Raw genomic sequence first — 56,508 nt, 5'->3', positions numbered from 1 at the left:
ACCAGACCGGTTTCCAGCAGCCGGTCGACTTCGACAGCGAGCTTGGAGCGGGAGAGGTCGACCTGATCCCCGAGCTGCGCCCGGGAGTTCGGACCGCCGTCACGCAGCAGGCGGAGCAGTCGCGCCTGGTGCGCGTTCGCGGGTCGAGCCGTCATGCGCCTCACGCCGCCCCTCCCGCCTCGATCGGCTTCTCTGTCGGGCTTTCGAGGGGAACGTAGCAGCGCTTTGCCGGGGTGGGAAGAAGTTGCGCACGGATTCGCTACGACTTTCTCCACCGCCAGGACAAAGACCGGCCTTCGGCCCAGCCGCCCGTCAGGGGCAGCGGATCACCTGGCCCGCGTACGAGAGGTTGCCGCCGAAGCCGAAGAGCAGCACCGGCGCACCCGACTCGACCTCGCCACGCTCGATCAGCTTGGACAGCGCCATCGGGATGGAGCCGGCCGAGGTGTTGCCGGAGTCGACCACGTCACGGGCGATCACGGCGTTGACCGCGCCGATCTTCTGGGCGACCGGCTCGATGATCCGCAGGTTGGCCTGGTGCAGGACGACCGCGGCGAGCTCCTCGGGCGCCACCCCGGCCCGCTCGCACACCTTCCGGGCGATCGGCGGCAGCTGGGTGGTCGCCCACCGGTACACGGACTGCCCCTCCTGCGCGAAGCGCGGCGGCGTGCCCTCGATGCGTACGGCGTGGCCCATCTCGGGCACCGAGCCCCAGAGCACCGGGCCGATGCCCGGCTCCTCGCTCGCCTCGACGACCGCCGCGCCGGCGCCGTCGCCGACGAGCACGCAGGTGGTGCGATCCGACCAGTCGGCGATCTCGGCCATCTTGTCCGCGCCGATCACCAGCGCCCGGGTGGCCGATCCGGCCCGTACGGCGTGGTCGGCGGTGGCCAGGGCGTGGGTGAAGCCCGAGCACACGACGTTGAGGTCCATCGCCGCGGGTGAGCCCATCCCGAGCCGGGCGGCGACCCGGGCGGCCATGTTCGGGGAGCGGTCGATCGCGGTGGAGGTGGCGACCAGTACGAGGTCGATGTCACCGGGAGTGATGCCGGCGGCGGCCAGCGCCTTGGCGCCGGCGTGCGCGGCCAGCTCGTCGACCGGTTCGTCCGGGCCCGCCACGTGCCGGGTCCGGATGCCCACGCGGCTGCGGATCCACTCGTCGCTGGTGTCGACCAGAGCCGCCAGGTCGTCGTTCGTGAGCACCTTGGCGGGCTGGTAGTGCCCGAGCGCGACCACGCGTGAGCCGGTCATATACGGATCCCCCTCGTACGGAAGTCAGGAACCACCCAGTCTTGGTTGCTACCCCCCGGTACGACGGCAGGTGATCCGACAGGATTCGGACCCCGGACTTTGGCACTTCCCCAAGGTCGGCAACCCTCCGTGATCAGCTGCAAACACGTTATCCACATGCGTGTCCTCCCCAGGTACCGCGTGCAGGAGAATGGCCGGTGAATCGAAACGACTGGGGCTGATCACCATGGGACGGGTCACCGAGCGCCGCCGCGTCATCCGCATCCGGGACGGGGCCGTCTCCACCCGCCCCGACACGCTCGTCGCCGAGGAGCCGCTGGAGATCCGGCTGAACGGCAAGCCGCTCGCCATCACGATGCGCACACCGGGCGACGACTTCGCCCTCGCCGCCGGATTCCTGGTGAGCGAGGGCGTGCTCGGCGCGGCGGAGGAGCTGCAGTCCATCGTGTACTGCGCGGGGGCCACGGCGGAGGGCCTGAACACGTACAACGTGGTGGACGTGAAGCTCGCCCCGGGCGTGCCGGTCCCGGACATCACGCTGGAGCGGAACGTCTACACGACCTCGTCGTGCGGTCTGTGCGGCAAGGCGAGCCTGGACGCCGTACGCACCTCTGCCCGCTTCCCGATCGACGACACACCTCCGGTCCGCCTGGAGCCGTCGCTGCTCGCCGCTCTACCGGACCGGCTGCGGGCGGCACAGCGGGTGTTCGAGCGGACCGGGGGGCTGCATGCGGCGGCGCTGTTCTCCCCGGACGGCGAGCTGCTGGACGTACGGGAGGACGTCGGCCGGCACAACGCCGTCGACAAGCTGGTCGGCCGGGCGCTGCAGGACTCCCGGCTGCCGCTGTCGCAGTCGGTGCTGCTGGTCTCCGGACGGGCTTCCTTCGAGCTCGCCCAGAAGGCGGTGATGGCAGGCATACCGGTGCTGGCCGCCGTCTCCGCCCCCTCGTCCCTCGCCGTCGATCTCGCCGTCGAGACCGGTCTCACGCTGGTCGGGTTCCTGCGCGGCGCGTCCATGAACGTGTACGCGGGTGAGCACCGCGTCGCGCTGACGGCCGCGGCCGCGCAGGGCTGATCCGGGGGTTCTGTTCGCCTCCGGGGCCTCGTGTGCCCCTTCGGCTCACTCGCTCGCGACGCGCAGCACGAGCTTGCCGTGGTTCTCTCCGCTGAACAGCTTCAGCAGGGTGTCGTGGAAGGCGTCGACGCCGCCGTCCACGACGTCCTCCAGTGACCGCAGCCTGCCTTCCGCCAGCCACCCGGCCAGTTCGGTCACGGCCTGGCCATACCGGTCGGCGTAGTCGAAGACCACCATGCCGGTCATGCTCGCGCGGTTCACCAGGAGGGACAGGTAGTTGGCCGGGCCCTTGACCGGCTCCGTGCTGTTGTACTGCGAGATCGCGCCGCAGATGACGATGCGGGCCCCGCGTGCCAGCCGGGTCAGCACGGCGTCGAGGATGTCGCCGCCGACGTTGTCGAAGTAGACGTCCACACCGTCGGGCGCCAGCTCGCGCAGCGACTTCTTCACGTCGTCGGACCGGTAGTCGATGGCGGCGTCGAAGCCGAACTCCTCCACCAGCATGCGGCACTTGCGCTCGCCGCCGGCGATACCGATGACCCGGCAGCCCTTCAGCTTGGCGATCTGGCCCACCACACTGCCCACGGCACCGGCCGCGCCGGACACCACGACCGTCTGGCCGGCCTCGGGGCGGCCGATGTCGAGCAGGCCGAAGTACGCCGTCATGCCGGTCATCCCGAGGGTGCCGAGGTAGACGGGCAGCGGGGCGAGGGCGGGATCGATGGTGGTGACCCCGCGCCCGTCGGACACGCAGTACTCCTGGACGCCGAACGAGCCCGACACGTAGTCGCCCTCGGCGAAGCCTGGGTGCCGGGACGCCAGGACCCGGCCGACCGCGCCCGCGCGCATCACTTCGCCGAGCTTGACCGGCGGTATGTACGACTTGCCCTCGTTCATCCAGCCGCGCATCGCCGGGTCGAGCGAGATCTGCAGCACCTGCACCAGGAGCTCGCCGTCGCCCGGCTCACCGACCGGCTCCTCGGTCCGCTCCCAGTCGGCGGGCCGGGGCAGCCCGACCGGACGTGCGGCCAGACGGACTTGGTGGTTGATGCGGCTCATGGGGCTGCTCCTCGACGGCGGTGACCGACTGGTCGGTATGGCGTGGGGTACGAATCTAGCCGTCCCCACCCCCCGCCGACAACGCCCGGCGTGCGTTACGGACCACTCACGGACCGCTCACTGCCGGGCGCCACGGTCCCGCCGGGCGCCGCGGCGACGCGCTTCGGCCGGGGCGGGGATCACCTGGAGGGTCAGCGTGAGCGGTGGTTCGGACTCGCCCGGGCCGCCGGCCGCGGCCCAGGCCAGGATGTCGTCCGTACTGTCGTCGTCGAGTGCCCAGCCGACCCAGACGGCCCTGCCGCCCTGCTGGCGGCCGGCCGACGAGGGCTGCACCACGACGACGTTGGCCTGTCCGCACGGGCCGAGGCAGTCGCTCGTACGGACGGCGAACCGCCCGCCCGAGGCGGCCGCGGCGGCCCGCATCCGGGCCAACTGGCCCGCGTGGTCGGTACCGGGGTGTTTGCGGGGGTCGCCGCAGCAGCAGCCGCGGCACACCACGAGGGTGCAGGGGCGTTGCCGGAAGGGCCGTATGGAGGTGTTCGTCACGCCCCGATCTTGTCAGGGGGTGCGGGTACGGTCGGAAGCGTGACTGGGGATGCGACTGGGGACGTGACCGGGGAGCCGACCGCCGAGCAGCGCAGGGTGCTGAGCCGGGCCGACCCGGACACCGGTCTGCTGCAGGGCTCGGCGCCGGTGCTGGCGGCACTGGTCGCGCGCGGGCTGGCGTTGCGTCACCCGCGGCCGCCGCACCGGCACTTCCTGACCCCGGCGGGACAGCGGCTCCGGCAGCAGCTGGGCGCCCTGGCCGTCCATTCGCCGGCGCCGCGGGCGTCCGGGGCGTTCGCCGCAAGGACCGACACCGCATCGGTGGAGGCCGAGGACCCGGTGCGGGCGCGGGAGGTGCGGAGCGCCTGGGCGGGCCTGCTGGAGATCCGCCGCCTGACGAACCCCGAGCACGCCGTCGACCGGCCGTGCGCCTGGGAGCGCGGCCACCTGGTACAGGCCGCCGCCCTCGCCCTGGAGGCCGGCATCGGCACGGGCTACCGGGTGGCCGGCACCGCCCAGCCCGAGGCGGTCCGGGTGGACGGCCCCCGGCTGGCGGAGTCCGCGGCCACGCTGGAGGCGGCAGGCTGGCAGACCTCCGACCACCTGGACCGCCGGTCCGGGACGCGGTATCTGCTGGCGTCGCCGCGGCGGGGTTAGGGCCTGTCCGGCGGATCAGGGCCGGATAGGACGCGGCGTCTGGTGCACTGCGCTTCGCTCCGTCTCCGCTCTTTTCCAGGCCCTTGGATGCGGAGCTGCATCGCAAGGCGCCGGAGTGTCCTAATAGCGGAGCTATTCGGGCATTTCGGCAACGCGGCGAGGTGCCGTGCCAGGCGTCGTGGCCCCGGCCATGATCCGCCGGACAGGCCCTGACCGTTCAGGCCTGCTGCTCGCTGATGTTGACCAGCCAGGTGACGCCGAAGCGGTCCGTACACATCCCGAAGACGTCGCCCCACATCTGCTTCTCCAGCGGGACCGAGACCGTGCCGTCACCGGAGAGCTTGTCCCAGTAGCCGCGCAGTTCGCCGGCGTCCTCCCCGCTCACGCTCACGGAGATGTTGTTTCCGGGCTTGTACTCCATCCCGGGCGGGGTGTCGGCACCCATGAGCGTGAAGCCGCTGTCGGTCTCGAGCATGCTGTGCATGATCTTGTTGGCGGCGTCTCCGGCCTCCTTCTCGCCGAAGTCACCGTAGGTGTTCACCGTGAGGGTGCCGCCGAAGATCCGCTTGTAGAACTCCATGGCTTGCCGGGCGTCGCCGTCGAAGCTGATGTAGGGATTGAGTCGAGAAGGCACGAATCTCGCCTTTCGTGATGAGCCGTCAGTTCTGGCAGGTTAGGCGATCTGCTGCCGACGGTCGGGGCGACTCCCCGACGGTCCGGCCTCGGTCAGCCGCCGACGTGGATGCCGGGGCGGCGGTCGGGGTCGGGTTCGTGACTGCGGATGATCTCGCGAGTGACAGGAGCGGTGTCGCCGCGGCCGAGCAGGAAGTAACGGACCATGTGCACCAGAGGGCTGCCCTCAGCCCACGCGAAGTAGCAGTGCGGCTGAACGCCGGTGGCGTCGCGGAGGGCGAGCAGGACCGCGGCGATGGCGTTCGGCGCGGCCGGGGCCTCGGCGCGCAGGATCCGGTGGCCGTCGACCTCGACGCCCCGTACGGCGAGGGTTTCGCTGAAGTCGGACGGGTCGACCACGTCGATCTCCAGGAACAGCACGTCGGCCGGGCCGGGCACGGGGTTGGTTCCGCGCTGCTCGCGCTCCTTGGCGCTGTATTCGGCGACGTCGCCGGCCTGGCGCCGGTTGGCGATGATGTTGATGGAGTTGTCGTGGGCGAGGGTGTCGGTGATGAACCGACGGGCGGCCTCGTCGAAGACGATGCGGTCGGCGCGCAGTTCGGTGGTGCGCGACACCCGGGAGATCAGCGACACGACAATGATGCCGGCGATGAAGAAGCCCGAGATGGTGATGCCGTCGGGCTTGTCGACGATGTTGTACGCCAGGGCGTAGAGAAGGACCACGGTGAGCAGTCCGAACCCGACCGCGACCGGCCGACGGCCACGGCGTGAAACAGAGATGGTGACGGCGAAGGCACCGGAGACCATCATGGCCAGAATGCCGGTGGCGTAGGCGCCGGCCTGGGCGTCGACGTCGGCGTCGAACGCGATGGTGATGAGGACGCACAGGGCGGTGTAGACGAGCACGACGGGCCGTACCGCCCTGCCCCATTCCGGGGCCATGCCGTAGTCGGGCAGGTAGCGCGGGACGATGTTGACCAGTCCTGCCATGGCGGATGCACCCGCGAACCACAGAATCAGGATGGTGCTGATGTCGTAGGCCGTGCCGAACGCTTCCCCGACGTGTTCGTGGGCAAGCCAGGCCAGGGCCCGGCCGTTGGCCGCGCCACCGGGTTCGAACTCCTCATGGGGGATGAGGACGGTGGTCACGAAGCTGGAGGACAGCAGGTAGACGCTCATGATGAGCGCGGCGGTGGTCAGCAGTGCGCGGGTGTTGCGGATCCGAGAGCGCAGCCGCTGCTCGTCATCGGTGCCGTCGGCGGCGACGAGCGGCATCATGCTCACCCCGGTCTCGAAGCCCGACAGACCCAGGACCAGCAGGGGGAACGCCAGGAGCGCCGGCGTCATCAGGTCGCCGAAGCCGCCTCCGCCCTCGAGGAGCGCGTCCGTCCAGGCCGAGAACGCCCCCGGTGTCGTGAACACATGGACCAGACCGATGGCGATGATCACCGCGTTGAGCGCCAGGAAGACCGCGACCAGCGGGATGGCCACGCTGACCGCTTCACTGAACCCGAGCAGGAACACCCCTCCGAGCACCAGCAGCAGCGCTACCGTGAGGGCGACCTCGTGACCGTGCAGCGCGGCGGGGAAGAAGGGGTTCTCCACCACGTGCACGGAGGCGTCCGCCGTGGACAGGGTGATCGTGATGATCCACGACGTGGCCACGAAACCGAGCAGGATCAGCACGAACAGCTTGCCCCACCAGAACGGCAGCAGGTCCTCCAGCATCGCCACCGACCCGGCGCCGTGCGGGCTCTCCTTCGCCACCCGCCGGTACATCGGCAGCATCCCCAGCAGGGTCAGCGCCACGATCAGCAGCGTCGCCAGGGGCGAGACCGCCCCGGCCGCGAGCGCGGCGATCGCCGGTACGTAGGCCAGGCTGGAGAAGTAGTCCACGCCGGTCAGGCACATCACCTTCCACCAGGCGTGCGGCTCGGCGTGTCCCTCATCGGCCGCCGGCCCGACCGGCTGCACCTGGTGACGCAGCAGCCACCGCGCCAGGCTGCTGGTCGGCTGTGCCGGGGGAGCCGGACTGTCCACCACCTCCGGCAGCACCGGTTCGTTCGCGTCCTTCATCCCCATCAGCCTTCCTGCCTGCCCAGCGCACCGGTCACGCCGCAACGATCACCGAGTATGCGACCTCTCGGTACCGCCGCCCGCCACCGGGGCGACGCTCGGTCGGCTGCGCGCGTGCTCGCCGCTGGTCAGGCGCGCACGGGTGCCTCGGTGGGGCGGGCCGCGGTCCGTTCCGGGTGGGCCCGGCGCTTGGCTATGACCGCGCAGACCATCAGCTGCATCTGATGGAAGAGCATCAGCGGCAGCACCGCGAGCCCGGCCTGCGCTCCGAACAGCACGCTCGCCATGGGAAGCCCGGCCGCAAGGCTTTTCTTCGAGCCGGCGAACTGGATCGCGATCCGGTCGGCCCGGTCGAAACCGAGCCGCTTCGCGCCGTACCAGCTGATCGCCAGCATCGCGGCGAGCAGGACCGCCTCCGCCCCGAGCAGCGCGCCGAGGCGGGCCGGGCTCACCCGGTCCCAGATGCCCTGCACCATGCCGGCGCCGAACGCGGTGTAGACGACGAGCAGGATCGAGCCGCGGTCGACGTAACCGAGGACCTTCCTGTGGCGGGCCAGGAAGCCGCCGATCCAGCGGCGCAGCAGCTGGCCCGCGGCGAACGGCGCGAGCAGCTGGAGGACGATCCGCAGCAGCGAGTCCGCCGAGAAACCTCCCCCGCCGCCGATGAGCAGCGCCGCGAGCAGCGGGGTCAGCACGATGCCGGCCAGGCTGGAGAACGAGCCGGCGCAGATCGCGGCGGGGACGTTGCCGCGGGCGATCGAGGTGAAGGCGATCGAGGACTGGATCGTCGAGGGAACCAGGCAGAGGAAGAGGAAGCCGGCATACAGCTCGGGCGTCAGGACGTACGGGACGAGCCCCCGCGCCGCGAGGCCGAGCAGCGGGAAGACCGCGAACGTGCAGGCCAGCACGGTCAGGTGGAGCCGCCAGTGCCGCAGGCCGTCGAGCGCCTCGCGGGTGGAGAGCCGGGCGCCGTAGAGGAAGAAGAGCAGGGCGACCGCGCCGGTGGAGACGCCGCCGACGGCCTCGGCGGCCGAGCCGCGGGCCGGCAGGACGGCCGCCAGGGCCACCGTGCCGATCAGGGCCAGGATGTACGGGTCGACCGGCAGCCAGGACGGCAGTTTCAGGCGGGGCATGTGCTCACTTGCTCTCAGGTCCTCATGGCTCTCGTGCCTGCCGTGGCTCTCGTGCCTGCCGTGGCTCTCCTGCCTTCGCGGCTCTCCTGCCTTCGCGGCTCTCGCGGCTCACGGCTCGTGCCTCTCGTGCTGGGCTCGCGCGGGCTCCATCCTCCCCCAGCCTCCGGTGATCGGGAATCCCGTACACCGCTCTGACTGCCATCACGGATCGCGATGAGCGCGGGCTAGGCTGGCCGTATGTACGACCCCGCTCAGCTGCGTACGTTCCTCACCGTCGCCCAGACGCTGAGCTTCACCCAGGCCGCCCGCCGGCTCGGGCTGCGGCAGTCGACCGTGAGTCAGCACGTCCGCCGGCTGGAGGACGCGACCGGCCGGCAGCTCTTCAGCCGGGACACGCACAGCGTGGAGCTGACCGAGGACGGCGAGGCGATGCTCGGTTTCGCCCGCACGATCCTGGAGGCGAACGAGCGGGCGGCGGCGTTCTTCACCGGGACCCGGCTGCGCGGCCGGCTGCGGTTCGGCGCCTCGGAGGACTTCGTCCTCACCCGGCTCCCGGAGATCCTCACCGCCTTCCGGCACGACCATCCCGAGGTCGACCTCGAACTCACCGTCGAGCTCTCGGGCACGCTGCACGAGCGGCTCGCGGCGGGCCGTCTCGACCTGGTCCTCGCCAAGCGGCGCCGCCCGGAGGACGACCGGGGCCGGCTGGTCTGGCGCGACCGCATGGTGTGGATCGGCGCGGAGGGGCTGCGTCTCGATCCCGACCGACCGCTGCCGCTGATCGTCTTCCCGCCGCCGGGCATCACCCGCGCCCGCGCGCTGGAGGTCCTGGAGCGGCACGGCCGCCCCTGGCGCATCGCGTGTACGAGCGGCAGCCTCAGCGGCCTCGTCGCCGCCGCCCGGGCGGGCCTCGGCGTGATGGCGCACACCCGGGGCCTGATCCCGCCGGGGCTGGTCCGGGTGCCCGACCGGGCGGGCCTGCCGGAGCTGGGCGAGGTGGAGTTCGTCCTGCTGCACGGCGGCCGCGACACAGCGGCCCGGGGGCCGGCGGACGCGCTGGCGGCCGCGATCCTGGCGGGCGGCGACCGGCTGCATCCGGGGCACCGGCCGGCCGTCCCGTAGAGCGGGCGTGTCCACCTCGTACAGATTCGGTGGAGATTCCACCGCGCTCTACTTACTCTCCGGTCAGGAGCCGGCCCAACCCGGCCCGGTGAAGCCGTGTTTCGGCGGCTGACCTGTGCGGATGCCGGGCGCGTACGGCGCCGGAAGGCCCTCCCGCCGGGGCGCGCGGTGGGGTACCGTCACCGGCGCTGTGCGGAGCGCCACATCGGAGCGCCACAGTGCGCCACTGGCGGAGCGCCACAAGGAGCAGGTCATTGCGCGAGTTCACCTCCCCACCCGTGGCAATGGCGCCACCGGTCGGCGGACTGGCCGACGTCGTCTTCGAGCATGCCGAGGACGACCCGCACCGGGTCGCGCTGGGCCGCAAGGACGCCGACGGGAACTGGCAGGACGTGACCTCGGCGCAGTTCCGTGACGAGGTGCTGGCGCTCGCCAAGGGACTGGTCGCCCACGGCGTCCGGTTCGGCGACCGCGTGGCGATCATGTCGCGCACCCGCTACGAGTGGACGCTCTTCGACTTCGCGCTCTGGTCCATCGGCGCGCAGCCCGTGCCCGTCTATCCGACGTCGTCCGTCGAGCAGGTCTTCTGGATGCTGTACGACGCGGAGGTCACCGCCTGCGTGGTCGAGCACGAGGACCACGCCATGACCATCGGCTCGGTCGTCGGCCGGCTGCCCCGGCTCGGCCGCCTGTGGCAGCTGGACGCCGGAGCCGTCACCGAGCTGACCGAGGCCGGCGTGGACATCGACGACGACGTGGTGCACCGGCACCGGCGGGCGGTCACCCCGGACTCGATCGCCACCGTGCTCTACACCTCCGGTACGACCGGCCGCCCCAAGGGCTGTGTGATCACGCACGGCAACTTCATGTTCGAGACGGACACCCTGATCGCGCGCTGGGAGCCGGTGTTCCACTCCAAGCCCGGAGACACGGCGGCCACCCTGCTCTTCCTGCCGCTCGCCCACGTCTTCGGACGGATGGTCGAGATCGCGGCCATCCGCGGCCGGGTCAAGATGGGCCACCAGCCGGTGCTGGCGGCGGAGGCGCTGCTGCCCGACCTGGCCACGTTCCGGCCGACGTTCATCCTGGCCGTCCCGTACATCTTCGAGAAGGTCTTCAACGCGGCGCGACGGAAGGCGGAGGCGGCGGGCAAGGCCGGGCCTTTCGACAAGGCCGCCGAGGTGGCGGTGCGGTACGCGGAGGCCCAGGAGCACAAGGCGTTCGGCACCGGGCCCGGCCCGTCGGCCGGGCTGCGGATGCAGCACCAGCTCTTCGAGAAGCTGGTCTACGGCAAGGTCCGCGAAGCCATGGGCGGGCGGGTCCGGCACGCCATGTCGGGCGGCTCGGGGATGAACCGCCGGCTCGGGCTGTTCTTCGAGGGCGCGGGCGTCACGGTGTTCGAGGGGTACGGCCTGACGGAGTCCAGCGCGGCGGCGACCGCCAACCCGCCCGAGCGCACCCGGTACGGGACGGTGGGACAGCCCATCCCCGGTACCACCGTGCACATCGCGGACGACGGGGAGGTGTGGCTGCGCGGCGGCCATCTGTTCTCCGGGTATCTGAACGACCCCAAGGCCACCGACGCGGTACTGAACGACGGCTGGCTGGCCACCGGGGACCTCGGCGCCCTCGACGAGGACGGCTATCTCACCATCACCGGGCGCAAGAAGGAGATCCTGGTGACGTCCAGCGGCAAGAGCATCTCGCCGGTGGGCCTGGAGGAGCGGGTCCGGTCGCATCCGCTGGTCGCCCAGTGCATCGTGGTGGGCAACGACCGGCCGTACGTCGCCGCGCTGCTGACCCTGGACCCGGAGGGTGTCGCGCACTGGCTGGCGATGCGCGGCAAGGCACCCATGACCCCCGTCGAGCTGGTGCGGGACCGGGATCTGGAGACCGAGGTCCGGCGGGCGGTGGTGGCCGCGAACACGCTGGTGTCCCAGGCCGAGTCGATCCGTACGTTCCGGATACTGGCGCACCAGTTCACCGAGGAGCACGGGCTGCTGACGCCGTCTCTCAAGCTCAAGCGCAAGGCCATCGCGAAGGCGTACGCCGCCGAAGTGGAGGCGCTCTACCACGCGTGACGGAACTCCGGCCGCTCCCGGGGACGTTACCTGACGGTTCATCAATTAACGCTGCGTCAGTTATTGACGGTTCATCAGGTCCCTCGCAGAATGCGGGCATTCCGACGGAGGGACCCACCGTGTTGCGACCGATCCGCACCATCGCCGCAGCCGCAGCAGCGCTGCTGCTCGCCACCGCCTGCAACTCCGCGTCCACCAGCAACTCCGGCAACCCCGGCAACAGCCCAGGGAAGAACGGTGGTTCGGTACGGGGAGTGACAGCCAACTCCATCAAGGTCGGCGGCATCGTCTCCATGACAACCGCCGGCGGCTACAGCAAGAAGGACACCGACCTCGGCGCCAGAGCCCGCTATCTCCGCGCCAACGAGGAGGGCGGCATCCACGGCCGGAAGATCGACTACCTCGGCGCGGAGGACGACGGCCAGGACCCCGCCCGCAACATGGCCGCGGCCCGCAAGCTCGTCCAGCAGGACAAGGTCTTCGCCGTCGCCCCCATGAGCTCGGTCACCTTCTCCGGAGCCGACTTCCTGGAGCAGTCGAAGGTACCGACCTTCGGCTGGGGCACCCTCCCCGCCTTCTGCGGCCCCAAGCACATCTACGGCTACAACGGCTGCCTGGTCCCGATGCCCGGCGGCACGCTCAACCAGACCTGGCCGGAGGGGATCGCCACCGTGCTCGGCGGCAGCGCCAAGGGCAAGTCGGTCGCGCTGATCGCCACCGACAACGACGCGGGGAAGTTCGGCATCCGCACCTTCACCCAGGGCTTCACCACCGCCGGTTTCACGGTGTCGTACGCCAAGGCCTCGGTGCCCGCGACCGCGGTGCCGAACGACTGGTCCACGTACACCAAGGAGATCATGCGCAGCGACGGGGGCCAGGCGCCCGACGCCGTCATCTCCGTGATGCAGACCCCGAACAACATCGGACTGTTCACCTCGCTCAAGCGCGCCGGATACCGGGGACTCCTCTCCGACCCCACCGACTACGACCCCGGACTGCTCACCAAGGACGCCACCAGGCAGGCGCTCGACGGGGTCCATGTACTGCTGCAGTTCGAGCCGTTCGAGTCGACGAGCGAGAACATGGCGCGGTTCAAGGCCGACATCAGGAAGGCGGCCGGCGGCAAGGACGTGCCGCTCAACATGCACATGATGACCGGATACATGTCCGCCGACCTGTTCGTCTCCATCGCGCAGAAGGCCGGCAAGGACCTGACCGTCGAGAGCTTCCAGACGGCGGCGGGCTCGTTCTCCGACACGGGCACGCTGGTCGGCGACCGCAGCGAGCCGAAGGGGCAGCGGGAGAGCTTCGGCTGCGGGGCGCTGGTACAGCTGAGGAACGGCAGGTACGAGGTGTCCGTGCCGTTCAAGTGCTACCCGCCGGTCCCCTTCAAGTAGGCCCGGCGCCATGGGAGATCTGCTGGGCTTCGTCCTGAGCGGTCTGGTCTCCGGCGCACTGTACGCACTGCTGGCCACCGGTCTTGTGCTGTCGTACTCCGCGTCCGGGCTCTTCAACTTCGCGCACGGCGCCACCGCCTATCTGTGCGCGCTCACCTTCTACGAACTGCACTCCGGCTTCGGCTGGCCCGCGGTGCCGACCGCCGTGCTGGTGGTGGGGGTACTCGCTCCCGGGCTCGGCTGGGGGCTGGACCGGCTGATGTTCCGAAAGCTCGCCCGGGTCGGCGAGACAGCGCAGATCGTCGCCACGATCGGCCTGCTGGTCGCGCTGCCCGCGGCCGGCCTGTGGGTGGTGGAACTGCTGGAGGACGCCGGGGCGCCGGTGGTCCCGGCGGAGAACCAGTTCGGGCTGCCCGGGGTCGGGCCGAGCCCCGCCCGGTCGTGGCAGCTCGCGGACGGCCTCGGCATCGACTCCGATCAGTTGATCACCTGGGTGGCGACGGCGGTGGTCGCCGTCGGGCTGTGGCTGCTGATGCGGCACACCCGGCTCGGCCTCCAGTTGCGGGCCGCCGTCGACAACCGCTCCCTGACGGAACTGCGCGGCATCAGCGCGGACCGGCTGTCGTCGATCGCGTGGATGCTGGCGTCCGGGCTGGCGGGTCTCGCGGGCGTGCTCGCCACGCCGCTGCTGGGGCTGTCCGCGCACGACTTCACCCTCTTCCTGTTCGTCTCGGCGACGGCGGCGGTGCTCGGACGGTTCGCGTCGGTCCCGCTGGCGTTCGCGGGCGGGCTCGCGCTGGGCGTGCTGCAGAACCTCGTCGCCGGCTACGCGTCGTTCGCCGAGCGGATCACCGGGTTCCGTACAGCCGTTCCGTTCCTGATCCTCTTCGCCGGGCTGCTGATCCTGACCCGGCGGCAGCGGACGGCGGGGATCGCGGCGGCCGACGCGCCCCCGGTCGACTACCTCGCGGGGCGGTCGTGGGGGCGGCGGTGGGGGCCGTGGACGGTGGGCGCGGTGCTGCTGGCCGTGGCGTTCTACACGGTCACCACGCCGTTCTGGAGCGGGATACTCGCCCAGGGGCTCGCGATCTCGCTGGTATTCGTCTCCTTCACGGTGGTCACGGGCCTGGGCGCGATGGTGTCGCTGGCCCAGGCGACGTTCGTGACCGGCGCGGCGCTGGTGGCCGGGCTGCTGATGAGCCACGGCTGGCCGTTTCTCGCCGCCGCGCTCGTCGGTACCTGCGGGGCGGCGGTACTCGGGGCACTGGTCGCCCTGCCCGCGCTGAGGCTGGGCGGCAGGAGTCTGGCGCTGGCGACCCTCGCGCTGGCGTTCCTCGCCGACCAGGTGCTGTTCCAGCTGCGGTGGCTGCGCAACGGCGACACCGGATGGCCGGTCCCCCGCCCCGTCATCGGTCCCGTCGACCTGACGGACGACCGGGCGATGGGGGTGGCCCTGGTGATCCTGGTGGCGACGGTCGTCGCCTCGCTGAGCGCGCTGCGGAACTCGCCGTCGGGGCGCGCGATGCTGGCGGTACGGTCCGCACCCGCGGCGGCGATGGCCTGCGGAATCTCCGTGATCCGCACGAAGCTGCTGCTCTTCACGCTCTCGGCGGGGCTGGCGGGGTTCGGCGGCGTCATGTACGCGTCGTACAACACGCGCATCACCGCCACCGACTTCACCGCGATGACAGGTCTGATCTGGCTGGCCGTGGTGGTCGCGGCGGGGCTGCGCAGGCCACAGTTCGCGGTGGTGGCGGGCCTGGTGTTCGCGGTGGTCCCGCATGTCCTGGCGGACTACGTGACGGAGTCGTCCCACCTCCCGGTGATCCTCTTCGGCCTGGCTGGCCTGGCCCTGGCGAACGACCCGGACGGCTACTGCGCGGCGATCCCGGTACGACGGCACCGGCGCGGGGCGGCGGATCCGGTTGCGTCCCCCGGCGGGGGTGCGGGTGCGGGGAGAGCTGCTCCCCTGCCCCTCCGGCCCGTGCCCGCCCGCTCGGCGGCGGCTGAAACGCCGACCTCGCCGCCAGGGGCCGCAGGCCGCGCGGCGGGTTCCGCGAAGCGGAACGCTCGTCGCGTACAGCGGCGGGCTGGGTGGACTCCCCCCGGTTGCGGGAAGGGGCGGGGTGGGGAAAATACGCCCCCGCCGCCGGCGGGTACGGAACCGGCGCGGCCTCCCGCGCTGGAGCTGCGCGGCGTGCATGCGGGGTACGACGGTGCCGGTGTGCTGCACGGGGTGGATCTGCGCGTGCGGGCCGGGGAGATCCTCGCGTTGCTCGGGCCCAACGGGGCCGGGAAGTCCACGGCCTGCCGGGTCGCCGCCGGGCTGCTCGCCACCGAGCACGGCCGGATCCTCGTCGCCGGGCGGGACGCCACCCGCGAGGGCGCAGTCCAGCGGGCCCGGAGCGGGGTCGTCCTGGCCCCCGAGGGGCGCGGCATCTTCGCCGGGCTCACCATCGAGGAGAACCTCGCCCTCTACCTGGTGGAGAAGGACGCCCGCGACGCGGTGTACGCCCGGTTCCCCGGCCTGGCCAAGCGCCGTACCGTACAGGCCGGTTCGCTCTCCGGCGGGGAGCAGCAGCTGCTCGCCCTCGCCCCGCTGCTCCAGCGGCCACCGGACGTGCTCGTCGCGGACGAGCCGTCCCTCGGACTCGCCCCCCGCGTGGTGGACGACGTCTTCCGGCTGCTGACGGAGTTGCGCACGGCCGGCACCGCGCTGCTCCTCGTCGAGGAGAAGGCCGCCGAGATCCTCGGCGTCGCCGACACCGTGGCGTACCTGGCCCAGGGGCGGGTCTCCTGGTGCGGGCCCCGCTCCGAGGTGGATGCCGACCGGCTCGCCGAGGCCTATCTCGGAATGGGGGTGGCACGGTCATGAGCGAGTACGTGCTGGAGGGCTCCGGCATCGGCGTCCGGTTCGGCGGGATCCGGGCCCTCGAAGGCATGTCGGCCGGGGTCCGGGCCGGCGAGGTGTGCGGGCTGATCGGCCCGAACGGGGCAGGCAAGACGACCCTGTTCGACGTCCTGTCCGGAATTCGCCGGCCCGACGAGGGGCGGGTTCTCCTCGACGGCACGGACATCACGCGCCGCTCCCCCGTCTGGCGCGCCCGGCACGGCGTGCGGCGGACCTTCCAGCGGCAGCAGCTCTTCGGCCAGCTGACCGTGTCGGACAACCTGGTCGTCGCGCAGGAGTGGCGCGGCGGCGGGGGCGGCCTGGCCGCCGATCTGTGCGCGGCACCCACCCGGCGGACCCGGGAGGCGAAGCGGCGCGAGCGCGCCGCCGCCGTACTGCGGGACTGCGGGCTCGACGCGCTCGCCGACGCGTACGCCGGCGGGCTGCCCGTCGGCCGGGCCCGCATGGTGGAGCTGGCCCGCGCCCTGGCGGACCCGCCCCGCGTCCTGCTGCTGGACGAGCCCGCGTCCGGGATGTCGGCCCACGAGCGGGCCCAACTGGCCGCCGTGGTACGGCATCTGGCCGATGAGCTGGGCTGCGCGGTACTGCTCGTCGAGCACAACGTGGCGTTCGTGATGGAGCTGTGCACCCGGGTCGTGGTGCTGGACCTGGGTGCCGTGCTGGCCGAGGGCGGCGCGGCGGACGTACGGGAGAACCCGGCCGTGCGCGACGCGTACCTCGGGACGGCCGGCTAGGGGGTGTCCGGGCCTGGAGCGGGAACGCGCCGGGCCCTGGGAATGCGTCGCGCGATCTGATCGTTGACGATGGAGTACCACGTCCACGACCTAAGGATTCGACCGCTCGTGAGCCAGGTCCCCACCATCACCCTCAACAACGGCGTAGTGATGCCCCAGCTCGGCTACGGTGTCTGGCAGGTGCCGGACACCGAGGCCGCGAAGGCCGTCGGCACCGCACTCGAGGCCGGGTACCGCAGCATCGACACGGCAGCGGCCTACGAGAACGAGGAGGGCACCGGACAGGCGCTCGCCTCCTCCGGGATCGCCCGCGAGGAGCTCTTCGTCACCACCAAGCTGTGGAACAGCGCCTCACAGACATGGACGCGTGACAGCGTCCTGCGCGACTTCGACGCCTCCCTCGACAAGCTCCGCCTCGACTACGTCGACCTCTACCTCATCCACTGGCCGCGCCCGATGCGGGACGACTACCTCACCATCTGGCGCGCGTTCGAGGAGATCGCCCAGAGCGGCCGCGCCAAAGCGGTCGGCGTCTCGAACTTCCGGCCCGCCCATCTGCGGCGCCTGCTCGACGAGACCTCGGTCGTGCCGGCCGTCAACCAGGTCGAGCTGCATCCGCGGCTCCAGCAGTCCGAACTGCGCGCGTTCCACGCCGAGCACGGCATCGCGACCGAGGCCTGGTCGCCGCTGGGCCAGGGCAAGGGGCTGCTCGACATTCCGACGATCATCGCCATCGCCCACAAGCACGGCCGGACACCCGCCCAGGTGGTCCTGCGCTGGCACGTCCAGACCGGCAATGTCGCGATCCCCAAGTCCGTGACCCCGTCCCGGATCCAGGAGAACATCGACGTCTTCGGCTTCGAACTGGACGCGGAGGATCTTTCCGCGCTCACGGCCCTCGACACCGGTGACCGGCTCGGCCCGGACCCGGACACGTTCGACTACAACTGACAACCTGCGAAAAGGGCCGGCCCGGCGCGGGACGCCGGGCCGGCCCCGTACGTCAGCTGGTCCAGAAGTCCCACCAGCGGGTCAGGATCAGCATGCCGATGCCGCCGACCCAGACCACCGGCACGACCCAGTGGAACTCCAGAAGTCCCGTGCGCAGCCCGGCCGGCACGGGGACGAAGCCGTGCCGGATGTTGTGCAGGGTGACGTAGCTGAACATCACGATGGTGGCGACCCAGGCCAGAGAGCACCACAGGCACAGCGAGTTGATGTTGTAGAGCGACTGGTACTGGAGCCAGGTGCAGAACCCGACACCGAACAGCGTGCCCGCGTTCAGCCCGAGCCAGAACCAGCGCCGGTAACGCGCCCCCGCCAACAGCCCCATCCCGACGGCGACCACCACCGCGTACGTGACCAGCCCGAGCATCGGGTTGGGGAACCCGAACGCCGACGCCTGCTCGCTCTCCATGATGTTGCCGCAGGAGACCACCGGATTCAGGCTGCACCCGGGGACGAAATCCGGATCCTCCAGCAGCTTGAACTTGTCGATCGTGATGACCCAGGAAGCGAGCAGCCCCGCCGCACCGGAGATCACCAGCAGCCAGGCGAACGCCCGCCCGCCGCCGACCGCGGCCTCGTGGCTCGCCCCGGCCCGGCCGGGCTGCGCGTCATCACCCCCCGACACCCGCGTCCTCACGCTGTCCTGCTGCATCTGGAGCCCGTTCGGCACGTCCGACCCACCTTCACGAATGAGGTCATGACGGTACTCGCCGGACCTGCGCATCCCGCCCCCGTCACGCCCGGATTCACCGAAACGAAGGTGCCGCGCGGGACGTACGTTCACCCCGCGCCCGCCCCCGCGGCCCGGTGGACATCCGCCCCGTTGAACATCGCCGCGTTCCCTTCCGTATACCTCGGTGCGCGCCGTGCCAGCCGCCACAACCAGCTCCCGCCGCCATGGAGGAACAGCAGTTCTCACAGCAGAAACCGGGAGGCATCATGCGTCAGAACCGGCGCGCAGCAGGGCCCAGCACGTCGATGCGGACGGCGGCGGTCGTCGCCGCGGCGGTCACCGTCCTCGCCCTTGTCCTGATCGCGATACGGGGCAGCAGCGGAGAGGCGTCGGCGGGACAGGCGGCCGCAGCGCTCCCCCAGCACGGCGGAGGTCACGCCGGCGTCTCCAACCGGGCCGGCGCACCGGCCACGGATCAGGAACGGGCGGCGCCCCAGCCGGTGACGGAGGTGGACAAGACCTTCCTCGTCAAGGTGCGTCAGGCCGGGCTCTGGGAGATACCCGCCGGCCGGCTGGCACAGACGAACGGGTCCAGCGAGGCCGTGAAGCGCGCGGGACTTCATCTGATCGACGGCCACAGCAAACTCGACCAGCTGGTCCGCGAGGACGCCGCGATCCTCGGCGTCGAGATTCCGGACGAGGCGACGCCCGAACAGCAGGACTGGGTCAAGCAGTTGGAGAACGCCCGTGGCGCGGAGTTCGACCGTCTCTTCGCCAACGTCCTGCGCTCGTCGCACGGCAAGATCTTCGCCACCATCGGTGAGGTCAGGGCCGCCACCCAGAACGACCTCATCCGTCGGCACGCACGCCAGGCCAACCAGACCGTCCTGGACCACATGGAGGTTCTGGAGGACTCCGGCCTCGTCACCCCCGAGACGTTCAAGGAGGTGGAAGACGCAGTCGCTCCCCAGTAGTTCGAATAGTTCCGAAACTCCGGCCATCACTTTTGCACTGTGCAATGATGGCTGCGGTGGAGGGCCCTGGCGTTGGCAGGGGCCCGGGCCGGGAGCGGCACTGGCACGGTGACGCAGCTCAACTCCGCGCTTCTGCCCGGACTTCCGGGCCCTCCTCCCCCGTACAGTCACCCCTGTACAACCGGTACACACCGCAGAGGGCCTCCAACGCGTCCCCGGTCAGGGGGCGTTGGAGGCCGTCCGCATCACGTGGCGAGGGCGTACCTCACTCCGGGACGTGGGTCACTCCGGGGGGTACTGCTCCTTGCCGCGGGTGCCCTGCGGCCGGGACCCGCCGGGGGTCTGGCCCTGGCGCTCGGTCTGCTCCTGCAGGCGGCGGGCCTGCTCCTGGAGCTTCTGGCGCTCCTGCGGGTCGGTCGCGCGCTCCGCGGCTTCGTTCAGCTGCTGGACCTTCTGGCGCATCTGCTGAGCTCGGTTACCGGACTCGTTTGCGACGCTCATTGTCACTCCTCTTGCGTAGGGTGAGCGGGCTCCCTCAGCGAACCAGGGTCCGCGCGGCGCCGCATCTCGGAGCGTCACCGTCCGTCACGGTATGCGTCTGACGTGCCAGAACGTGCCTTCGTGGCCCGGCGGGACCAGGCGCAGCACCCGCTCCAGCCAGGCCGACAGCGCCAGGGCCGGTGCCTGGAGCAGCGCTTGGCCGTCGGGCGCGGTCAGCAGCAGGTAGACGAAGCCGGCGGTGAGCGGCGTCTTCCCCCGCCAGATCTTGACGTCGCCCTGCCCCGCGGGGTGGTAGAGGGCTTCGATGAGCAGATCGCGGGCGAAGCACCAGTGCACGGGCGTGGACGTGTCGGTGTGGAAGGTGAAGTGGACGGCGTACGGATCGTCCGTGCGGTACACGAGCCGGGCCGGCACCGGCACGATCCGGCCCGCGTCCAGCACGAGTTGGCAGACCAGGTCACGTTCGACCGTCGTGTGTGCGACCTCTCCCGGCGGGTGTGCGCGGTGCGGCACGGACGGGCTCCTCACCCCTGAGTGTGTCGTGTGGACGGAATGTGAACGAAACGGTGCGGGGCGTGGGTAGTGTCCGGGGCGCACGAGTTCGCTTAACCCGCTTAACGACGCTTGGACAACGACGCTCGCAGCGCGACCGGGGGGCCGCATGACCCAGGGGAACGAGTACCTCAGACACGCCATCAGGGAGGCCGGCCTCTCCTACGCCGAACTGGCCCGGGAGATAAGGGAACTCGCGGTGGAGAGCGGGGTGACCGGTCTGCGTACCAACTCCTCGGCCGTCGCCCACTGGATCGCGGGTACCAGGCCCGGCGAGACGGCCACCCGGCTGCTGGCGGAGACGCTGTCCCGGAGACTGGGACGGCTGGTCACACCCGAACAACTTGGTCTGGGCCGCGACTTGGCGGCGGACGATCCGGCGCTGGGCCTGGAGCTGGGGCAGGACCCCGTCGACACGCTCTCCCGGCTGGGCCGCGCCGACATCGAACGGCGCACCTGGCTCAGTTCGGCCGCCTACTGCGTCCCGGCCGCGGCACTCCCCGCGGCGGCCGCGCGTACCGTACCCCGGCAGCGCGGCGGCGGCGCCGGGCGTACCGGCGCCGCCGGCCGGTGGGGCACCGCCGGGCACGGGGAGATCGAGGCGGTGAAAGAGATGACGACGTTCTTCACCGCCGTCGACGAACGCCACGGCGGCCGGCACGGGCGGTCGGCAGTCGTGCAGTATCTGATCTCCGACGTGGCCACCCTGTGCCGGGCGCGGTTCCGTACCGACGCGCAGAAGCGGCAGATGCTGTCGGCCGCCGCCTGCGTGGCCTACCTGGCGGGCTGGAAGGCGTACGACGCCGGCGAGGCGGGGCTCGCCCAGCGGTACTACCTCCAGACGTTCCAGCTCACCGAGGAGGCGGGCAACGACCTCCACTCGGCGTTCGTCCTGCGCGTCCTGGCGCACCACGGCATGGAGACCGGGCGCGGCGAGCACACCCTGGACCTGATCGACGCCGCGCTGGCACGGGTCAAGGGGCGCACCGACCCGGCGTCCGAGTCCCTCTACGTCGTCACCCGCGCCCGCGCGCTCGCCATGGCGGGCCGGCGCCGGGAGGCCGTCGCGGAAGCCGCCCGCGCCGCGCGGCTGGTGGAGGACGCCGACGAATCGGAGATGCCCTTCTGGGCGGCGCTGTGGGGCTCGGCCGGGGCCTGCGTGGGCAACCACACCGCGAAGACCGCGGAGTTGCTGGGCGACTACCGCGTCGCCGAGCGTCATTTCTCCCAGGCGGTCTGGAACACGTCCGGCTCCGCGTACCAGCGCATCGCCGCCCTCAGCCTGGCCCTGACGGGATCCATGCAGTGCCGCCAGGGGCACGTCGAGGAAGCGTGTACGACGTGGGGCAGGGCCCTGGAGCTCATGGACGGGGTGCGCTCCGCGCGCGTCCTGCGTGCCGCGAGGGGCATGCGGCAGGAGCTGGCGCCCTTCAAGCACCGGGGCGCGCAGGCGGCGCTGGACTTCGACGAGCGAGCCCGCCGGTGGCTGGCCGGGGAGCACGCATGAGCCGGCCGGCCGAGCAGCACGGCACCGCGACAAGCCCGGCCACCGAGAGGACGGCGCGCGGCGGCCGGACGACGGGTACACCCGCCGACCAGAGCGGCGCGCCGGTGCCGCCGCGGCACTCGATGGCCCGGATCGCCGCGGCCGGTTCGGCCGGGACGGTCATCGAGTACTACGACTTCTTCCTCTACGGGAGCGCCGCCGCCCTGGTCTTCGGACCGGTCTACTTCCCGCACTTCTCCCCCGCCGCCGCGACGCTCGCCGCCTTCGGCACCCTCGCCACCGGTTTCGTCGCCCGGCCGCTCGGCTCGCTGCTGTTCGGCCACATCGGTGACCGGCACGGGCGCCGGGCGGTGCTCCTCATATCGGTGCTCATGACGGGACTGGCCACCGTCGCCGTCGGCCTCCTCCCCGGCTACGGAACGCTCGGCCTGGCCGCCCCCGTGGTGCTGGTCCTGCTGCGCGTCGTCCAGGGGCTGGGCCTGGGCGGCGAATGGACCGCCGCGGTACTGCTCTCCGCCGAACACGCCCCGCCCGGACGCCGTGGCCTGTGGGCGAGCTTCCCGCAGACCGGCCCCACCCTCGGCTTCATCCTGGCCAACGGGGCGATGATGACCATGTCGGCCACCCTGACCGACGAGCAGTTCCGTACGTGGGGCTGGCGCGTCCCCTTCCTGTGCGCGGGCGTGCTCATGCTGGCCGGCTACCTGCTGCGGGCGGCCGTCGCGGAGACACCGGCCTTCCTCGCCCTCGCCGCCCGCCGCACGCTGGTCCGGGTGCCGGCGGTCCCGCTCCTGCGGCACCACTGGCGGCGGGTACTGCTGGTGGCGGGCGCGGTCACCGTCGTGTACGCCGTCCACTACGCGGTGTCCGCGTGGGCGCTGTCACACGCCACCGGGCGGCTGGGGGTCGACCCGACGGTCATGCTGTTCTGCCTGATGGGGGCCATGGCGGTGATGGGCGCCGCCACTCCGGTGGCCGCCTCCCTCGGCGACCGGTACGGGCGGCGCCGGCTCAGCCTGCTGGGCTGCGCGGCGATGGCGCTGGGCATCGTGCCGTACCTGGTGCTGCTCCAGACCGGACGCCTGGGGGCCGTCTTCGCGGCAACCACCATGATGCTGCTCGCCCTGGTCACGACGCTCGGCGTGCAGGGCGCCTACCTCCCCGAGCTGTTCGCGCCCGAACTGCGCTGCACCGGGACGGCGTTCGCCTACAACCTCGGCGCCGTGCTGGGCGGGGCGCTGACACCCCTGGTGGCCACCCGCCTGTCTCCCGCCGGAAACGGGCTGCCGTGGGGCGTCGCCGGGTATCTGCTCGCCCTGTGCGCCGTCAGCGCGGCCTGCTTCGCCCTGCTGCCCGACACCCACCGCCGGCCGTCCGACTGATCTCCGGCGTGCCGCCAGGGGGCCTACGCAGTCACTTCCGCGTCGTCCACGGCGTCCCGCCAGCGCACCGTCCAGCGCTCCCGCAGGGCCGCGCGGGCCTGGTCGCCGAGTCCGTACGCGCTGACCGTCAGGCTCACCGGCCCCGGCCCGCCGTCCGGCAGCGGTTCCTCGGCGGTCGCCGCCAGCAGATGCCCCTCGCCATCGACCACCAGGCGGGCGAACCGGCTCTCGTGCCAAAGCTCCCCCACCGCCGCTTCCGCCAGCACCCCGAGCAGCTGCCGGCCGCTCGCCCGTCCGGTCAGGCGGAGCGTGTCGCGCCGCTCGCCGGGATGGCGTTCCAGCAGGAAGCGGAGCTGCTCGAAGAAGACCCGCCAGCCCTCCTCGACGGCGTCGTGCCGGTCCGGGTCCGGGCCGGCGGCGAGCGGCTGGGTGGTGACGACCCGTACCGTCGTCCGGCCGGGGCCGCCCACGAGGCCGATCTCCTGGCCCGCGTCGAGGACGATGAGGTCGGGCGGCTGGGGGTCGGCGTGGTCGACGAAGATGAAGTCGATCTCGGCCGTCAGCCCCTCGTAGTCCCAGCCGAACCAGTTCCGGACGAGATCCGGTTCGGTCAGAGCCCGCCATACGGTGTCGGCGGGCGCCCCGACCGTCGTCTCGACGCGGAAGGGCTTCTGGTCCTCGGTCGCCGGACTCATCGGACTGCTCCCTTCGCCGGGCCGCTGGGCGCACCTCGACGCTACCGCTGAAGCCCCTCCCGTACGACTACGACGCGAGCCCCGTGCCGCGTGGTCCGCCCGCGCTACCTCACGGCCACGGTGAGGACGATCTTGCCGGTGGTCCGGCCGGCCTCGCCCAGCTCGTGGGCCTTCGCCGCCTGCTCCAGCGGCAGTACGGTGTCGATCTCCGCCCGCAGCTTCCCGGCCCCGGCCAGCGCGGCGATCTCCAGCAGCCCGGCGTAGTCCGGTTCCACCAGCGTGAACCCGGTGCGTACGCGGTGGGCCTCCGCCTCGGCCGCGGGCGGCACCGCGTCCGGCGAGGGCAGCGTGATCAGCACGCCGCCCGGCCGGAGCACCCGCAGCGAGCGCGTCCCGTAGTCGCCGCCGACGGCGTCCAGGACGACGTCCACATCACGGACCGTCTCGGTGAAGTCGGTCCGGGTGTAGTCGATCAGCTCGTCCGCGCCGAGTTCCCGCAGCAGGGGGTGCTTGGCCCCGCTCGCCGTGCCGATCACGTACGCGCCGCGCGCCTTGGCGATCTGTACGGCGAGGTGGCCGACCCCGCCCGCGGCAGCATGGACCAGGACCCGCTGCCCGGCGCGCAGGTCCGCCGTACCGACCAGGGACTGCCAGGCGGTGAGCGCGGCGAGCGGCAGCGCTGCGGCGTGCACATGGTCGAGCGCGGCGGGCTTGCGGACGAAGTGCCGGGCGGGGCCGGTGACGTACTCCGCGTAACCGCCCGCCTGACCCGGGAACTCGGGCATGCCGAAGACCTCGTCGCCGGGCCGGTACAGCGTGACGCCGAGGCCGACGGCCTCGACGACACCGGAGACGTCATAGCCGAGCACCGGGGTCTCGGCCCACATGCCGAATCCGCCGGTCGCGCGTGACTTCCAGTCCACCGGGTTGACCCCGGCCGCGTGCACCCGGACCAGGATCTCGGTCGGGCCGGGCACCGGGCGCGGCAGGCGCACCTCGGTGAGCACCTGGGGACCGCCCCATTCGGATGGGGTGATCGCTCGCATGGTGGGGGTGGTGTTCTCGCTCATCGGACAGTGCCCTTTCGTTCGGTGGGGCGGTGGGGTGTGCACCCACTCTGCGCCCGGATCCACCGGACCGGCATTGGCCGGATGGCCATGATGTGACAGGATCTGGCCATGCACACCACGACCCCTGCCCACCGCGTCCACCGCGTCGTCGTCCTCGCCGCCGAGGGCGTCGTGCCGTTCGAGCTGGGCATCCCCGCGCGGATCTTCGGTGCGTGCGACTACGCGGCGGGCACCCCGCTCTACGAGGTGCTCGTCTGCACTCCGTCCGGCGGACCGGTGCGTACGGACGCGGGCTTCTCGATCGCCGTCGACCACGGGCCGGAGGTCCTGGCCACCGCCGACACCGTGATCGTCCCGCCCAGCCACGGGCTCGGCCCGCTCTACGAAACCGGCGTCCTGGACGAGGAGTTGGCGGCGGCCCTGGCGCATATCCGGCCCGGCACGCGCGTGGTGTCGATCTGCACGGGCGCGTTCGTCGTGGCGGCCGCGGGACTCCTCGACGACCGCCCGGCCACCACCCACTGGAACGAGGCGACGAACTTCAAACGGCTCTTCCCGCGGGTCCGCGTGGACGAGGAGGTGCTGTTCGTCGACGACGGCGACATGCTGAGCTCCGCCGGAGCAGCCGCCGGCGTCGACCTCTGCCTGCATCTGGTCCGGCGCGACCACGGCAGCGCGATCGCCAACCGGGTGGCCCGGATCTGCGTCGTCCCGCCCTGGCGCGACGGCGGCCAGGCCCAGTACATCGAACGTCCGGTGCCCGCACCCTCCTCGGCCACCACCGCCGCGACCCGCGCCTGGGCGCTGGAACGGCTCGCCAGGCCGCTCACCCTCGGGGAGCTGGCCGCGCACGCCCGGATGAGCGTCCGCACCTTCACCCGCAGGTTCCGTGACGAGGCAGGGGTGACACCGGGCCAGTGGCTGACCGCTCAGCGGGTGGAGCTGGCCAAGCAACTGCTGGAGACGAGCGACCTGTCCATCGACCACATCGCCGACCGCGCGGGCTTCGGCAGCGCCAACTCGCTGCGCCAGCACCTGCGTTCCGCCATCGGCGTGTCACCGGCCGCGTACCGGCGCACCTTTCACACCGCCGGCTCCCCGACCACGGCGGCGGCGCGCTGACGGGTGCGGTGCTCCTGGGGGCTGATCCCGCGCACCCGCTTGAACGCCGAACTGAGCGCGAACGAGCCGCCATAGCCCACCTTCCTCGCCACCGCGTCGACCGTGGCGTCCGTCGTACGCAGCAGATCGGCGGCCAGCGACAGCCGCCAGCCGGTGAGGTACGTCATCGGCGGCTCCCCGACCAGCTCGGTGAAGCGGCGGGCCAGCGCCGCGCGCGACACCCCGGTCTTCGCCGCCAGCAGCGCGACGGTCCAGGGATGGGCCGGGTCGTTCTGCAGCAGCCGCAGCGCCTGCCCCACCACCGGGTCGCCCAACGCCCGGTACCAGCCCGGGGCTTCGGCGTCCGGGCGGGAGAACCAGGCGCGCAGCACGGTGATGAGCAGCAGGTCCAGCAGCCGGTCGAGCACCACCTCCTGGCCGGGCTCGTCCCTGCCGATCTCCTCGTCGAGCAGCGGCAGGAACGGGGAACAGCAGGGTTCCGCCGGCAGGAACAGCAGCGGCGGCAGCGCGTCCAGCAGCCGCCGGCCGACCTCGCCGTCCATCTGGTAGGTGCCGACGAGCAGCGCGGCTGAGCCTTCGGCGCTGTCCCCCCACATCCGCACGCCCAGTTCCATCACCTTGCCCAGAGGCTCCCCCTCCGGGGTGCTGCACTCCCCGCCGGGATGGATGACGATCCGGGGCGGGGTGCGGGGGTCGTCGGAGACCGTGTACGGATCGGGGCCGCGGGCGACCGCCACATCGCCGGGCCGCAGGCGGACCGGCTCGCCGGCGTCGGGGACGACCCAGGCCTCGCCGCGCACCACGGACATCAGGCAGATCGGCGCCCGGTCCTCGATGCGCACCGACCAGGGGGCGTCCATCACCATTCGTAGCAGGAAGGCACCCCGTGCGCGCGGCCCGTCCAGGAGTCCCGTGAGAGCGTCCATGGCGCCAGCGTAGACCCACGGACCGTAGACGCACGGACATGCGATCGAGCCGGTGAAGCATGGCCCGTCCACGCGCCGGCGGCCAGGCTTGAGCCCATGACAGAGAACGAGCAGCAGACGGTGTTGGTGACAGCGGCCACGGGCAAGACCGGCCGCCGGGTGGCGGAGCGCCTCGCGGAGCGCGGCGTGCGGGTGCGGGCCGGTTCCCGTACCGGAGAGGTTCCCTTCGACTGGGAGGACGAGCAGACCTGGGCGCCCGCGCTGCGCGGCGCGGATGCGGCGTACATCGCCTACTACCCGGACCTGGCGGCCCCGATGGCGGCGGACGCCCTGCGGACCTTCGGCCGGCTGGCGGCGGAGAGCGGGGTGCGGCACCTGGTGCTGCTGTCCGGCCGCGGGGAGCCGCAGGCGGTCGCGGCCGAGGAGGCGGTACGCGAGTCCGGCGTGGAGCTGACGGTCGTCCGGTCCAGCTTCTTCGCGCAGAACTTCAGCGAGGGATTCATGGTGGACGGCCTCCTCGGCGGTGAACTGCCCTTCCCTGCCGGGGAGGTGGTGGAGCCGTTCATCGACGCGGACGACCTCGCGGACGTCGTGACCGCAATCCTGACCGAGGAGGGGCACGCGGGTGTCGTGCACGAGGTGACGGGCCCGCGGGCGCTGACCTTCCGGGAGGCGGTGGCCGAGATCGCCTCGGCCGCCGGGCTGACCACGGCCTACGTACCGGTCTCGGGGCCCGAATACCGGGACCTCCTGGTGCAGTTCGGCCTGCCGGCCGACTTCGCGGCCTTCGCGTCGGAACTGTTCACGTTCCTCCTCGACGGCCACAACACACCGACGACGGACGGGGTCAAGCGGGTACTGGGCCGCGAACCGAGGGACTTCACGGACTACGCGCACACGACGGCCGCGTCCGGCGCGTGGGGGGACTCGGACACCGGTCGTCGCTGATCTGACCTGCCCTGACCTGACCTGGGTGCGGAGTGCCGCGGGACGGTTCATAGGATCGTCCCGTGGCATTTCCGACGGATACCGAGCGCCTGCTGTACGAGGCGAAGGCGCGCGACGACTGGGAGGCGGAGCTCGCGGTCCTCTCCCGTACCCGCCTCTACCTGCTGGTGTCCCGGCTGCACGCCGACACTCCGGGCTTCGTCGCGCCGCTGCGGCCGCAGCGCGACCCGGCGACGGGCAGGCAGTGCGTCGCGGTCACCACCCCCGGCCTGCTGCCGCCCTGGCACCCCGACTGGGTGTTCCAGCAGACCACGCTCGCCGAACTGGCCGAACGCTGGCCGAACGACAAGTGGTGGCTGGGGATCAACCAGGGCACCCCGTATGCGACCGCAGTCGAAGCGCGCCCACTGCACCGCGAGTTCTGGCAGGAGCTCACCGAGGAGACCGGCGGGGTGCCGAACGGGCAGTTGCTCACGGACGCCATGGGTCCGCTGCACGGGCCACTGGCCCACGGTCTGGCGCTGGGCGCCCATCTCGCCGTACACAACAGCCTGGTCTGGAACCGGCTGGGCGCGGCCTACTTCGACTACGCCGGCGACATCGAGAGCCTGCGCCGGCCCTGGTACGTGACCAACCGGGCCGAGTTCCGCGAGAAGCTGGCCGACCTGATGGCGGCCAAACTCGTGGGCCGTACCGAGGAGTTCGCCCTGCACGCCCGCCGCAACCTCGGCCGCCGGCTGGGCCGGGCGGCGTCGGCCGAGGAGTGGGAGAGCACCGTCACCCAGGCGCTGACCCTGCGGCGGGCGACCGAGGCGGAGGTCAAGGAGGCCGCGGAGGCGGTCCGCCGGATCGACCGGTACGAGCAGCGCTTCCGCGCCGACGGAATCCTGGCGCCGGACCGGCGGGTGGACACCCTCGCCGCCTTCGACTTCGGGCGCGCGGTCAACGTCGTACGCCTGGCCCTGGGTGCACGCTTCTGCGATCCGCAGGAGGCCGAGCAGGCGGTGCTGCGGATCGGTGAAGTGGCCCGGCAGGCCTACGGCTCCTGGGAGGAGTTCTCGCTCGGCTACGCGCTGACCCGCGCCCTCCACTACGACGAGGACGAGTCGGGGACGAAGTACCAGGAGTCCGTGGCCGCGCACCGCATCCTCGCCCAGGACCCGTCGAGCCCCTACCGGAACATCCCGTGGTCATGACCCAGCCCCCGCCCGCCCCCTGGACCGCCCCCACCGAGACCGAGCGCCTGCTGTACGAGGCGGGGTTGCGCCGCGATGTGCAGGCGCAGCTGCGCGTCCTGGCCGGCGAGGAGCTGTACATCGGGATGCCCCGGGCCCAGGTGCACGCGGAGCCGGACATGGTCCACTTCCAGCCGTACTGGGACCCGGCCGTCCGCCGGTACTGCCTGCCGGTCCTGACGCGCGGCATGCTGCCGCCGTTCCACCCGGAGTGGGTGTTCGTGAGCTACGGCCTGGACTGGCTGGCCCGGGGCGGCTGGCCGGACGGCCTTCCCTGGCTCGCCGTGAACGGCGGCACCCCGGCCGCGGTCTATCTGGAGGCGACACCGCAGCACCGCGCGCTGTGGCGGCGCGCCTACGTGGAGAACGAACGGGCGGACGGGAACCGGCTGATCGGACTGCGGCACGGGGCGCTGCACGGACCGCTCGCGTACGGTCTCGCCTGCGGCGGCCATCTGGCGGTGCAGAACGCCGTGCCGTGGAACGAGGTGGGCACGGCCTACCACGGTTACCGCGAGGAGCTGCGGCGGCTGAGTGATGCCTGGGGCATCACCGACCGGGCCGGCTGGCAGGAGCAGCTGGGCTACCTGCTGGACGCCGAGAACAGCCCGCCCCAGGCCGACTTCGTCCTGCGCGTCCGCGAGGCACTGCGCGCCCGCCACGGTGAGCTGCCGCCGGCCGACGCGTGGCGGGAGACCGCCGCCGGTACGGCACAGGACCTGGGCGCGAGCCCCGAGGGGGTCAAGAGCATCGAGGAGTTGGTCCGGCGCGTCATGCGGTACGAGTCGCGGTTCCGGGCGGACGGGCTGCTGCCGCCGGACGGCCGGGTGACCACGACGGTCGCGTACGACTACGGCCGGGCGGTGAACCTCGCCCGCTGGGGGCTGTCGGCCCGCTTCTGCACCCCGCACGAGGCCGAGCAGGCGATCGTGCACGCGGGGGCGCTCAGCAAGCCCGCGTACCGCTCCTGGGAGGCGTTCTCCGCGGGTTACACCCTCGGCCGGGTGCTGCGGTTCGACGACGAGGAGTACGGCCCGTACTACGAGACGGCACTCGACGCCCACCGCCTCCTCGCGCAGTCGGAGGGCAGCCCCTGGCGCAACATCCCCTGGCGCTGAGCGAAGCCGAGGACTCGCGTCAGCGCGCGCCGTGGCCGGGTGCGATGTTCTCGACGCGCTGGGCGAGTTCGAAGTCCTTGTCGGTGACCGCGCCGCCCGCGCTGTGCGTGTTCACCGAGAGCGCGAGGGTGTGGTAGCTGAGGGTGAGTTCGGAGTGGTGGTCCAGCTCGTCCTGGATCCGGGCGATGTGTACGGCCATCGCGGCGGCCGCGAAGTGGGTGCCCAGCTGGTACGTACGGGCGATCCTGTCCCCTTCCAGGGCCCAGCCCGGCAGCTCCCTCAGCCGGTCCTCGATCTCCTTCTGGGACAGCGGCTCGGTGGCCATGGCCAGGCTCCTTCCGGGGCTGAGGGTTCCGGGGCTGAGGGGTCGTCCGGTACCAGCCTGCCACAGGGCCGCCGGGACGGAAGGTTTCGCGCCATTGTGCGCGCGGGCCGACGGGTGGGCGCGCGGGTGTCTTCCGAGTCGAGGGGGGTCCCCCTATGCTCCTGCGCCGGACGTGACTGTTACCGGCGGTAGTAGGGGGACGCGGCATGACTCGTACCGGCAGCACTCGACGGACCTTCGTGGCGGGCGCGGCAGCGGCCGCCGGCACCGCGGCGGCACTCACCCCGGCGCGCGGCGCGGCCGCCGCCCCGCGCGCGCCGGGCGGGCGGCAGTCCGTCGCGGTGCTGGGCGGCGGGGTCGCCGGGCTCACCGCGGCCCATGAACTCGCCGAACGCGGCTTCGCGGTGACGGTGTACGAACGACGGGCCCTGGGCGGCAAGGCCCGCAGCATGGATGTACCGGGCAGCGCCAAGGGCAGTCGCAGACCGCTGCCCGCCGAGCACGGTTTCCGCTTCATCCCGGGCATCTACCACAACCTGCCGGACACCTTCCGGCGCATTCCGTTCCCCGGCAACGCCGACGGGGTGTGGGGCAACCTGGTCGCGCCCAAGGAGATGATGTTCGCCCGGACGGGCCGGGAGGATCTCCGCATTCCGCTTCCCCGGGCCGGCGAAAAACCGGCCGAACTCACCCCGGACGAGCTGCGGCGGGCGGTAACGGCCTTCCTCGGCACGGCGTTCCGGCTGCCGCCGCACGAGGTCGCGTACTTCGCGAACCGCTTCCTTGTCTTCCTCACCAGCTGCGACGAGCGGCGCAACGACCAGTGGGAGCGCAAGCCCTGGTGGGACTTCCTGCGCGCCGGCCAGATGTCGAACGACTACCAGCGCATCCTCGCCGTCGGTCTGACCCGCAACATCGTCGCGACCAAGGCGGAGGAGGCGAGCACCCGGACGGTGGGCTCGCTCCTGGAGGCCTTCGTCTTCAACGCGCTGGGGCGCGGCGCCGACGGTCCGCTCGACCGGATCCTGAACGCGCCGACCAACGAGGCGTGGATCGACCCGTGGGAGACCCATCTCCGCGCCCTGGGCGTGGAGTTCCGGGTCGGCTGGACCGTACGCGAGCTGAAACTCGGCTCCGGGCGGATCGCGGCGGCGGTGATCGAGGACCCGCAGGGCGTACGGCAGTCGGTGACGGCGGACCACTACATCTCGGCGATGCCGGTGGAGCACGCCCGCCGGACCTGGGGGGCCGAGCTGCGGGCCGCGGATCCGCAGCTCGCCCGCTGCGACCGGCTCCAGACCGACTGGATGACCGGCATCCAGTTCTATCTCACTGAGCGGACGCCGATCCTGCACGGCCATCTCAACTGCATCGACTCCCCCTGGTCGCTGACCGCCATCGCGCAGGCGCAGCACTGGCCCGGCCGGAACTTCCCGGCCGACTACGGCGACGGCGCAGTGGCCGACTGCCTGTCCGTGGACATCTCCGAGTGGGACCGGCCGGGCATGCTGTACGGCAGGACGGCCAAACAGTGCACGCGCGAGGAGGTCGCGCGCGAGGTATGGGCCCAGCTCAAGGCGACCGTGAACGACACGGGGAAGACGGTTCTGAAGGACTCCACGCTGCATTCGTGGTTCCTGGACCCGGGCGTGGACGGGCTCGGCACCCCGAACCCCACCAACGACGACGAGCTGCTCATCCACCCGGTGGGGACCTTTCACAACCGGCCGGCCGCCGCGACGAGGATCCCCAACTTCTTCCTGTCCGGTGACTATGTGGCCGTCGACATCGACCTGGCGACGATGGAGGGCGCCAACGCGTCCGCCCGGCAGGCGGTCAACGCCCTGCTGGACCGGACCGGTTCGGGGACCGAGCGGTGCAGCGTCACGCCGCTGTACCGGGCGCCGGAGCTGGAACCGTCGAAGCGGCACGACCGGCTCCGCCACCGGCTGGGCCTGCGCAACATCCACGACCTCGGATAGGTCGGACAGGAGCGTCGCCTCGGTCATCGCCTCGGTTACCGTCGTCCTCATGACCACAGTCGCGACGGACACCGCCGTAGGCCCGCTGCTGCGCACCTGGCGGGAGCGACGCCGGATCACCCAGCTGGAGCTGGCAATCCGCGCCGACTCCTCCGCCCGGCACATCAGCTTCATCGAGACCGGCCGCTCGCGCCCCAGCGAGGAAATGATCCTGCGTCTCGCGGACCACCTCGACGTCCCGGTGCGGGAACGCAACTCCCTGCTGCTGTCGGCCGGTTACGCCCCGCGGTACGCCGAGACCCCGCTGGACGACCCGTCGATGGGCGCCCTCCGGGAGGGGATGGAACGGCTGCTGCAGGGGTACGAGCCGTACCCGGCGATCGTCGTCGACGGGACGTACACCGTGCTGGCCGCCAACCGGGGTATCGCGATGCTGCTCGACGGCCTGCCGGACCATCTGCTCGCCCCGCCGCTGAACGCCATGCGGCTCACCCTGCACCCGGAGGGCATGGCGCCGAGGATCCGCAATCTGCGGGAGTGGCGGGGGCATCTGCTGGCCCAGATGGAGCGCCAGATCGCGCTGGTGCGTTCGGACGCGCTGCGCGCGCTGTACGACGAAGTCGCCGCCTACCCCCTCCCGGAGGCCGGCGACGACTCGGACACGGACGCGGCCGGCTCCGGCTCCGGGACCGGCTCCGGGACCGTCCCGTACTTCGCGCTGCCGCTGCGGATCGAGCACGGCGGTCAGCTGCTTTCCTTCGTCTCGTCCATCTCCACCTTCAACACCCCGATGGACGTGACGGTCGCCGAGCTGGCCATCGAGACGTTCCTCCCGGCCGACCCGGCGACGGTGAAGTACCTGCGGTCGATGGCGCCGTAGCGGGTCTCAACCACGGATTCTCAACCGCGGATTCTCAACCGCGGATGAGGAGGACGACGCCGCCCGCCACCGCCCCCAGCACCACGGCACCGACACCCTGGGCCAGACGGTGGTACCGCAGGACCGGGAGGACGTGGTCGAGGGCGTACCGGCCGGGTCCTGTCAGGGCCAGGGCCGCGGCGGCGGTCACGAGGATCAACTCGTACTCGACGCCCTTGGGGGCGAAGAAGCTGCCGCTCCACCGGACGGCGAGCGCGTTGACCAGGACGCCGATCAGGGCGGCGGCGGACAGGGGGGTGAGCAGCCCCGCGGCCAGGCCCAGTCCGCCCAGGGTCTCGCTGAGCCCGGCGATCACCGCCATCGTCTCGCCCGCGGGGTAACCGCTCATGGTGAAGCCCTGACCGGTTCCGCTGATTCCGAAGCCGCCGAACCAGCCGAACAGCTTCTGGGTGCCGTGGGCGGCCATGGTCAGTCCGACCACCAGGCGGAGCAGCAGCAGCCCGACGTCGTACGACTGCGGGGTCGCCACATGGCCGGTGGTGGTGCCCGAGGAGTCGGAGCCGGCGGTGTGCCGGCCTGGGAAAGGGGAGGTCATGGAGGGTTAGCTTAGGAGCGCGTCGCGGTCCTGGGCCGTCACGGCGCGCAGGGCCAGGTGCTGCAGTACGGCGAACCCGGCGACGGTCATGGCCTGCATCGGGATCCAGACGGCGCCGGCGGTGGTGGGCGAGAACCACAGGACGAGCGCCGCGATGCTCAGCGCCGCCCACAGCAGGTTGGCCTCGATGACGGCCTTGACCGGGAACACCGGAGGCTGCTTCCGGGAGGCCAGGTAGCCGACCCCCGCGCCGAACAGCACCAGGAAGACACCGAGTTCGGGCAGCAGCCCGGACCCGACCCCGAGCAGCCGTCCCAGCGGGCCGGAGGCCGCCACGTACGCCAGGCCGTTGGCGGTGGTGACGACGGCGTCCAGCGCGAGGAAGCGACGGAGCATGGTCTGCGGCTCGGTGGTGCGGGAAATGCTGCGGGAGATGGTGCCAAGCAGGGTCGCGGACATGACGGATCAGCCTCCATCGAGGTCGAAAGCGCTGGTCGGGACCCGGATCTCGGATCGGAGTGCGCCGCCCCGAGATCCGGTACCGCAACCATGCCCGGCGCCGTGGAAGCCGTCGATTACCTCACGGGTCATGCGGACGTCGTGGCAGTCCGGTCCGCCGCGCCGGGTGCGGCCAGGGCGAGCCGGCGGTGCGTGCGGCGGAGCATGGCACGGGCCATGAAGGGGTGCACGCGCCTGACGACGGCGAAGTAGAGACGGCCGCGCAGGTTGTGGGTCCGTACGACCGTGCTGAGGGTGACCGCTTCCTCGCCGGCGTCCGTGCTCACGTACAGGGAGGCGCGGAAGTCCAGGTGGCCGGCGTCCTCGCCGAGCAGCACCTCCGCGCCCTCGCGGGCGACCACCGGGAAGGGCAGCACGCCCTCCCAGGCCGCCGGGTCGGTGGGCATGCCCGGGCCGAGCGGGAGCCGCCAGGCGTCGGAGAAGTCGGTACGGTCGAAGGCCGTACGGGCGAGCAGGGCGCCGGCGGGGATGCCGGCGGCCTTCGGGCGGTACCAGACCAGCCGGTGCATCTGCCGCACCCACGGCGACCAGCGGGTGGGGCGCGCCGCGAGCCGGCCGGTGGCGGCGCGCTCGATGTTGTCGAAGCACTCCTCCACCACGACGTCGTGCATGCTGCGGACCGCGAGATCCCAGACCAGGCGCTCGGTGACGCCCTGCTTCTCCTCAAGGACATGGATCACGCGGCAGCGGTCCGGTCCCACTGGCTCGACCTCCAGCCGGTGGAAGCCGTCGGTGTCGGAGAAGTCGAAGTGGATCATGCGGCCGGGCTCGTACGCGCCGACGGTGTAGCGGACGAATCCGTGCCCGCCGACAGCGCCGGCGCCGAGCGGGCGGTCGAACCGCATGGGTGGCCACGCGGGAGTCGGCCAGACCGGGTCGTCGTCCGAGGCGAGCCGGTCGAGGAGGGCGCCCACCGTCGCGGCCGGAGCCTCGACGGTGCGCTCATGAACGTTGCGTACCGTGCGCATCCCACACCTCCATACGCTGGCGTATGTTTCACCGTACGGTACCGTACGGTCATGGCGCAACGGAAACAACGGGGGCAGGACCGGGGGCAGGGGCAGCGGGACGGCAGGCAGCGGCTGAGCGCCCAGGACTGGGCCGACGCGGCACTCACCGCCATCGGGGAGGGCGGAATCGCCGCGGTCGCGGTCGAACCGCTGGCCGCCCGGCTGGGCACGACGAAGGGCAGCTTCTACTGGCACTTCGCCAATCGCGAGGCGCTGATCGAGGCCGCGCTCGCCCGCTGGGAGGAGCTCGGCACCGAGGCGGTCATCGCGCTCATGGAGACCGAGCCCGACCCGGAGCGGCGGCTGCGCACCCTGTTCGCCGAAGCCACCGCCTCCGCCGCCGAGGACCCGCTCGAGGTGACGCTGCTCGCCACCGCGTCCCATCCCCAAGTCGCGGCCGTACTGGAGCGGGTGACCGCGCGGCGGATCGGCTATGTGGCGCGCCTCTTCGAGGAGGTCGGGTTCCCGCCGGAAGCGGCCGCGCAGCGCGGGCTGCTGGCGTACGCCGGCTACCTCGGGCACGCCCAGCTCAACCACGCGGTTCCGCAGTCACTGCCGGCCGGCGCCGGCCTCACGGACTACCTGGACGGCGTGATGGAGACGCTGCTGCGCCGGCCCTGACCGGCGAGCGTGGCGCAGGTCACTCAATTCAGGCCGTAACGAATCGACTCGGGCACGCGATGAACCTCCAGGTGTCGTCGCGCAGCCCCGTCCTGGCTGTCGAGCGACTTCGCCCGCCCGCCCTTTACTGCCCGCTACGAGAGGCTCCTTGTGTCGCTCAGCCCGTCCCGCACGTTTCCTCCGGAGATCGCCGAGTCCGAGTCCCTGGTTACGCTCATCGAGCGCGGCCGGAGCCAGGGGCACATCAGCGGCGATGACGTGCGCCAGGCCTTCGAAGCGGGTCGTATCCCGATGGACCAGTACAAGCGTGTCCTGCGCAGCCTGAACCAGGTCCTCGACGAGGAGGGCGTGACGCTCCTCGTCACCGCCGCCCCGGCGGCCAAGACGGCCGCGAAGCGTCCGCGCAAGGCTGCGGCGCGGGACGAGGTGAAGCGCCCGGTCAAGAAGACGGTGGTGGCCCGGCCGTCGGGAACGGTGAAGAAGGCGGCCGCTGCCGAGGTGGACGCCGTACCGTCGTCCAGTATGGCTGCGATATCGGAGAAGCACGAAGAGCTCGAAGTACCGGCCGAGAAGAAGGCGGCGCAGAAGCGGACGGTCAAGACCGCCGCGAAGAAGACCGCGGCCAAGAAGACCGCCGCCAAGGCGGAGTCCCCCGCCGGCCCCGAGGCCGCGGAGGCCTCCGAGGTCGACCAGTGGCCCGAGGAGGCAGTGGCCGCCGACGGTGACGAGGAGCAGGCCAAGCCCGAGGGGCAGGGCTTCATCCTGTCCGACGAGGACGAGGACGACGCCCCGGCGCAACAGGTCATGGTGGCCGGAGCCACCGCCGACCCGGTCAAGGACTACCTCAAGCTGATCGGCAAGGTCCCGCTGCTCAACGCCGAGCAGGAGGTGGAGCTCGCCAAGCGCATCGAGGCCGGTCTCTTCTCCGAGTACAAGCTGGAGGAGGAGGACGAGCACAAGCCTGCGTTCCGCCGTGAGCTGGAGATCCTGGTCGAGGACGGCCGCCGCGCCAAGAACCACCTGCTGGAGGCCAACCTCCGCCTGGTCGTCTCGCTTGCCAAGCGCTACACCGGCCGCGGCATGCTCTTCCTGGACCTGATCCAGGAGGGGAACGTCGGCCTGATCCGCGCGGTCGAGAAGTTCGACTACACCAAGGGCTTCAAGTTCTCGACGTACGCGACCTGGTGGATCCGGCAGGCGATCACCCGCGCCATGGCCGACCAGTCGCGCACCATCCGCATTCCGGTGCACATGGTCGAGATCATCAACAAGCTCGCGCGCGTCCAGCGCCAGATGCTCCAGGACCTGGGCCGCGAGCCCACGCCCGAGGAGCTCGGCAAGGAGCTCGACATGACCCCGGAGAAGGTCATCGAGGTCCAGAAGTACGGCCGCGAGCCGATCTCCCTCCACACCCCCCTGGGCGAGGAGGGCGACAGTGAGTTCGGCGACCTGATCGAGGACTCCGAGGCGGTCGTCCCGGCCGACGCGGTCAGCTTCACCTTCCTCCAGGAGCAGCTGCAGTCCATCCTGGGAACGCTTTCCGAGCGCGAGGCGGGCGTGGTCTCGATGCGGTACGGCCTCAATGACGGCCAGCCGAAGACGCTGGACGAGATCGGCCGGGTGTACGGCGTGACGCGCGAGCGCATCCGCCAGATCGAATCGAAGACGATGTCGAAGCTGCGCCACCCGTCCCGCTCCCAGGTCCTGAGGGACTACCTGGACTAGGCCGCCATCCCGAGAACGCCCCCTCCCCGCCTTGGCGGGAAGGGGGCGCTGCCTCGTGCCAAACCGGCGAGCGGTCACCGATGCGGTACCTGAGTACCGAGTCGTGCCGAAAGGGTGCCCCGCATGTGTGCGTTCGCACGAGCGCGGGGCACCCCTGTCGATCCGGGTGGAGAGTGGAGAGTCAGTTCCCCTCGGTTTCGAAGGTGCGCAGCAAATCGGCCGCGACGCTCACGGCGATGGTCGCGGGTTCCTTGCCGGTGATGTCGGCCATCCCGATCGGGGTCTTGATCCGATCGATGGTGGCCTCGTCGTGACCGCCCTCGGTGGAGAGGCGTTTGCGGAACCGCACCCACTTGGCCGCCGACCCGATCAGCCCGATGGAGCCGAGGTGGGTGGTGCGCAGGGCGGCGTCGCACAGAGCGGCGTCCTCGGCGTGATCATGGGTCATGATCAGGATGTGGGTGCCGCGCGGCAGCTCCTCCAGCACCTCCTCGGGCAGCAGCGGCGTGTGATGCACGTGCACCTGCGCCACCGCGTCCGCCAGCACGTCGAGCCGTTCCTTGGTGAGCATGTCGGCACGGGTGTCGATCAGATGGAGGTCGAGGTCCTGACGTGCCAGGATGCGCGCCAGTTCCAGCCCCACGTGCCCCACGCCGAAGACCGCCACCGCCCGTACCACCGGCAGCGGTTCGAGCAACACCGAGACCGTGCCGCCGCAGCACTGCACGCCATGTTGGTTGGTCACTTTGTCGTTCAGGGCGAAATCAATCAGCTCAGGCTCAGGCTTGGACGCGACGATCATCTCGCGGGCCCGGTCGATTGCGACGGCCTCGACGTTGCCGCCGCCGATCGAGCCCCACGTCTCGCTCTGCCCCACCACCAGTTTGGCACCGGCGTCGCGCGGGGCATGGCCGCGCACGGTCGCGACGGTGACCAGCACGCCGGACTCCCGGCGTGCTCGCAACCGTGCGACCGCGGCGACCCACGTCATGTCAGGCACCGCTCAACGCTGCTGCGTCGGTGCGGACCTTGCCGTCGGCGGCAAACCCGTTACGGGCGTGACCGTTCCGGGAGGCATCGCCCTGGCGGGCCTCCTCGATCGCCCAGTACACCGCTTCCGGCGTCGCGGGCGAGGCCAGCTCGACGCTGACCCCGCTCGGTCCGAACGCGGCGGCGGCCTGCCGCAACGCCTCTCGCACCGAGAACGCCAGCATCAGCGGAGGCTCACCCACCGCCTTGGACCCGTAGACCGCGCCCTCTTCGGTAGCGTTCTCCAGCAGCGTGACGTTGAACTCCTCGGGCATCTCCGAGAAGCTCGGCAGCTTGTACGTGCTCGCGGCCTGGGTCAGCAGCCGGCCGCGGTTCGGCCCGTCAGTGGCGTCCCAGCGCATGTCCTCGAGCGTCAGCCAGCCCGCCCCCTGCACGAAGCCGCCCTCGACCTGACCAATGTCGATCATCGGGGACAGGCTGTCGCCGACATCGTGCACGATGTCCACGCGCCGGATGCGGTACGCGCCGGTGAAGCCGTCCACCTCCACCTCGGCCGCTGCGGCGCCATAGGAGAAGTACTTGAACGGCGAGCCCTGGAACGCCTTCGCGTCCCAGTGCAGACCCTCGGTCCGGTAGTAACCGGCCGCCGACAGCTGAACCCGCTGGAAGTACGCGGTGCGCACCAGGTCGTCCCAGGCCAGCTCCTTGTCGCTGCCCAGGGTGCGCGCGACGCCCTCGACGATGCGTACGTCCGAGGCGTTCGAACCGAGCTGCGATGCGGCCACCTGCAGCAGCCGCTCACGCAGCTGCTCACACGCGTTCTTGATCGCCCCACCGTTGAGGTCCGCGCCGGAACTGGCGGCGGTGGCGGAGGTGTTGGGCACCTTGTCGGTACGCGTCGGGGCCAGGCGCACCTTGTGCAGCGGGATGCCCAGCGTGGTCGCGGCCACCTGCATCATCTTGGTGTGCAGGCCCTGGCCCATCTCGGTGCCGCCGTGGTTGATCAGGACGGAGCCGTCCTTGTAGATCAGCACCAGCGCGCCGCCCTGGTTGAAGGCGGTGAGGTTGAACGAGATGCCGAACTTGACGCCGGTGAGCGCAATGGCCCGCTTGGTGTGCGGGTGCGCGGCGTTGAAGGCGGCGATCTCGCGCTTGCGATCGGCGATGCCGCCGTTGTTGCGGACTTCTTCCCAGACGGCGGAGATCCGTTCGGGGTGGGTGACCGGCTGTCCGTACGGCGTCGACTGACCCTGCTCGTAGAAGTTGCGCTCCCGCAGCTCCATGGGGTCCAGGCCGAGCAGCGGCGCGCACCGGCCCATGATGTCCTCGATCACGAGCATGCCCTGCGGTCCGCCGAAGCCGCGGAACGCGGTGTTCGAGACCTTGTTGGTCTTGGCGATGCGACCGGCGATACGCGCGTTGGGGATCCAGTACGTGTTGTCGATGTGGCACAGCGCACGGGCCGTCACCGGCTCGGACAGGTCCAGGCTCCAGCCGCCGTCCGAGGTCAGGGTGGCGTCCAGGGCCCGGATCCGGCCGTCGGCGTCGAAGCCGATCTTCCACGTGGCGTGGAACCCGTGCCGCTTGCCGGACATGGTCAGGTCCTGCGTGCGGTTGAGCCGCAGCCGGACCGGCCGGCCGGTCAGCTTGGCACCGAGCGCGGCGACGGCCGCGAACCCGTGCGGCTGCATCTCCTTGCCGCCGAAGCCGCCGCCCATCCGCAGGCACTGCACGGTCACCTCGTGACTGTGCAGACCGAGGACGTGCGCGACGATCTCCTGGGTCTCCGAAGGGTGCTGGGTGCTGCTCTGGATGAAGACCTGCTCGGCCTCGTCGATGTGGGCCAGCGCGGCGTGCGTCTCCAGGTAGAAGTGCTCCTGGTCGGAGAACTGGAACTCACCGGTGAACACGTGCGCGGAGTCGGCGAAGCCGGCGTCGACGTCGCCGGTCACCATCACGGGCCGAGCGCCGTGGAAGCTCTCGGCCGCGATCGCCTCCTTCAGCGTGATCAGGGAGGGCTTCTCGTCGAGTTCCACCTCGACGGCCGCGGCGCCGAGCCGGGCCGCCTCCAGGGTCTCGCCCAGCACCCACGCGACCGCGTGGCCGTAGAACATGACCTCGTCGGGGAACAGCGGCTCGTCGTGCTTCATGCCGGCATCGTTGACGCCGGGCACGTCGGCACCCGTCAGCACACGGACCACGCCGGGCACGGCGAGCGCGGGCTCGGTGCGCAGCGCGGTGATCCTGCCGCAGGCCTTCATGACCTGGACCGGGTACGCGTGCAGCACGTCCTTGGTCCGCTGGACCAGGTCGTCGGTGTAGAGCGCGGTGCCGGTGACGTGCTGGAAGGCACTCTCGTGCGGCATCGAGACGCCGACGACCGGCTTTTCGGGGCGTTCGGACAGATGGCTCATGAGGTAACCGCCTCGGTGGTCTGCGCGTACAGCTTCAGCAGGCTCTGGCCGAGCATCGCGGAACGGTAGAGGGAGCTGGCGCGATGATCGCTCATCGGCGTGCCCTCGCCCCGCAGCACCCGGGCCGCGGCCTCGACGGTCTCCGTCGCCCACGGCTTGCCCTCCAGGGCGGCCTCGGTGGCGAGGGAGCGGATCGGGGTGGCGGCCACGCCGCCCAGGCCGATGCGCGCCTTGCGGACGATCCCGTCCTCGATGTCGAGCGCGAAGGCGACCGCCACGCTGGAGATGTCGTCGAAGCGCCGCTTGGCGATCTTGTGGAAGGCAGTGACCGGCGACAGCGGCAGCGGGATCCGCACCGCGCGGATCAGCTCTCCGGGACGGCGCACGCTCTGCCGGTAACCGGTGAAGTAGTCCGCCAGCGGGACCACGCGCTCGCCGCCGGCGCCGGCGAGCACCACCGACGCGTCGAGGGCGAGCAGCACCGGCGGGCTGTCACCGATGGGCGAGCCGGTACCCAGGTTGCCGCCGAGGGTCGCACCGTTGCGGATGAGCCGCGATGCGAACTGCGGGAACAGCTCGGCGAGAAGCGGGACGTCGCCCTCGAGGCGGCGTTCGATCTCGGTGAGCGTCAGCGCCGCACCGATCTCGATGTACTCGGATTCGACGCGCAGCTCCCGCAGTTCGGGCAGCCGGTCGATGGCGACGACGCAATCCGCCCTGCGGGAACGGATGTTCACCTCCACGCCCCAGTCGGTGGAACCGGCGACCACCACCGCGTCCGGCCGCTCGTGCAGCAACTGCAACGTTTCGGCCAGCGTGTTCTTGCGCAGGAACGTGCTGTCGTCCTGGGTGTACTCGGTGGCGACCGCGGCGGGCGGGTCCTGCTCGCGGCGCTGCGCGAGCGGGTCCTCGTCGGTGGGCGTACCGACGGCGAACGCGGCATCGCGGATCGGGCGGTAGCCGGTGCAGCGGCACAGGTTTCCGCTCAGCGCGTGCAGGTCGAAGCCGTTCGGACCGTGCTCGGCATCGGCGTTCTCGGCCGCGTCCGCGCTGTCCAGCGGGTTGCCGTGCTCGCAGCGGTCGGGTCGGTAGTACTCGGAAGCCATGCTGCAGATGAATCCCGGCGTGCAGTAACCGCACTGGGAGCCGCCGCGGACCGCCATCTCCTCCTGCACCGGGTGCAGGGTGGGCGGCGTGCCGTCTTCGCCGACGGTGGCGAGGCCTTCGGAGGTGATGACCTCCTGGCCGTCGAGGGCCGCGGCCGGGACCAGGCAGGCGTTGACCGCCACCCAGTCGGTGGGCTTGTTCACCCCGGGACGGGCCACCAGGACCGAACAGGCGCCGCACTCACCCTCGGCGCAGCCCTCCTTGGTGCCGGTGAGGCCGCGCTCGCGCAGGAAATCCAGCGCTGTGGTGTGAGGTGCAGCCGGTGAAAGCGGTGTTTCTTTCCCGTTGACCGTGATCCGCGCCGCTACCATGACAGGCCTTCGTTTCGGTGCGCGATCGGTCGATTCATGATGTTCGCCAATTTCAGGCAGCTTTCTGTGTTCAGACGCGCCACGTGAGAGAAGCGGGCGCAGAAAGGCACGCAACAGCGGCGTGTCGGAAGGTGATGACGGGAAACCCGGAATGTGCGGAATGTGCCACGGACGGGCACATCAGAACGGCGTACTCAGCAGCCGTGCGCGATCCGACCCGGAACCCAGACTGTGCACTGGGCGAGGCGACCAAGATCAGAGCAGGTGTACATCCGCTGGTCGCCTCCTTTCGGTCGTTATGGGTCGGCGTCTACCGCAAAATAGTGGCTGGGGCCACCGAGGTCAAGACGTTGACCTCGGTCTCTCGAGAACCGTGTCCTGACTGGCCGGCTCCCGTCGCCTGCACCTCAACCCCCAGGTCGGCGCGGACGAGCCGCAGCGCCGCTGCCGGGTCTGCCGCGCGGGTGACGGTCCGGCCCACGACGACATGTGAGGCGCCGGCGGCAACGGCTGCGCGCGGTGTCCCGGGGCGAGCGTGCTCGGCCGGTGATCCCCCTGGAAGCATGACTCCCGGCGTGACGATCAGGCTGCCGGCGCCCAGCACAGCGCGCAGTGCCCCGGCTTCCTGCGGCGAGGCGATCACGCCGTGGCATCCAGCGCCTTGTGCCAGTCGCGCCAGCCGCAGCACCTGCGCTTCGGTCGAGGCGTTGACGCCGATGTCAGCCAGGTCGGAGCTGCTCATGCTGGTCACGACGGTGAGAGCGAGAACGCGCAGGCGGGGAAAGTCGCGGGCCGCTGCGACCGCGGCAGCCATGATGTCAGTGCCGCCCATGCTGTGCACGGTCACCAGGGACGCACCCAGAGCACCCGCGGCACGCACCGCACCGGCGACGGAGTTCGGGATCTCGAAGAGCTTCAGGTCCAGGAACACGTCCTTGCCCTTGGCGACGAGGTGCTCGATCAGGTCGGGTCCGGCCGCAGTGAGCAGTTCCAACCCGATCTTGTAGAAACGGCACTCCGCTCCAAGCCGGTCGACGATCTCGTCAGCCGCACGACGGTTGTCGAAATCCAAAGCGACGATGACCCGGCCGGCTGTCTCCACGACGCCATTGTCACCCACCAGTGGTATCCACGCTGGGGGACCCTACTTCAGCCGGAAGACCGGGCCCCGGGCCGTGAACGGGAGAGTCGCTCCCTTGGGGATCAGGAAGGCGTGTTCGCGGCGGATGCGCAGGGTGTCGCAGCCGCCGTCGGTGATCAGCAGGAGGGGAGCCGTCGGCGGGAAGTCGGGGGCCCGCTGGAGCAGGTCGACCGCCGGCTGCAGGACGGTCCCGCCGCGCCCACGCACGCGGACCCGGCCCGCGATCTCGGTCGGCGGGAGGTAGCCCGCGTCGTACGGCGCCGCGTCGCAGAAGACCACGCGGGCGGCCGGTACGTCACGGGCCTGCGCGTACGAGGCGATGGCGCCCAGTGCCTTGCCGAGCAGCGCGAGGTCCATCGAGCCGGAGGTGTCCAGCACCACGCCGAAGGTGCAGCGGGCGATCTCCTCCGGCGGGAAGTACCGGCCGGCCCGGGGGATGTCCGGGGTGGCGGCCTGGCGGCGGGCCGGGCGGGCGTAACTGCGTACCGGCTGCGGGCGCGGTACGAACTCGTCGAACCAGCGCGCCAGTCGGGCGTCCCACGGCACCGGCGGATGGGCGAGCGCCCGGATCTCCTCGACCAGCCCGGCGGGCAGCAGCCCGCGGTCACCGGTCCGGTGCAGGTCGAAGCCCTGGACCAGGCCGCGGCGGTAGAACTCGTCGAGGTCGACGTACGTGCCGGGGCCGCGCCCGTGCGCCAGGGGTTCGCCGAGGATGTCGCCCGCACCCTTCCCGCGCAGGGTGGCAAGGCGGCGGTACCTGCGCAGGTCGGTGGCCATCCGGTCGTAGACCTCCTCGACCGAGAGGTCCTTGAGCTCCGCGTCGTACAGCAGCCCTTCGGGCATCGCGCCGACGCCCATCTCGTGCAGCCAGCCGTTGACCACGTAGTCGGCGGCCACGTTGAAAAGGAACGGGTCGCGGGCGCCGCGGCGTTCGCCGTGCCGGAGGGCGGCGTGCAGCATCTCGTGGCCGAGGACGAACCGCCACTCGTCGTCGGCATACCGGCAGAGCGGGTTGATGTAGATCTCGCCCGCAGCGGCATTGACAGCGGCGATGGAAATGCCGTGGGTGCGGGCGAGTTCGGCGTCGGCGACCAGCGTCATACCGGCGGCGATCCCGCCGAGCAGCGGGTACGAGGAGATGAACCAGCTCAGCGCCCGGTCCCAGGGCTGCTGCCGGATCCGCTCTCCGGTCAGGCTGTCCCGGCGGCCGCCCGCGACGTCCATGGCCGCCGACACGCTCTGGGTCAGGGCACGGGCGAAGGCGAGCTGCCAGTCGGGCGGCGGGTCGTTCCACCGGTGCCAGGGCGCAAGGAGCTGGTCGGGTGCGCCGCCCGCCGTACCGCAGTGCTCGTACGCGGCGGGGATGCCGTCGCGCCGCCAGCGCGCCGCGAGCTGTTCCTCGTCACCGCCGGGGTACTCGGCCGGCAGGTGGTCGGGGGCACGGCCGACGGGGAACGTGAGCAGGAAGCGGTTGACGATGGTGCAGCGGGCGGCCAGGTCGTGGCGATCGGGCTGGTCGCGAGCCCGCCCGTTCTCGGTCCTGGCCGCCGGTACATGGCCGAAGCCGAGATGGAGCAGGCAGTGCGCCAGCGCCCAGGCCCACTCGGCCGGTTCGGCGCGGAGGGTGGGGTGGACGTGCAGGGTGCCGTTGGAGTCGACCGCCGCAAGGCCGTACCGCGGGTACTCCCGGCACTCCTTGCTGCGGCAGATGCCTGCCTCCAGTGCGGCCAGCGCCGGATTGCGCCTGACCAGCGCCAGCCCGGACGCGAAGGCCTCGGCCGCCGGATCGGGCCGCGCCCCCGCCCGCTTGCGCGTACGGCTCATCGCCGCGCCTCGACGAGCCGCGGCATGTCGCGTGCGGCCTCGACCAGGAACCAGGCGGGGAGTACGGGCTGCCCGTCGGCGTCGTCCGCGATGACGGTCTGGGCGACTTCGACGGAGATCTCGGCGAGCTGGACGAGCAGCGACTTCGCACGGTAGGCGGTCTGCCGTACGGACGGCGAGACGTGCTGCTTGTCCGCGGGCAGTTCCCTGACCAGCCGGCCGCGGAAGGCCTCGGCGAGGTAGTAGAGCAGGTCGCGGTCCTCGATGCGCTGCGGCCAGGACGCATCGCCCTTGATGATCGCCTCGATGCCGAAGGTGTGCCGGACGATCTTCGCGTATCCGCAGAAGGAGACGGCGTGCGCGGGCGTCAGCGTGCCGTGCGCGATCACCTTGAGGGTGTCCTCGTCGAGCGTCGGCCCGAAGGAGTGCAGGGCGTCGGAGAGCATGTGCCACGAGCGCGGGGTGGAGAACGGCTCCTCGGTCTTGGGCGGCTGCGACCAGAGGTGGTCCGGCCGGTCGGTCAGGTAGTCGGTCACCCAGGGGTGGATGCCGTGCTCACCCGCCCACACCAGCCAGTCGGCGGCGGACGCCTGGAGATGGACATGGGTGAGCCGGTTGACCAGGGCGGAGGCGATGGGCCGGGCGAGGGCGTTGTCGGTCGCCCTGTTGCCGGCCCCGATGACGATGCTGCCGGCCGGGAGCTCGTACGAGCCGATCCGCCGGTCCAGGATGAGGGAGTAGAAGGCCTTCTGCACATCGGGCGTCGCGGCGTTCAGCTCGTCGAGGAAGAGGCAGTACGGCTCGTCACGGGCGATGGCCTCCGGCGGGCAGAACACCGACTTGCCGTCCTGGATCCGCGGTACGCCGATGAGGTCCTCGGGGGCGAGCTGGGTGCCCAGCAGGCTCACGCACTCCAGGCCCAGCGAATCGGCGAACTTCCGCACCAGGGAGGACTTCCCGATGCCGGGCGCGCCCCAGAGGAACACCGGCCGCACGGTCGCGAGGCCGAGGAGCAGTTCGGGTATCTGGGCAGGAGAGACGGTGACGGTGGCCTGCACGCGTGGGGTTCCTTCGGGTACGTGATGTCCGGACCGGTACGTGATGTCCGGGCGCCCAGTGTGTGGGCACCGAGTGTCACGGCGCAGCCGATTTTCCCTGGTCCTCCGCCGTGCTCAGCGGTACCTGCGGGCCGTCGCTCTCGCGCAGCCAGCGCCGCAGCACCCGGTGCAACTGCTCCGCGCCGACCAGCTCGCCGCCGTCCGGCACCGGCGCGGAGAGTTCGACGGGCCACAGCAGGAAGGGGTGCGCCTGCTCGCCACCCAGGCCGCCGTGCGAGCCGATCTGCTCCTCGAAGGCGTGCACCTCGCCGGTCCGCGGGTCGTAGCTGGAGTTGACCATGATGTCGGCAACGTGCGGGAAGGAGTCGGTGCGGCGCACCGCGTCGGCCGTGCCCGGCCCGAAGGCGGCGAGCGGGCCGTGGTCCCCCGCCCCGTCGCCGTCGAGCCGCAGCTCCGCCCCGTGCGGGCCGAGCACCAACGGCCCGTCGCGCTCACTGCGTACGAGCAGGAAGCCGATGCCCGGATGGTTGGCGAGGGTGCTCAGCAGCGCCGGATGCCGGCGTTCGATCTGCTCCCGGGTCATCCGCCGCGGCACATCGGGGAACGAGATCAGCCCCAGGTTCCCGGAGGCGAGCACGATCGGGTCGGAGCCGCGCACCGGATGTGCCTCCTCCTCGCCCTCCTCGACCGGCCGGTGCAGCGCGGCCAGTACGGCGGCGCGGGCCTCCGCGCCGCTGTGCGTACGGCCCGCCCGGCGGGACACCGGCAGCCCGCAGCCGGCCCGTACCAGGTCCTTGAGCCGCAGCCCGTACTGGCTGAGGAAGCTCTCCCCGGGGCTCTGGCCGTGGTCGGACAGCAGCACGATCCGGTAGCTGCGCGGGGCGTGTTCGGCGACCTTGATGATGAGTTCGAGGGACCGGTCGAGCCGTGCCAGGACCTTCTCGGCGTCCCGGCTGCGCGGCCCGGAGTGGTGGGCCACTTCGTCGTACGCGACGAGATCGGCGTAGACGGCGGCGCGGCCGGCGAGCATGTCGCCCATCACCGCGGCCACCACCACGTCCCGTTCGACGACGGTCGCGAAGGCCCGGATGAACGGGTAGAGCCCGCCCCGCCCCACGCGCGGCCGGTCGCCGCGGAGCCGGGAGCGGGTGGACTGGCCGATCTCGCGGGCCACTTCGGCGACGAGGGACAGGGCGGTGCGGACGGCGTTGGCGGGGTCGGAGAAGTACGCGAAGTAGCCGGCACGCGAGCGGTTGGCCCGGCCGCGCCGGGCGGCGATGGACAGGACCAGGGCGAGTTGGTCGGCGCCGCCGCTGAAGAGGTTGCCCCGGCTGGCGCCGTCCAGGGTGAGCAGTCCGCCGTCACCGGTCCGCCGGATCGCGCGGCGCTGGAGTTCGGCGGCGCTGGTGGGCCGGTTGCAGACCATGACGTCGCCGGTGTCCTTCTCGTACCAGCGGAAGGCGGGGACGTCGTGGTTGGAGCCGTGCAGGATGCCGAGCTGGCTGGCGCCGGTCTGGCTGGACCAGTCGGTGCGCCAAGGGGTCAGCCGGTGGGTACCGGCCAGGAGCCTCGCGACGGCCGGCATAAGACCGCTCGCGACGGCGTGCAGCAGCACCTCGTGGCCGACGCCGTCGAGTTGCAGGAAGACGGTGCCGGGCGGGCCGCTGCGCCCGGCGTCCTCGCCGCGTCTGCGGCGCCGCCGGTCGGCGAGGCGGGAGAGCCTGCGCCGGTACGCGGTGTCGTCGCGGACGGCGAGCGCGGTGGAGGTGGCCGAGGCGACGGCGGACATGACGGCGGCGACGACCACCGCGGTCTCCGGTTCGGCCTCGGCGCGGGCGTCCGGTATCAGCCGCAGGGCGACCAGCAGCAGTGAGCCGTTGAGGAAGAAGACCAGAACTCCCAGTACCAGTGCGGGTACCAGCAGCAGGGCGCGTACGAGCAGGGGCCACACCAGTGCGCTCAACAGGCCGAACGCGCCCGCGCCCCACGCCGCGGTGACCGCGATCCGGGTGGCGCTGTCGCCGTCGTCCGACTGGAGCTGGAACTCGGGCAGGGCGCCGGCGAGCACCAGCATGGTCACGGTGGACACCGCCCACACCACGATCACCCGCCACAGGGCGCTGCCAGCGGCCCGCCATCGCCCGTCGACCACGCCGTTCCCACCTCACGTCCCGGCCCGTGGCACGCGCACGGGTCCCCCACCTCCCAGCGTCGCACAGCGCGGGGGGCCGGGTGGAACGTCAACAGCCGTCATATCCGGCCGTCGGCATGGACAGCCGGCGGTGCACCTCCGCCTTCATCGCCGCGTCGTACGCGGGCTCGTCCAGGCCGGCGGTCTCCAGCCGTACGCCCCGGCGCTCGCACTCCGCGGTGAACTCGGGCACCGACCTGAGCGCCCGTTCCAGTACGCGGTGGTTGGGCGCGACGAACAGGTCCACCTGGCCGGCCTCGACGTCCGACCAGAGTCCGCAGTGGTCGGGCCGGAGGCCGTAGATGAGCAACTGCCGGGTCAGGACGTAGCCCTGGTCGGCCGCCCAGCGGGCGCACATGGCGTGCTGGCTGCGGGTGTCCACGACGAAGGGATCACTGTCCAGTTCCTCCAGCGGTGTCAGGCTGGCGATCGCCGCCACCCGGACATCAGCCATGCCGTCCCCCTCCTCCGCGAGCGTGTGCGAGCCTCCGCGAGCGTGTAAGAGCCTCTGCGGGCCGTGGCGCCCAGCACCCGACCCTACTCCGGCTCGTACCCCCGTAGGCTCGTACCGAGGCAACCCGAGTGAGGAGGCCGTGCGTGCCGGTGGAGATCACCTGGTGGGGCCATGCCACCTGTACGGTCGAGGACTCGGGAGTCCGGGTGCTGACCGATCCGCTGTTCACCCGGCGGCTCGCGCATCTGCGCCGGCGGCGCGGTGAACTACCGCCGCCCGAGGCCGCCGTCGCCGAGGCGGTGGTGGTCTCGCACCTGCACGCCGACCACCTGCATCTGCCGTCGCTGGCGCGGCTCGCGCCCGGTACCCGGCTCATCGTGCCGCGCGGCGCGCGGCAGGCGGTGCCACGGCTGGGGAAGCTGTCCGGGCTGCGCGTCACCGAGGTCGGGCCCGGCGAGGAGGTACGCATCGGGGACCTGGTCGTACGGGCGGTGAGCGCGCGGCACGACGGGCGCCGGCTGCCGGTGGGACCGCACCGCTCCCCCGCCCTGGGGTTCGTGGTCTGCGGCGAGGCACGGACGTACTTCGCGGGCGACACCGGGCTGTTCGAGTCGATGGCGGACGAGGTGGGTCCCGTCGATGTGGCGCTGCTGCCGGTGGGTGGCTGGGGCCCCTATCTGGGGCCCGGACACCTCGACGCGGGGCGCGCGGCCCAGGCGCTCGCCCGGCTGACGCCGCGCAGCGCGGTGCCGGTGCACTACGGCACGTACTGGCCGATCGGTATGGACGCGGTCAGGCCGCACGAATTCCACGCCCCGGGCGAGGAGTTCGTCCGGCACGCGGCGCGGCTCGCGCCCTCCGTCGCCGTGCACCGGCTCGCGCACGGCGAGAGCGTCCGGCCCGGGGCGGTCCGGTGATCCACGCGTTCATACAGCAGGTGCAGCAGGTACAGCAGGTGCCTCCGGAGACGACCCAGCAGGTCGTGGGCTATCCGGCGCTCTTCGTCCTGGTGGTCCTGGGGGCGCTGGTGCCGGTGGTGCCGACCGGGGCGCTGGTCAGTTCGGCCGCCGTGGTCGCCCTGCACCAGGCGTTCCCGTTCGCGCTGCTGCTCGTCTTCGGGGTGGCGGCGCTCGCCGCGTTCCTGGGGGACGTCGCGCTGTACTGGCTCGGGCAGCGCGGCCTGCGCTCGAGGAACGGCTCGCGCTGGCTGGGAAAGCTGCGTGACCGTGCGGCTCCCGAACGGGTCGCGCGGGCGGAGCGGGGGCTCGAAGAGCACGGCGTACTGGTACTGGTGCTGTCCCGGCTGGTACCGGCCGGGCGGATCCCGGTGATGCTGGCCTGCCTGCTGGCGGAGATGCCGCTGCGCGGTTTCGTACGCGGCAGCGCGCCGGCGTGCCTGGCCTGGGCGGCGACGTACGGGCTGATCGGCATCCTGGGCGGCTCGCTGTTCGCCGAGCCGTGGCAGGGGGTGCTCGCGGCGGTGGGGCTGGCGCTGCTGATCAGCGGGGTACCGGCGGGGTGGCGCCGGGTGCGGACCTACTCGTCCCGGGATCGTGGCCGCGGTCGGGACCGGGGCCGGGGCCGGCGGGAGGTGTGAGGACGCGGGAGGCGCCGACGGGCAGGTCCCACAGCTCGTCGCGGGGGCGGCCGGTCCGCTCCCAGGCGGCACGGACCCGGGTGAGCGGTTCCAGTACGGGTTCGGCGGACAGTACGAAGGTCGCCCAGTGCATCGGCGCCATCCGGCGGGCGCCCAGGTCCTGGCAGGCCCGGACGGCCTCCTCGGGATCGGCGTGCACATCGCGCAGCCACCAGCGGGGCGCGTACGCGCCGATCGGCAACAGGGCGAGATCCATGGCGGGGTGGCGGCGGCCGATCTCACGGAACCAGTGCCCGTAGCCGGTGTCGCCGGCGAAGTAGACGCGCTGCCCGTGGCGGTCGGTGAGCACCCAGCCGCCCCAGAGCGAGCGGCAGGTGTCGAGGAGGGTGCGCTTGGACCAGTGGTGAGCGGGCACGAAGTCGAAGCGCACGCCGTCCGGGCCGCCGAGCCGGGCCGCCTCCCACCAGTCCAGTTCGGTGACGGTGGTGAAGCGTCGGTGCCGGAACCAGCGGGCCAGCCCGGCCGGGACGAACAGCGGGGTGTCGCGCGGGAGCCGCCGCAGGGTCGGGGCGTCCAGATGGTCGAAGTGGTTGTGGCTGATGACGACGGCGTCCACGGGCGGCAGATCCTCCCAGCGCACGCCCACGGGGGTGATCCGGGCCGGCGTGCCGAGGATCCTGCGGGACCAGACCGGGTCGGTGAGCACGGTGAGCCCGCCGATCCGGATCACCCAGCTGGCGTGCCCGGCCCAGGTCACGGCGACGGTGTCCGCGTCGACGCGGGGTGGTGGGCCGGGCGCGAAGGGCAGCCGCGGGATACCACTGAGGCCGTCGGTGCCGGGCCGGATGGCACCTTCGCGAGCCAGCCGGGCAAAGGCCCGGACCCCGGGAAGAGGCGCGGTGAGCCGATCGACGAACGAGGCCGGCCAGTACCGGACCTCGCCAAGAGCCCGGACCCGGCCGGGGGCGGGGGCGGGGGCGGGGGCGGCGGTCACGGAGCCGCCCACCGCTGGGCCGCCGGGGGCCGGGCCGCGCGGGCCCGGGCCGCCCGGGGCCGTGGCTCCGGCAACAGCGCCCCAGGCAGCGGCATCGGGTGTGGCCGTCGCGCCCGGGGCCGGTACGCCGGCGGAGCCGCTCGCGGCCGGGGCACCCGGTGCCGTGACACCGGATGTCGGGGCGCTCCGGGCAGGAACGGTGGCCGCCGGAGCGGTGCTGGAGGCCGTTACGTCCGCCGCCGTCGCCCCGACGGAGCCGCCCACCGCCAGGCCGGCGGGGGCCGGGCCGCGCGAGCCTGGGCCGGCCTGGGTCGTGGCTCCGGCGACAGCGCCCCCGGCAGTGACCCCGGGAGCGGCATCGCAAGCGGCATCGGGCGTGGCGGTCGCGCCTGCGGCCAGGGCACCCGGCGCCGTGACGTCAGCCGGGCGGCCCCCGGCGACAAGAGCGGGGTCGGGGGCCGGCCTGGTGGCGGCGGCAACCGTCTCGTCCTTGGCGCGGGCGCTGCCAGGAGCGGTCGCGCCCGGAGCCGGTTCGCCGGCGGAGCTGCTCGCGGCCGGGGCACCCGGCGCCGGGGGGTCAGCCGGGCGGCCCCCGGCCAAAAGCGCGGGTGCGGCGGCAACGCTCTCGGCCTTGGCGCGGGCGCCGGGCGAGTGGCCTCCCGGGCGGGCCGGCCCGTCCGGGGCGGGCTCGGGGTCGGTGCTCGGCGTGCGGGGAGCGCCTACGCCGCCGTCCTCCTCCGGGCGGTCCGTCTGCCCCGTCTGTTCCGTCTGTTCCGTCATCGAAAGGACTCCGTTCCGGTGGCGGGCGCAGTCATCGCAGTTCGTCGAAGGCCGTTCCGAAAATGCTCAGTGCTCGCGAGACGTGCGGCAATTCCAGTGGCTCCACTGCGGTGAGGGACTCCATGCGCTGCTCCTGGGTTGCCCCGAGCAGCGGACCGGTCGCCAGCCGTACGCGCAGCGCGCCGAGTTCGTCGCCGAACCGGTGGCCGCCGGGTACGGGCGAGCCGAGGCGTTCGGTCAGGTAGTCCTCCAGCTCCATGGAGTCACTGACCCCGCGGGCCGCCAGCCCGGAGCGCAGCGGGTCGAGGTCCGCGTAGAAGTGACGGCCGGCCTGCGGCGGGCGGGCCAGCGCGCCCGACGCGAGGACCGTGTGGTGCAGCGCGGACGCGACGCGGGAGTGCAGCGCGGCGGCCGCGGCGATGCGCTCGGTGACGGTGCGCGGCTCACCGAGTGCGTGCGCCGCGGCGTTGGCGATCGGGCCGGCGCAGAACGCGCCGATCGCGGTCAGGATGTCGAGCGTGCGGGCGCGCAGCGCCGCGGCCCGGCGGGTGGCGGGGAAACGGGCCACCGCGGCCGGCCAACCCGCCGGCGTGAGCGCGCCCGCCAGATCGGTCAGTACCGTCACCTCGTCGGGGCACATCTCGGCCGGACTGACCAGCACGGTGTCGTGCGGCCGGTGCACGGTGTCCCGCCAGGTCTCGTCGCTGACGATGGCCAGCCCCTCCGAGACCGCGGCCTCGCAGGCCTCGGCCAGCACCTCGGGCGGGGCCACCGTCGCGGTCGGGTCGTCGGCGACGGACAGCAGCAGGAGCCGGGGGTCGCCGCCCTCGGCGCGGACTCGGCGGACGGTCTCCAGCAGGGCGAACGGATCGGGTACGCCCCCGCACTCCGCCGGGGTCGGCACATGGTAGGAGGGCCGCCCGAGCAGTCTGACCTGCGGCGTCCACCAGGCGGGGCACGGGCGCGGCAGCAGGACGTCCCCGCCATAAGCCGCGACCAGGGCCAGCAGCAGCGGCGGCGCACCGGGGGCGGCGACCACCTGGTCGGGCCCGGCCGGCAGACCGCGGCGGCGCCAGTAGCCGCAGGCGGCCTCCCTGATGGTCTCGCCGCCGCCGGGCGGTTCGGGGGCGGCGCGTCCGGCCGCGGCGGCGAGCACCGCCGCCAGGTCCGGCAGGACGGGCAGATCCGGCCCGGGAACGGGGGCGGGCGGCCCGTACCGGACGGGGCCGTGGCCCTCCGACACCGTCCGCTGCATGCCTCCACCTCCGGTCACGCCGTCCACTGACCCTTGTGCCCTTTATACGGAGGTTTCGTACCGGCTGCCGCTCCTACCTCCCGTCCACCAGAAGGGCCAGGTCCCGCTCCAGGCCGCGCCCCCGGTTGCGTACGACGGCTTCCGCGACGTCGGCGAGCTTGCGGTTGCTCCGCTGCGAGATCCGGCGCAGCGCCCCGAACGCCGCCTCCGCGTCGCAGCCCAGCACATGCATCAGGATGCCGCTGGCCTGGTCGATGACCGGGCGGGAGCGGAGCGCGTTCTCCAGCTGGCCGACCTCGCAGAGGGCGGCGATGTAACGGCGGTCGCGGACCATTCCGGCCGCCGCCAGGTCACCGAGTGCCGTGACCGGGCCACGGGCGGCCGCCCCGAGCGAGCCGGCGCGGAAGCTGAACAGGCTGATGGTGACCGCCAGCCCGGCCCGGCGGAACGGCAGCGTCACACAGGCACGCACCCCGGCGTCCAGGGCGGCGGCCCGGTACCGCGGCCAGCGGTCCTCGTCCAGCAGGTCCGCGGTGTGCACCGGCTCACCCGCGCCGAGCGCGTCGGGGACCGGTCCCTCACCGGTCGCCAGCTGTACGGCGACGAGTCCCGCCAGGTCGGGGTGGGTGGCCGCGGGCCGGTCGGCGCCGCCGTCGGTTACCGTGGCGACCGCGCCGCAGCATGTGGTGGTGCAGCGGGCCGACTGCTCGGCCAGCTCCGACAATTTCCGGACAGAAGTGGGTGATTCGGATCCGGTGTAGTCCTGTTCGGCACGCATGGCGGGGCGCCTCCCTTCCCTTCCCCGGCTTCCCCGGCCCCGTCCCGGAAAACGACCGGACGGGCTAGCTTTCTCGCATGGCACAGTTGGACGAATTCGGTGAAGAACTTGCGGAGTTCCGGACACGGGTCGGCGAGCTGACCCAGGCCCGGTCCCTGCCTCCGGACAAGCGGCTCGCCGTACTCGACGCCGCGCTGATAGAGCTTCAGCACGTCTCGGAGACCCTGTGGCCGGGCTACGAGCGGCTGGCCGCCGGCCGGGCCGGTGTGCCCGCGGCCGAGCGGCAGGAACTCCAGCTGCTCAAGGGGCTGTTCCAGTGCCATCCGCTGCCCGTCGCGCTGGTGGACCGCGAAACGGTCGTACGGCGCATCAACTTCGCCGCCACCGGGCTCACCGGCGTACGCGCCGGGTACGCGACCGGGCGGCCGTTCGCCGGTGTGCTCACCCCCGGCGACCGGGCCGCCTTCCGCTCACAGGCCGCCGCCGTGGCCCGCGGTGAGGGCGACCGCAGTCTCGTCGTCCACCTCCAGCAGCGGCCGGCCGTCCCGCTGCTGGCCACGCTCACCGCGCTGCGCCCGCCCGGCGAACCGCACACGGCGGTCCTGGTCGTGCTCCAGGCCGGTACGCCGGAGACGGCACCACCCGCAGTCCCGGCCGCCGGAGGGCTCGCGCCGCGGCCCGGTCTCGCCGAGGCGACCCGGCACGCCGAACTCATGGACCTGGTCGACACCATGGCCTCGGCCCTGCTGCGCACCCCGGCCGGCGACCGGGACGCGGTGCTGCACCGCGCGGCGGGGGTACTGCACGGCCGGTTCGCCGACTGGGTGGTGGCGGACTCGGGCACCGGCCCGCTGGTCCGTACGGCCGTACTCGGTCCCGCCGACGACACCGCGAGACCCGTGCTGCGCTCGCTCACCGGGCAGGACCCGGACCGCTGCCCGCTCGTCGTCGAGACCGCGCGCGGCGGTTCGGCGGCCCTCCAGGTACGCCCCGAGGACCCGGATGCCTTCGGTACCGACGCCTCGGGCGCCTCGGTGCTCGTCCGCGCCGAGGTCACCTCACTGCTGTGCGTCCCGCTGGCCGTCCCGGCGGACACGGGTGCGGCGGGACCGGGGTCCGGCCCCGGCGCCGGGCCCGGGACCGTACAAGGGGTGCTCACGTTGTTCCGTACCGGCTCGCGGCGGGCGTTCTCGATGGCCGAGGGACAGGCCGTCGACATGATGTCGCGTCACATCGCACTCGCTATGCGGCGTCCGTCATGACCTGGTTGCGCAGCCGGGTACAGGAGCGGGTGATCAGCCGGGACACGTGCATCTGCGAAATGCCCAGGTCCTCCGCGATGCTGCTCTGTGTCATGTCGCGGAAGAACCGCATGTAGAGGATCTTCCGCTCGCGCTCGGGGAGTTGGCGCAGCCGCGGCTTGACGGCCTCGCGGTCGACGACGATGTCGAATGCGGGGTCCGGGCCGCCGAGCGCGTCGCTCAGCTTGTATCCGTCGTCGCTGCCCGGCA

51 protein-coding genes (2 of these 51 running past the window's edge) are annotated in these 56,508 nt (G+C 72.0%); 22 read left to right on the top strand and 29 right to left on the bottom strand.

Annotation, left to right across the window (positions count from 1 at the left end):
* On the bottom strand, window positions 1-155 hold the start of the coding sequence (locus ACWV17_RS17470) for an ROK family protein (RefSeq protein ID WP_455351586.1). Its footprint begins 1,027 nt before the window's first position; the window shows 155 of its 1,182 coding nt (coding positions 1-155); it begins with the start codon at window positions 153-155; the stop codon falls past the left edge of the window.
* Between the two features lie 157 nt (window positions 156-312).
* The gene (locus tag ACWV17_RS17465; protein ID WP_455351587.1) at window positions 313-1,251 is read right to left on the bottom strand and encodes a beta-ketoacyl-ACP synthase III; all 939 of its coding nucleotides are present in this window, start codon (window positions 1,249-1,251) and stop codon (window positions 313-315) included.
* A 226-nt stretch (window positions 1,252-1,477) separates the two neighbouring features.
* Here ACWV17_RS17465 and fdhD point away from each other — a divergent pair, with 226 nt between their 5' ends.
* A complete protein-coding gene (gene fdhD, locus ACWV17_RS17460) occupies window positions 1,478-2,326 on the top strand; it encodes a formate dehydrogenase accessory sulfurtransferase FdhD (protein WP_455360501.1) in 849 nt (282 codons plus the stop codon).
* A 45-nt stretch (window positions 2,327-2,371) separates the two neighbouring features.
* On the opposite strand, the gene ACWV17_RS17455 is transcribed toward fdhD, so the two are convergent.
* Window positions 2,372-3,385 carry an NADP-dependent oxidoreductase gene (locus ACWV17_RS17455; RefSeq protein ID WP_455360462.1) on the bottom strand — a complete coding sequence of 338 codons (1,014 nt, stop codon included), beginning with the start codon at window positions 3,383-3,385 and terminating at the stop codon, window positions 2,372-2,374.
* Window positions 3,386-3,502: 117 nt separating this feature from the next.
* Window positions 3,503-3,931, bottom strand: coding sequence for a (2Fe-2S) ferredoxin domain-containing protein (locus ACWV17_RS17450; RefSeq protein ID WP_455360461.1), 429 nt, complete (start codon window positions 3,929-3,931; stop codon window positions 3,503-3,505).
* 39 nt (window positions 3,932-3,970) lie between these two features.
* Between ACWV17_RS17450 and ACWV17_RS17445 the strand changes: the two genes are divergently transcribed.
* Window positions 3,971-4,588, top strand: coding sequence for a hypothetical protein (locus ACWV17_RS17445; RefSeq protein WP_455360460.1), 618 nt, complete (start codon window positions 3,971-3,973; stop codon window positions 4,586-4,588).
* A 217-nt stretch (window positions 4,589-4,805) separates the two neighbouring features.
* Here ACWV17_RS17445 and ACWV17_RS17440 read toward each other — a convergent pair whose 3' ends face one another.
* The 3 genes from ACWV17_RS17440 to ACWV17_RS17430 form a co-directional block, all read right to left on the bottom strand.
* Window positions 4,806-5,222 carry a VOC family protein gene (locus ACWV17_RS17440; protein ID WP_455360459.1) on the bottom strand — a complete coding sequence of 139 codons (417 nt, stop codon included), beginning with the start codon at window positions 5,220-5,222 and terminating at the stop codon, window positions 4,806-4,808.
* Between the two features lie 92 nt (window positions 5,223-5,314).
* Window positions 5,315-7,303: an amino acid transporter gene (locus ACWV17_RS17435; RefSeq protein ID WP_455360458.1), complete on the bottom strand. Its 1,989-nt coding sequence runs from the start codon at window positions 7,301-7,303 to the stop codon at window positions 5,315-5,317.
* A 122-nt stretch (window positions 7,304-7,425) separates the two neighbouring features.
* Window positions 7,426-8,430 (bottom strand): bile acid:sodium symporter family protein, encoded by a 1,005-nt coding sequence (locus ACWV17_RS17430; protein WP_455360457.1) that lies wholly within the window; start codon window positions 8,428-8,430, stop codon window positions 7,426-7,428.
* Window positions 8,431-8,667: 237 nt separating this feature from the next.
* Here ACWV17_RS17430 and ACWV17_RS17425 point away from each other — a divergent pair, with 237 nt between their 5' ends.
* From ACWV17_RS17425 to ACWV17_RS17400, 6 genes are all read left to right on the top strand, one after another.
* Window positions 8,668-9,552, top strand: a complete 885-nt coding sequence (locus ACWV17_RS17425; RefSeq protein ID WP_455351594.1) for a LysR substrate-binding domain-containing protein — start codon at window positions 8,668-8,670, stop codon at window positions 9,550-9,552.
* Window positions 9,553-9,830: 278 nt separating this feature from the next.
* Complete coding sequence (locus tag ACWV17_RS17420; RefSeq protein ID WP_455360500.1) at window positions 9,831-11,633, top strand: AMP-dependent synthetase/ligase; 1,803 nt, start codon at window positions 9,831-9,833, stop codon at window positions 11,631-11,633.
* A 119-nt stretch (window positions 11,634-11,752) separates the two neighbouring features.
* A complete protein-coding gene (locus ACWV17_RS17415; RefSeq protein ID WP_455360456.1) occupies window positions 11,753-13,030 on the top strand; it encodes an ABC transporter substrate-binding protein in 1,278 nt (425 codons plus the stop codon).
* A 10-nt stretch (window positions 13,031-13,040) separates the two neighbouring features.
* Window positions 13,041-15,905 (top strand): ABC transporter permease subunit, encoded by a 2,865-nt coding sequence (locus tag ACWV17_RS17410; RefSeq protein ID WP_455360455.1) that lies wholly within the window; start codon window positions 13,041-13,043, stop codon window positions 15,903-15,905.
* Window positions 15,902-16,675 carry an ABC transporter ATP-binding protein gene (locus tag ACWV17_RS17405; protein ID WP_455360454.1) on the top strand — a complete coding sequence of 258 codons (774 nt, stop codon included), beginning with the start codon at window positions 15,902-15,904 and terminating at the stop codon, window positions 16,673-16,675. Before ACWV17_RS17410 ends, ACWV17_RS17405 begins: the two co-directional genes overlap by 4 nt.
* 108 nt (window positions 16,676-16,783) lie before the next feature.
* Window positions 16,784-17,626, top strand: coding sequence for an aldo/keto reductase (locus ACWV17_RS17400; protein ID WP_455360453.1), 843 nt, complete (start codon window positions 16,784-16,786; stop codon window positions 17,624-17,626).
* Window positions 17,627-17,678: 52 nt separating this feature from the next.
* On the opposite strand, the gene ACWV17_RS17395 is transcribed toward ACWV17_RS17400, so the two are convergent.
* Window positions 17,679-18,335, bottom strand: a complete 657-nt coding sequence (locus ACWV17_RS17395; protein WP_455360499.1) for a vitamin K epoxide reductase family protein — start codon at window positions 18,333-18,335, stop codon at window positions 17,679-17,681.
* A 287-nt stretch (window positions 18,336-18,622) separates the two neighbouring features.
* On the opposite strand from ACWV17_RS17395, the gene ACWV17_RS17390 reads away from it, so the two are divergent.
* Window positions 18,623-19,330 carry a DUF4142 domain-containing protein gene (locus tag ACWV17_RS17390; protein WP_455351599.1) on the top strand — a complete coding sequence of 236 codons (708 nt, stop codon included), beginning with the start codon at window positions 18,623-18,625 and terminating at the stop codon, window positions 19,328-19,330.
* A 282-nt stretch (window positions 19,331-19,612) separates the two neighbouring features.
* On the opposite strand, the gene ACWV17_RS17385 is transcribed toward ACWV17_RS17390, so the two are convergent.
* The gene (locus ACWV17_RS17385) at window positions 19,613-19,831 is read right to left on the bottom strand and encodes a DUF6381 family protein (RefSeq protein WP_455351600.1); all 219 of its coding nucleotides are present in this window, start codon (window positions 19,829-19,831) and stop codon (window positions 19,613-19,615) included.
* Window positions 19,832-19,915: 84 nt separating this feature from the next.
* The gene (locus ACWV17_RS17380) at window positions 19,916-20,344 is read right to left on the bottom strand and encodes an SsgA family sporulation/cell division regulator (RefSeq protein ID WP_455360452.1); all 429 of its coding nucleotides are present in this window, start codon (window positions 20,342-20,344) and stop codon (window positions 19,916-19,918) included.
* Window positions 20,345-20,492: 148 nt separating this feature from the next.
* On the opposite strand from ACWV17_RS17380, the gene ACWV17_RS17375 reads away from it, so the two are divergent.
* Together ACWV17_RS17375 and ACWV17_RS17370 are read left to right on the top strand one after the other, a co-directional pair.
* A complete protein-coding gene (locus ACWV17_RS17375; RefSeq protein ID WP_455360451.1) occupies window positions 20,493-21,890 on the top strand; it encodes a hypothetical protein in 1,398 nt (465 codons plus the stop codon).
* A 122-nt stretch (window positions 21,891-22,012) separates the two neighbouring features.
* Complete coding sequence (locus tag ACWV17_RS17370; protein ID WP_455360498.1) at window positions 22,013-23,272, top strand: MFS transporter; 1,260 nt, start codon at window positions 22,013-22,015, stop codon at window positions 23,270-23,272.
* A gap of 23 nt (window positions 23,273-23,295) precedes the next feature.
* On the opposite strand, the gene ACWV17_RS17365 is transcribed toward ACWV17_RS17370, so the two are convergent.
* A complete protein-coding gene (locus tag ACWV17_RS17365; RefSeq protein ID WP_455360450.1) occupies window positions 23,296-23,967 on the bottom strand; it encodes an SRPBCC family protein in 672 nt (223 codons plus the stop codon).
* Between the two features lie 104 nt (window positions 23,968-24,071).
* On the bottom strand, window positions 24,072-25,037 hold the full coding sequence (locus tag ACWV17_RS17360) for an NADP-dependent oxidoreductase (protein WP_455351604.1): 966 nt from the start codon (window positions 25,035-25,037) through the stop codon (window positions 24,072-24,074).
* 108 nt (window positions 25,038-25,145) lie between these two features.
* Between ACWV17_RS17360 and ACWV17_RS17355 the strand changes: the two genes are divergently transcribed.
* Entirely contained in the window at window positions 25,146-26,159 is a 1,014-nt protein-coding gene (locus ACWV17_RS17355; protein WP_455360449.1) for a GlxA family transcriptional regulator, read from the top strand.
* Here ACWV17_RS17355 and ACWV17_RS17350 read toward each other — a convergent pair.
* Window positions 26,120-27,085 (bottom strand): cupin domain-containing protein, encoded by a 966-nt coding sequence (locus tag ACWV17_RS17350; protein ID WP_455360448.1) that lies wholly within the window; start codon window positions 27,083-27,085, stop codon window positions 26,120-26,122. The genes ACWV17_RS17355 and ACWV17_RS17350 overlap by 40 nt on opposite strands.
* Before the next feature lie 96 nt (window positions 27,086-27,181).
* On the opposite strand from ACWV17_RS17350, the gene ACWV17_RS17345 reads away from it, so the two are divergent.
* From ACWV17_RS17345 to ACWV17_RS17335, 3 genes are all read left to right on the top strand, one after another.
* Entirely contained in the window at window positions 27,182-28,033 is an 852-nt protein-coding gene (locus ACWV17_RS17345) for an NAD(P)H-binding protein (RefSeq protein ID WP_455360447.1), read from the top strand.
* 62 nt (window positions 28,034-28,095) lie between these two features.
* Window positions 28,096-29,229, top strand: coding sequence for a DUF1266 domain-containing protein (locus ACWV17_RS17340; protein WP_455360446.1), 1,134 nt, complete (start codon window positions 28,096-28,098; stop codon window positions 29,227-29,229).
* On the top strand, window positions 29,226-30,386 hold the full coding sequence (locus ACWV17_RS17335; RefSeq protein ID WP_455360445.1) for a DUF1266 domain-containing protein: 1,161 nt from the start codon (window positions 29,226-29,228) through the stop codon (window positions 30,384-30,386). The genes ACWV17_RS17340 and ACWV17_RS17335 overlap by 4 nt, the downstream gene beginning before the upstream one ends.
* Window positions 30,387-30,405: 19 nt before the next feature.
* On the opposite strand, the gene ACWV17_RS17330 is transcribed toward ACWV17_RS17335, so the two are convergent.
* Complete coding sequence (locus ACWV17_RS17330; protein WP_455360444.1) at window positions 30,406-30,711, bottom strand: 4a-hydroxytetrahydrobiopterin dehydratase; 306 nt, start codon at window positions 30,709-30,711, stop codon at window positions 30,406-30,408.
* Window positions 30,712-30,917: 206 nt separating this feature from the next.
* Between ACWV17_RS17330 and ACWV17_RS17325 the strand changes: the two genes are divergently transcribed.
* Complete coding sequence (locus ACWV17_RS17325; RefSeq protein ID WP_455360443.1) at window positions 30,918-32,693, top strand: hydroxysqualene dehydroxylase; 1,776 nt, start codon at window positions 30,918-30,920, stop codon at window positions 32,691-32,693.
* A 49-nt stretch (window positions 32,694-32,742) separates the two neighbouring features.
* A complete protein-coding gene (locus tag ACWV17_RS17320; protein ID WP_455360442.1) occupies window positions 32,743-33,573 on the top strand; it encodes a helix-turn-helix domain-containing protein in 831 nt (276 codons plus the stop codon).
* Window positions 33,574-33,607: 34 nt separating this feature from the next.
* On the opposite strand, the gene ACWV17_RS17315 is transcribed toward ACWV17_RS17320, so the two are convergent.
* From ACWV17_RS17315 to ACWV17_RS17305, 3 genes are all read right to left on the bottom strand, one after another.
* Window positions 33,608-34,168, bottom strand: coding sequence for a DoxX family protein (locus tag ACWV17_RS17315; protein ID WP_455360441.1), 561 nt, complete (start codon window positions 34,166-34,168; stop codon window positions 33,608-33,610).
* A 6-nt stretch (window positions 34,169-34,174) separates the two neighbouring features.
* Window positions 34,175-34,627, bottom strand: a complete 453-nt coding sequence (locus ACWV17_RS17310; protein ID WP_455360440.1) for a hypothetical protein — start codon at window positions 34,625-34,627, stop codon at window positions 34,175-34,177.
* 128 nt (window positions 34,628-34,755) lie between these two features.
* Window positions 34,756-35,655: a DUF2867 domain-containing protein gene (locus ACWV17_RS17305; protein WP_455360439.1), complete on the bottom strand. Its 900-nt coding sequence runs from the start codon at window positions 35,653-35,655 to the stop codon at window positions 34,756-34,758.
* 51 nt (window positions 35,656-35,706) lie between these two features.
* Between ACWV17_RS17305 and ACWV17_RS17300 the strand changes: the two genes are divergently transcribed.
* Window positions 35,707-36,318, top strand: coding sequence for a TetR/AcrR family transcriptional regulator (locus ACWV17_RS17300; RefSeq protein WP_455360438.1), 612 nt, complete (start codon window positions 35,707-35,709; stop codon window positions 36,316-36,318).
* 150 nt (window positions 36,319-36,468) lie between these two features.
* Window positions 36,469-38,043: an RNA polymerase sigma factor gene (locus ACWV17_RS17295; RefSeq protein ID WP_455351617.1), complete on the top strand. Its 1,575-nt coding sequence runs from the start codon at window positions 36,469-36,471 to the stop codon at window positions 38,041-38,043.
* A 181-nt stretch (window positions 38,044-38,224) separates the two neighbouring features.
* Here the strand turns inward: ACWV17_RS17295 and xdhC are convergent, their stop codons facing one another.
* From xdhC to ACWV17_RS17255, 8 genes are all read right to left on the bottom strand, one after another.
* Window positions 38,225-39,034 carry a xanthine dehydrogenase accessory protein XdhC gene (gene xdhC / locus ACWV17_RS17290; RefSeq protein WP_455360437.1) on the bottom strand — a complete coding sequence of 270 codons (810 nt, stop codon included), beginning with the start codon at window positions 39,032-39,034 and terminating at the stop codon, window positions 38,225-38,227.
* A 1-nt stretch (window position 39,035) separates the two neighbouring features.
* Complete coding sequence (gene xdhB / locus ACWV17_RS17285) at window positions 39,036-41,447, bottom strand: xanthine dehydrogenase molybdopterin binding subunit (RefSeq protein ID WP_455360436.1); 2,412 nt, start codon at window positions 41,445-41,447, stop codon at window positions 39,036-39,038.
* Complete coding sequence (locus ACWV17_RS17280; protein ID WP_455360435.1) at window positions 41,444-42,925, bottom strand: xanthine dehydrogenase small subunit; 1,482 nt, start codon at window positions 42,923-42,925, stop codon at window positions 41,444-41,446. Before ACWV17_RS17280 ends, xdhB begins: the two co-directional genes overlap by 4 nt.
* Before the next feature lie 310 nt (window positions 42,926-43,235).
* Window positions 43,236-44,027 (bottom strand): orotidine-5'-phosphate decarboxylase, encoded by a 792-nt coding sequence (gene pyrF / locus ACWV17_RS17275; protein WP_455360434.1) that lies wholly within the window; start codon window positions 44,025-44,027, stop codon window positions 43,236-43,238.
* 42 nt (window positions 44,028-44,069) lie between these two features.
* A complete protein-coding gene (locus tag ACWV17_RS17270; RefSeq protein ID WP_455360433.1) occupies window positions 44,070-45,890 on the bottom strand; it encodes a vWA domain-containing protein in 1,821 nt (606 codons plus the stop codon).
* Complete coding sequence (locus ACWV17_RS17265) at window positions 45,887-46,948, bottom strand: ATP-binding protein (RefSeq protein ID WP_455360432.1); 1,062 nt, start codon at window positions 46,946-46,948, stop codon at window positions 45,887-45,889. Before ACWV17_RS17265 ends, ACWV17_RS17270 begins: the two co-directional genes overlap by 4 nt.
* A gap of 76 nt (window positions 46,949-47,024) precedes the next feature.
* Window positions 47,025-49,100, bottom strand: coding sequence for an alkaline phosphatase family protein (locus ACWV17_RS17260; protein ID WP_455360431.1), 2,076 nt, complete (start codon window positions 49,098-49,100; stop codon window positions 47,025-47,027).
* 88 nt (window positions 49,101-49,188) lie between these two features.
* The gene (locus ACWV17_RS17255; RefSeq protein ID WP_455351625.1) at window positions 49,189-49,593 is read right to left on the bottom strand and encodes a hypothetical protein; all 405 of its coding nucleotides are present in this window, start codon (window positions 49,591-49,593) and stop codon (window positions 49,189-49,191) included.
* 143 nt (window positions 49,594-49,736) lie between these two features.
* Between ACWV17_RS17255 and ACWV17_RS17250 the strand changes: the two genes are divergently transcribed.
* Together ACWV17_RS17250 and ACWV17_RS17245 are read left to right on the top strand one after the other, a co-directional pair.
* Window positions 49,737-50,510: an MBL fold metallo-hydrolase gene (locus ACWV17_RS17250; RefSeq protein WP_455360430.1), complete on the top strand. Its 774-nt coding sequence runs from the start codon at window positions 49,737-49,739 to the stop codon at window positions 50,508-50,510.
* A 20-nt stretch (window positions 50,511-50,530) separates the two neighbouring features.
* Window positions 50,531-51,190 (top strand): DedA family protein, encoded by a 660-nt coding sequence (locus tag ACWV17_RS17245; RefSeq protein WP_455360429.1) that lies wholly within the window; start codon window positions 50,531-50,533, stop codon window positions 51,188-51,190.
* Here the strand turns inward: ACWV17_RS17245 and ACWV17_RS17240 are convergent.
* The 3 genes from ACWV17_RS17240 to ACWV17_RS17230 all read right to left on the bottom strand — a co-directional run bounded on the left by ACWV17_RS17240 (window position 51,093) and on the right by ACWV17_RS17230 (window position 54,997).
* Complete coding sequence (locus tag ACWV17_RS17240) at window positions 51,093-52,184, bottom strand: MBL fold metallo-hydrolase (protein WP_455360497.1); 1,092 nt, start codon at window positions 52,182-52,184, stop codon at window positions 51,093-51,095. The genes ACWV17_RS17245 and ACWV17_RS17240 overlap by 98 nt on opposite strands.
* 811 nt (window positions 52,185-52,995) lie before the next feature.
* Window positions 52,996-54,219: an aminotransferase class I/II-fold pyridoxal phosphate-dependent enzyme gene (locus ACWV17_RS17235; protein WP_455360428.1), complete on the bottom strand. Its 1,224-nt coding sequence runs from the start codon at window positions 54,217-54,219 to the stop codon at window positions 52,996-52,998.
* 73 nt (window positions 54,220-54,292) lie between these two features.
* Window positions 54,293-54,997 carry an ANTAR domain-containing response regulator gene (locus tag ACWV17_RS17230; RefSeq protein WP_455360427.1) on the bottom strand — a complete coding sequence of 235 codons (705 nt, stop codon included), beginning with the start codon at window positions 54,995-54,997 and terminating at the stop codon, window positions 54,293-54,295.
* A 77-nt stretch (window positions 54,998-55,074) separates the two neighbouring features.
* On the opposite strand from ACWV17_RS17230, the gene ACWV17_RS17225 reads away from it, so the two are divergent.
* On the top strand, window positions 55,075-56,259 hold the full coding sequence (locus ACWV17_RS17225) for a PAS domain-containing protein (protein WP_455360426.1): 1,185 nt from the start codon (window positions 55,075-55,077) through the stop codon (window positions 56,257-56,259).
* On the opposite strand, the gene ACWV17_RS17220 is transcribed toward ACWV17_RS17225, so the two are convergent.
* Window positions 56,240-56,508: the final stretch of an RNA polymerase sigma factor SigF gene (locus ACWV17_RS17220; RefSeq protein ID WP_455360425.1), read on the bottom strand. Its footprint extends 523 nt past the window's final position; the window shows 269 of its 792 coding nt (coding positions 524-792); its start codon lies off the right edge, out of view — the gene reads right to left on this strand; it ends in the stop codon at window positions 56,240-56,242. The genes ACWV17_RS17225 and ACWV17_RS17220 overlap by 20 nt on opposite strands.

The sequence above is a fragment of the Streptomyces mabaensis genome (genome assembly GCF_053763515.1).
Note: the sequence above shows the minus strand (reverse complement) of the source record. Positions and strands in the feature narration are given on the sequence as shown.

What these genes read in the sequence shown, in the direction of transcription:
- ACWV17_RS17465 (WP_455351587.1), bottom strand. Translation starts at nt 1,251, where the DNA reads ATGACCGGCTCACGCGTGGTCGCGCTCGGGCACTACCAGCCCGCCAAG.
- fdhD (WP_455360501.1), top strand. Translation starts at nt 1,478, where the DNA reads ATGGGACGGGTCACCGAGCGCCGCCGCGTCATCCGCATCCGGGACGGG.
- ACWV17_RS17455 (WP_455360462.1), bottom strand. Translation starts at nt 3,385, where the DNA reads ATGAGCCGCATCAACCACCAAGTCCGTCTGGCCGCACGTCCGGTCGGG.
- ACWV17_RS17435 (WP_455360458.1), bottom strand. Translation starts at nt 7,303, where the DNA reads ATGGGGATGAAGGACGCGAACGAACCGGTGCTGCCGGAGGTGGTGGAC.
- ACWV17_RS17430 (WP_455360457.1), bottom strand. Translation starts at nt 8,430, where the DNA reads ATGCCCCGCCTGAAACTGCCGTCCTGGCTGCCGGTCGACCCGTACATC.
- ACWV17_RS17425 (WP_455351594.1), top strand. Translation starts at nt 8,668, where the DNA reads ATGTACGACCCCGCTCAGCTGCGTACGTTCCTCACCGTCGCCCAGACG.
- ACWV17_RS17410 (WP_455360455.1), top strand. Translation starts at nt 13,041, where the DNA reads ATGGGAGATCTGCTGGGCTTCGTCCTGAGCGGTCTGGTCTCCGGCGCA.
- ACWV17_RS17405 (WP_455360454.1), top strand. Translation starts at nt 15,902, where the DNA reads ATGAGCGAGTACGTGCTGGAGGGCTCCGGCATCGGCGTCCGGTTCGGC.
- ACWV17_RS17395 (WP_455360499.1), bottom strand. Translation starts at nt 18,335, where the DNA reads ATGCAGCAGGACAGCGTGAGGACGCGGGTGTCGGGGGGTGATGACGCG.
- ACWV17_RS17390 (WP_455351599.1), top strand. Translation starts at nt 18,623, where the DNA reads ATGCGTCAGAACCGGCGCGCAGCAGGGCCCAGCACGTCGATGCGGACG.
- ACWV17_RS17385 (WP_455351600.1), bottom strand. Translation starts at nt 19,831, where the DNA reads ATGAGCGTCGCAAACGAGTCCGGTAACCGAGCTCAGCAGATGCGCCAG.
- ACWV17_RS17375 (WP_455360451.1), top strand. Translation starts at nt 20,493, where the DNA reads ATGACCCAGGGGAACGAGTACCTCAGACACGCCATCAGGGAGGCCGGC.
- ACWV17_RS17370 (WP_455360498.1), top strand. Translation starts at nt 22,013, where the DNA reads ATGGCCCGGATCGCCGCGGCCGGTTCGGCCGGGACGGTCATCGAGTAC.
- ACWV17_RS17365 (WP_455360450.1), bottom strand. Translation starts at nt 23,967, where the DNA reads ATGAGTCCGGCGACCGAGGACCAGAAGCCCTTCCGCGTCGAGACGACG.
- ACWV17_RS17360 (WP_455351604.1), bottom strand. Translation starts at nt 25,037, where the DNA reads ATGAGCGAGAACACCACCCCCACCATGCGAGCGATCACCCCATCCGAA.
- ACWV17_RS17355 (WP_455360449.1), top strand. Translation starts at nt 25,146, where the DNA reads ATGCACACCACGACCCCTGCCCACCGCGTCCACCGCGTCGTCGTCCTC.
- ACWV17_RS17350 (WP_455360448.1), bottom strand. Translation starts at nt 27,085, where the DNA reads ATGGACGCTCTCACGGGACTCCTGGACGGGCCGCGCGCACGGGGTGCC.
- ACWV17_RS17345 (WP_455360447.1), top strand. Translation starts at nt 27,182, where the DNA reads ATGACAGAGAACGAGCAGCAGACGGTGTTGGTGACAGCGGCCACGGGC.
- ACWV17_RS17335 (WP_455360445.1), top strand. Translation starts at nt 29,226, where the DNA reads ATGACCCAGCCCCCGCCCGCCCCCTGGACCGCCCCCACCGAGACCGAG.
- ACWV17_RS17330 (WP_455360444.1), bottom strand. Translation starts at nt 30,711, where the DNA reads ATGGCCACCGAGCCGCTGTCCCAGAAGGAGATCGAGGACCGGCTGAGG.
- ACWV17_RS17325 (WP_455360443.1), top strand. Translation starts at nt 30,918, where the DNA reads ATGACTCGTACCGGCAGCACTCGACGGACCTTCGTGGCGGGCGCGGCA.
- ACWV17_RS17320 (WP_455360442.1), top strand. Translation starts at nt 32,743, where the DNA reads ATGACCACAGTCGCGACGGACACCGCCGTAGGCCCGCTGCTGCGCACC.
- ACWV17_RS17315 (WP_455360441.1), bottom strand. Translation starts at nt 34,168, where the DNA reads ATGACCTCCCCTTTCCCAGGCCGGCACACCGCCGGCTCCGACTCCTCG.
- ACWV17_RS17310 (WP_455360440.1), bottom strand. Translation starts at nt 34,627, where the DNA reads ATGTCCGCGACCCTGCTTGGCACCATCTCCCGCAGCATTTCCCGCACC.
- ACWV17_RS17305 (WP_455360439.1), bottom strand. Translation starts at nt 35,655, where the DNA reads ATGCGCACGGTACGCAACGTTCATGAGCGCACCGTCGAGGCTCCGGCC.
- ACWV17_RS17300 (WP_455360438.1), top strand. Translation starts at nt 35,707, where the DNA reads ATGGCGCAACGGAAACAACGGGGGCAGGACCGGGGGCAGGGGCAGCGG.
- xdhC (WP_455360437.1), bottom strand. Translation starts at nt 39,034, where the DNA reads ATGACGTGGGTCGCCGCGGTCGCACGGTTGCGAGCACGCCGGGAGTCC.
- xdhB (WP_455360436.1), bottom strand. Translation starts at nt 41,447, where the DNA reads ATGAGCCATCTGTCCGAACGCCCCGAAAAGCCGGTCGTCGGCGTCTCG.
- ACWV17_RS17280 (WP_455360435.1), bottom strand. Translation starts at nt 42,925, where the DNA reads ATGGTAGCGGCGCGGATCACGGTCAACGGGAAAGAAACACCGCTTTCA.
- ACWV17_RS17270 (WP_455360433.1), bottom strand. Translation starts at nt 45,890, where the DNA reads ATGAGCCGTACGCGCAAGCGGGCGGGGGCGCGGCCCGATCCGGCGGCC.
- ACWV17_RS17255 (WP_455351625.1), bottom strand. Translation starts at nt 49,593, where the DNA reads ATGGCTGATGTCCGGGTGGCGGCGATCGCCAGCCTGACACCGCTGGAG.
- ACWV17_RS17235 (WP_455360428.1), bottom strand. Translation starts at nt 54,219, where the DNA reads ATGCAGCGGACGGTGTCGGAGGGCCACGGCCCCGTCCGGTACGGGCCG.
- ACWV17_RS17230 (WP_455360427.1), bottom strand. Translation starts at nt 54,997, where the DNA reads ATGCGTGCCGAACAGGACTACACCGGATCCGAATCACCCACTTCTGTC.
- ACWV17_RS17225 (WP_455360426.1), top strand. Translation starts at nt 55,075, where the DNA reads ATGGCACAGTTGGACGAATTCGGTGAAGAACTTGCGGAGTTCCGGACA.